Annotated in this window: 58 protein-coding genes and 1 tRNA gene (2 of these 59 cut by a window edge); 33 read left to right on the top strand and 26 right to left on the bottom strand. The window is 65.4% G+C overall.

The window, feature by feature from the left end:
- On the bottom strand, positions 1-824 hold the 5' portion of the coding sequence (locus EPD66_RS04820; protein ID WP_370511862.1) for a DUF58 domain-containing protein. It extends 100 nt beyond the left edge of the window; only the first 824 of its 924 coding nucleotides appear in the window; its start codon is at positions 822-824; its stop codon lies off the left edge, out of view.
- Positions 787-1,773, bottom strand: a complete 987-nt coding sequence (locus EPD66_RS04815) for a MoxR family ATPase (RefSeq protein WP_142847338.1) — start codon at positions 1,771-1,773, stop codon at positions 787-789. Before EPD66_RS04815 ends, EPD66_RS04820 begins: the two co-directional genes overlap by 38 nt.
- An 80-nt stretch (positions 1,774-1,853) precedes the next feature.
- On the opposite strand from EPD66_RS04815, the gene EPD66_RS04810 reads away from it, so the two are divergent.
- The 6 genes from EPD66_RS04810 (at position 1,854) to EPD66_RS04785 (ending at position 5,963) form a co-directional block, all read left to right on the top strand.
- Positions 1,854-2,381, top strand: a complete 528-nt coding sequence (locus tag EPD66_RS04810) for a DUF1285 domain-containing protein (protein WP_142847337.1) — start codon at positions 1,854-1,856, stop codon at positions 2,379-2,381.
- A 77-nt stretch (positions 2,382-2,458) separates the two neighbouring features.
- Positions 2,459-3,052 carry a CoA pyrophosphatase gene (locus EPD66_RS04805; protein WP_255448368.1) on the top strand — a complete coding sequence of 198 codons (594 nt, stop codon included), beginning with the start codon at positions 2,459-2,461 and terminating at the stop codon, positions 3,050-3,052.
- Entirely contained in the window at positions 3,037-3,351 is a 315-nt protein-coding gene (locus EPD66_RS04800; protein WP_142847335.1) for a hypothetical protein, read from the top strand. The genes EPD66_RS04805 and EPD66_RS04800 overlap by 16 nt, the downstream gene beginning before the upstream one ends.
- Complete coding sequence (locus tag EPD66_RS04795) at positions 3,348-4,631, top strand: CCA tRNA nucleotidyltransferase (RefSeq protein WP_142847334.1); 1,284 nt, start codon at positions 3,348-3,350, stop codon at positions 4,629-4,631. The genes EPD66_RS04800 and EPD66_RS04795 overlap by 4 nt, the downstream gene beginning before the upstream one ends.
- Before the next feature lie 97 nt (positions 4,632-4,728).
- Entirely contained in the window at positions 4,729-5,400 is a 672-nt protein-coding gene (locus EPD66_RS04790; RefSeq protein WP_142847333.1) for a dienelactone hydrolase family protein, read from the top strand.
- Positions 5,400-5,963 (top strand): pyridoxamine 5'-phosphate oxidase family protein, encoded by a 564-nt coding sequence (locus EPD66_RS04785; RefSeq protein WP_142847332.1) that lies wholly within the window; start codon positions 5,400-5,402, stop codon positions 5,961-5,963. Before EPD66_RS04790 ends, EPD66_RS04785 begins: the two co-directional genes overlap by 1 nt.
- A 55-nt stretch (positions 5,964-6,018) precedes the next feature.
- Here EPD66_RS04785 and EPD66_RS04780 read toward each other — a convergent pair.
- Positions 6,019-6,095: transfer RNA gene (locus tag EPD66_RS04780), tRNA-Pro, on the bottom strand.
- 60 nt (positions 6,096-6,155) lie between these two features.
- Entirely contained in the window at positions 6,156-7,169 is a 1,014-nt protein-coding gene (locus EPD66_RS04775; protein ID WP_142847370.1) for a polyprenyl synthetase family protein, read from the bottom strand.
- A 183-nt stretch (positions 7,170-7,352) separates the two neighbouring features.
- Between EPD66_RS04775 and EPD66_RS04770 the strand changes: the two genes are divergently transcribed.
- Together EPD66_RS04770 and EPD66_RS04765 are read left to right on the top strand one after the other, a co-directional pair.
- A complete protein-coding gene (locus EPD66_RS04770; RefSeq protein ID WP_255448367.1) occupies positions 7,353-8,084 on the top strand; it encodes a tRNA1(Val) (adenine(37)-N6)-methyltransferase in 732 nt (243 codons plus the stop codon).
- Positions 8,085-8,088: 4 nt separating this feature from the next.
- Positions 8,089-8,931: a S49 family peptidase gene (locus EPD66_RS04765; RefSeq protein WP_142847330.1), complete on the top strand. Its 843-nt coding sequence runs from the start codon at positions 8,089-8,091 to the stop codon at positions 8,929-8,931.
- A 27-nt stretch (positions 8,932-8,958) separates the two neighbouring features.
- On the opposite strand, the gene EPD66_RS04760 is transcribed toward EPD66_RS04765, so the two are convergent.
- Entirely contained in the window at positions 8,959-10,293 is a 1,335-nt protein-coding gene (locus tag EPD66_RS04760; protein WP_185961253.1) for a globin-coupled sensor protein, read from the bottom strand.
- A gap of 294 nt (positions 10,294-10,587) precedes the next feature.
- Here EPD66_RS04760 and EPD66_RS04755 point away from each other — a divergent pair, with 294 nt between their 5' ends.
- From EPD66_RS04755 to EPD66_RS04725, 7 genes are all read left to right on the top strand, one after another.
- Positions 10,588-10,821, top strand: coding sequence for a hypothetical protein (locus EPD66_RS04755; protein ID WP_142847328.1), 234 nt, complete (start codon positions 10,588-10,590; stop codon positions 10,819-10,821).
- Between the two features lie 84 nt (positions 10,822-10,905).
- Positions 10,906-11,787: a glycine--tRNA ligase subunit alpha gene (locus EPD66_RS04750; RefSeq protein ID WP_142847327.1), complete on the top strand. Its 882-nt coding sequence runs from the start codon at positions 10,906-10,908 to the stop codon at positions 11,785-11,787.
- Between the two features lie 4 nt (positions 11,788-11,791).
- A complete protein-coding gene (gene glyS, locus EPD66_RS04745) occupies positions 11,792-13,864 on the top strand; it encodes a glycine--tRNA ligase subunit beta (protein WP_142847326.1) in 2,073 nt (690 codons plus the stop codon).
- A 5-nt stretch (positions 13,865-13,869) separates the two neighbouring features.
- The gene (gene ppdK / locus EPD66_RS04740) at positions 13,870-16,548 is read left to right on the top strand and encodes a pyruvate, phosphate dikinase (protein ID WP_142847325.1); all 2,679 of its coding nucleotides are present in this window, start codon (positions 13,870-13,872) and stop codon (positions 16,546-16,548) included.
- Between the two features lie 246 nt (positions 16,549-16,794).
- Positions 16,795-17,706, top strand: a complete 912-nt coding sequence (meaB, locus tag EPD66_RS04735) for a methylmalonyl Co-A mutase-associated GTPase MeaB (protein WP_142847369.1) — start codon at positions 16,795-16,797, stop codon at positions 17,704-17,706.
- On the top strand, positions 17,703-18,128 hold the full coding sequence (locus EPD66_RS04730; RefSeq protein WP_142847324.1) for an HIT family protein: 426 nt from the start codon (positions 17,703-17,705) through the stop codon (positions 18,126-18,128). Before meaB ends, EPD66_RS04730 begins: the two co-directional genes overlap by 4 nt.
- A 333-nt stretch (positions 18,129-18,461) precedes the next feature.
- Entirely contained in the window at positions 18,462-18,710 is a 249-nt protein-coding gene (locus EPD66_RS04725; RefSeq protein WP_142847323.1) for a hypothetical protein, read from the top strand.
- On the opposite strand, the gene EPD66_RS23980 is transcribed toward EPD66_RS04725, so the two are convergent.
- Both EPD66_RS23980 and EPD66_RS04720 read right to left on the bottom strand, forming a co-directional pair.
- Positions 18,697-18,840 (bottom strand): hypothetical protein, encoded by a 144-nt coding sequence (locus EPD66_RS23980; protein ID WP_185961252.1) that lies wholly within the window; start codon positions 18,838-18,840, stop codon positions 18,697-18,699. The two genes, EPD66_RS04725 and EPD66_RS23980, sit on opposite strands and share 14 nt — an antisense overlap.
- Positions 18,840-19,697: a folate-binding protein YgfZ gene (locus tag EPD66_RS04720; protein WP_142847322.1), complete on the bottom strand. Its 858-nt coding sequence runs from the start codon at positions 19,695-19,697 to the stop codon at positions 18,840-18,842. The genes EPD66_RS23980 and EPD66_RS04720 overlap by 1 nt, the downstream gene beginning before the upstream one ends.
- 131 nt (positions 19,698-19,828) lie before the next feature.
- Here EPD66_RS04720 and EPD66_RS04715 point away from each other — a divergent pair, with 131 nt between their 5' ends.
- The 5 genes from EPD66_RS04715 (at position 19,829) to EPD66_RS04695 (ending at position 25,404) form a co-directional block, all read left to right on the top strand.
- Entirely contained in the window at positions 19,829-20,866 is a 1,038-nt protein-coding gene (locus EPD66_RS04715; protein WP_142847321.1) for a glycosyltransferase, read from the top strand.
- Between the two features lie 2 nt (positions 20,867-20,868).
- The gene (locus EPD66_RS04710) at positions 20,869-21,912 is read left to right on the top strand and encodes a glycosyltransferase (protein ID WP_142847320.1); all 1,044 of its coding nucleotides are present in this window, start codon (positions 20,869-20,871) and stop codon (positions 21,910-21,912) included.
- A complete protein-coding gene (asnB, locus tag EPD66_RS04705; protein ID WP_142847319.1) occupies positions 21,912-23,666 on the top strand; it encodes an asparagine synthase (glutamine-hydrolyzing) in 1,755 nt (584 codons plus the stop codon). Before EPD66_RS04710 ends, asnB begins: the two co-directional genes overlap by 1 nt.
- Positions 23,667-23,680: 14 nt before the next feature.
- The gene (locus tag EPD66_RS04700; RefSeq protein ID WP_142847318.1) at positions 23,681-25,021 is read left to right on the top strand and encodes a dihydroorotase; all 1,341 of its coding nucleotides are present in this window, start codon (positions 23,681-23,683) and stop codon (positions 25,019-25,021) included.
- Positions 25,022-25,104: 83 nt separating this feature from the next.
- Positions 25,105-25,404, top strand: a complete 300-nt coding sequence (locus tag EPD66_RS04695; protein ID WP_142847317.1) for a hypothetical protein — start codon at positions 25,105-25,107, stop codon at positions 25,402-25,404.
- A 12-nt stretch (positions 25,405-25,416) separates the two neighbouring features.
- Here EPD66_RS04695 and EPD66_RS04690 read toward each other — a convergent pair whose 3' ends face one another.
- The 5 genes from EPD66_RS04690 to coxB all read right to left on the bottom strand — a co-directional run bounded on the left by EPD66_RS04690 (position 25,417) and on the right by coxB (position 30,699).
- Positions 25,417-26,577: a multidrug effflux MFS transporter gene (locus EPD66_RS04690; RefSeq protein WP_255448366.1), complete on the bottom strand. Its 1,161-nt coding sequence runs from the start codon at positions 26,575-26,577 to the stop codon at positions 25,417-25,419.
- 198 nt (positions 26,578-26,775) lie between these two features.
- The gene (locus tag EPD66_RS04685) at positions 26,776-27,588 is read right to left on the bottom strand and encodes a cytochrome c oxidase subunit 3 (protein ID WP_142847315.1); all 813 of its coding nucleotides are present in this window, start codon (positions 27,586-27,588) and stop codon (positions 26,776-26,778) included.
- On the bottom strand, positions 27,585-28,190 hold the full coding sequence (locus tag EPD66_RS04680; protein ID WP_142847314.1) for a cytochrome c oxidase assembly protein: 606 nt from the start codon (positions 28,188-28,190) through the stop codon (positions 27,585-27,587). The genes EPD66_RS04685 and EPD66_RS04680 overlap by 4 nt, the downstream gene beginning before the upstream one ends.
- Positions 28,191-28,211: 21 nt before the next feature.
- Positions 28,212-29,840, bottom strand: coding sequence for a cytochrome c oxidase subunit I (gene ctaD / locus EPD66_RS04675; protein ID WP_142847313.1), 1,629 nt, complete (start codon positions 29,838-29,840; stop codon positions 28,212-28,214).
- Positions 29,841-29,853: 13 nt separating this feature from the next.
- A complete protein-coding gene (coxB, locus tag EPD66_RS04670) occupies positions 29,854-30,699 on the bottom strand; it encodes a cytochrome c oxidase subunit II (protein WP_142847312.1) in 846 nt (281 codons plus the stop codon).
- 423 nt (positions 30,700-31,122) lie between these two features.
- On the opposite strand from coxB, the gene EPD66_RS04665 reads away from it, so the two are divergent.
- Complete coding sequence (locus tag EPD66_RS04665) at positions 31,123-31,968, top strand: CAP domain-containing protein (protein ID WP_185961251.1); 846 nt, start codon at positions 31,123-31,125, stop codon at positions 31,966-31,968.
- Between the two features lie 30 nt (positions 31,969-31,998).
- Here EPD66_RS04665 and EPD66_RS04660 read toward each other — a convergent pair whose 3' ends face one another.
- The 5 genes from EPD66_RS04660 to EPD66_RS04640 all read right to left on the bottom strand — a co-directional run bounded on the left by EPD66_RS04660 (position 31,999) and on the right by EPD66_RS04640 (position 36,006).
- Positions 31,999-33,366 carry a sodium:alanine symporter family protein gene (locus tag EPD66_RS04660; protein WP_142847310.1) on the bottom strand — a complete coding sequence of 456 codons (1,368 nt, stop codon included), beginning with the start codon at positions 33,364-33,366 and terminating at the stop codon, positions 31,999-32,001.
- 87 nt (positions 33,367-33,453) lie between these two features.
- Positions 33,454-33,789 (bottom strand): hypothetical protein, encoded by a 336-nt coding sequence (locus tag EPD66_RS04655; protein ID WP_142847309.1) that lies wholly within the window; start codon positions 33,787-33,789, stop codon positions 33,454-33,456.
- 6 nt (positions 33,790-33,795) lie between these two features.
- Entirely contained in the window at positions 33,796-34,563 is a 768-nt protein-coding gene (locus tag EPD66_RS04650) for a tellurite resistance TerB family protein (protein WP_255448365.1), read from the bottom strand.
- A gap of 94 nt (positions 34,564-34,657) precedes the next feature.
- On the bottom strand, positions 34,658-35,533 hold the full coding sequence (gene hemF / locus EPD66_RS04645; protein ID WP_142847308.1) for an oxygen-dependent coproporphyrinogen oxidase: 876 nt from the start codon (positions 35,531-35,533) through the stop codon (positions 34,658-34,660).
- Positions 35,530-36,006: a tRNA (cytidine(34)-2'-O)-methyltransferase gene (locus EPD66_RS04640; protein WP_142847307.1), complete on the bottom strand. Its 477-nt coding sequence runs from the start codon at positions 36,004-36,006 to the stop codon at positions 35,530-35,532. Before EPD66_RS04640 ends, hemF begins: the two co-directional genes overlap by 4 nt.
- Before the next feature lie 208 nt (positions 36,007-36,214).
- On the opposite strand from EPD66_RS04640, the gene petA reads away from it, so the two are divergent.
- From petA to EPD66_RS04600, 8 genes are all read left to right on the top strand, one after another.
- Positions 36,215-36,769, top strand: coding sequence for a ubiquinol-cytochrome c reductase iron-sulfur subunit (gene petA, locus EPD66_RS04635; RefSeq protein WP_142847306.1), 555 nt, complete (start codon positions 36,215-36,217; stop codon positions 36,767-36,769).
- A 10-nt stretch (positions 36,770-36,779) separates the two neighbouring features.
- On the top strand, positions 36,780-38,030 hold the full coding sequence (locus EPD66_RS04630) for a cytochrome b/b6 (protein ID WP_142847305.1): 1,251 nt from the start codon (positions 36,780-36,782) through the stop codon (positions 38,028-38,030).
- Positions 38,030-38,797 (top strand): cytochrome c1, encoded by a 768-nt coding sequence (locus tag EPD66_RS04625; RefSeq protein WP_142847304.1) that lies wholly within the window; start codon positions 38,030-38,032, stop codon positions 38,795-38,797. The genes EPD66_RS04630 and EPD66_RS04625 overlap by 1 nt, the downstream gene beginning before the upstream one ends.
- Before the next feature lie 139 nt (positions 38,798-38,936).
- The gene (locus tag EPD66_RS04620) at positions 38,937-39,821 is read left to right on the top strand and encodes an S-methyl-5'-thioadenosine phosphorylase (RefSeq protein ID WP_142847303.1); all 885 of its coding nucleotides are present in this window, start codon (positions 38,937-38,939) and stop codon (positions 39,819-39,821) included.
- A gap of 109 nt (positions 39,822-39,930) precedes the next feature.
- Positions 39,931-41,040 carry an S-methyl-5-thioribose-1-phosphate isomerase gene (gene mtnA, locus EPD66_RS04615; protein WP_142847302.1) on the top strand — a complete coding sequence of 370 codons (1,110 nt, stop codon included), beginning with the start codon at positions 39,931-39,933 and terminating at the stop codon, positions 41,038-41,040.
- A 4-nt stretch (positions 41,041-41,044) separates the two neighbouring features.
- On the top strand, positions 41,045-41,692 hold the full coding sequence (locus EPD66_RS04610; protein ID WP_142847301.1) for a class II aldolase/adducin family protein: 648 nt from the start codon (positions 41,045-41,047) through the stop codon (positions 41,690-41,692).
- 23 nt (positions 41,693-41,715) lie between these two features.
- On the top strand, positions 41,716-42,471 hold the full coding sequence (locus tag EPD66_RS04605) for a VOC family protein (RefSeq protein WP_142847300.1): 756 nt from the start codon (positions 41,716-41,718) through the stop codon (positions 42,469-42,471).
- A gap of 133 nt (positions 42,472-42,604) precedes the next feature.
- On the top strand, positions 42,605-43,996 hold the full coding sequence (locus tag EPD66_RS04600) for an MATE family efflux transporter (protein ID WP_255448364.1): 1,392 nt from the start codon (positions 42,605-42,607) through the stop codon (positions 43,994-43,996).
- A gap of 408 nt (positions 43,997-44,404) precedes the next feature.
- Here the strand turns inward: EPD66_RS04600 and ychF are convergent, their stop codons facing one another.
- The 9 genes from ychF to rfaD all read right to left on the bottom strand — a co-directional run bounded on the left by ychF (position 44,405) and on the right by rfaD (position 52,377).
- A complete protein-coding gene (ychF, locus tag EPD66_RS04595; RefSeq protein WP_142847299.1) occupies positions 44,405-45,505 on the bottom strand; it encodes a redox-regulated ATPase YchF in 1,101 nt (366 codons plus the stop codon).
- Between the two features lie 13 nt (positions 45,506-45,518).
- The gene (gene pth / locus EPD66_RS04590; protein ID WP_142847298.1) at positions 45,519-46,112 is read right to left on the bottom strand and encodes an aminoacyl-tRNA hydrolase; all 594 of its coding nucleotides are present in this window, start codon (positions 46,110-46,112) and stop codon (positions 45,519-45,521) included.
- Between the two features lie 8 nt (positions 46,113-46,120).
- Positions 46,121-46,726, bottom strand: a complete 606-nt coding sequence (locus EPD66_RS04585) for a 50S ribosomal protein L25/general stress protein Ctc (protein ID WP_142847297.1) — start codon at positions 46,724-46,726, stop codon at positions 46,121-46,123.
- A 94-nt stretch (positions 46,727-46,820) separates the two neighbouring features.
- Positions 46,821-47,753 (bottom strand): ribose-phosphate pyrophosphokinase, encoded by a 933-nt coding sequence (locus EPD66_RS04580; RefSeq protein WP_142847296.1) that lies wholly within the window; start codon positions 47,751-47,753, stop codon positions 46,821-46,823.
- A 110-nt stretch (positions 47,754-47,863) separates the two neighbouring features.
- Positions 47,864-48,622, bottom strand: coding sequence for a hypothetical protein (locus tag EPD66_RS04575; RefSeq protein ID WP_142847295.1), 759 nt, complete (start codon positions 48,620-48,622; stop codon positions 47,864-47,866).
- 89 nt (positions 48,623-48,711) lie between these two features.
- Positions 48,712-49,482 carry a peptidoglycan editing factor PgeF gene (pgeF, locus tag EPD66_RS04570; RefSeq protein WP_142847294.1) on the bottom strand — a complete coding sequence of 257 codons (771 nt, stop codon included), beginning with the start codon at positions 49,480-49,482 and terminating at the stop codon, positions 48,712-48,714.
- A gap of 37 nt (positions 49,483-49,519) precedes the next feature.
- Positions 49,520-50,584: a class I SAM-dependent methyltransferase gene (locus tag EPD66_RS04565; RefSeq protein WP_255448363.1), complete on the bottom strand. Its 1,065-nt coding sequence runs from the start codon at positions 50,582-50,584 to the stop codon at positions 49,520-49,522.
- Complete coding sequence (lgt, locus tag EPD66_RS04560) at positions 50,581-51,378, bottom strand: prolipoprotein diacylglyceryl transferase (RefSeq protein ID WP_142847293.1); 798 nt, start codon at positions 51,376-51,378, stop codon at positions 50,581-50,583. The genes EPD66_RS04565 and lgt overlap by 4 nt, the downstream gene beginning before the upstream one ends.
- A gap of 12 nt (positions 51,379-51,390) precedes the next feature.
- A complete protein-coding gene (gene rfaD, locus EPD66_RS04555; RefSeq protein WP_142847292.1) occupies positions 51,391-52,377 on the bottom strand; it encodes an ADP-glyceromanno-heptose 6-epimerase in 987 nt (328 codons plus the stop codon).
- Between the two features lie 179 nt (positions 52,378-52,556).
- Here rfaD and EPD66_RS04550 point away from each other — a divergent pair, with 179 nt between their 5' ends.
- From EPD66_RS04550 to EPD66_RS04535, 4 genes are all read left to right on the top strand, one after another.
- Positions 52,557-52,886 carry an accessory factor UbiK family protein gene (locus EPD66_RS04550; RefSeq protein ID WP_142847291.1) on the top strand — a complete coding sequence of 110 codons (330 nt, stop codon included), beginning with the start codon at positions 52,557-52,559 and terminating at the stop codon, positions 52,884-52,886.
- 201 nt (positions 52,887-53,087) lie between these two features.
- Positions 53,088-53,594: a YbjN domain-containing protein gene (locus tag EPD66_RS04545; protein WP_142847290.1), complete on the top strand. Its 507-nt coding sequence runs from the start codon at positions 53,088-53,090 to the stop codon at positions 53,592-53,594.
- An 8-nt stretch (positions 53,595-53,602) separates the two neighbouring features.
- The gene (proC, locus tag EPD66_RS04540; protein ID WP_142847289.1) at positions 53,603-54,409 is read left to right on the top strand and encodes a pyrroline-5-carboxylate reductase; all 807 of its coding nucleotides are present in this window, start codon (positions 53,603-53,605) and stop codon (positions 54,407-54,409) included.
- Positions 54,410-54,564: 155 nt separating this feature from the next.
- Positions 54,565-54,936: the 5' portion of a response regulator transcription factor gene (locus tag EPD66_RS04535; protein WP_142847288.1), read on the top strand. Its footprint extends 258 nt past the window's final position; 372 of the gene's 630 nt are visible here — the first part of the coding sequence; the start codon lies at positions 54,565-54,567; its stop codon lies beyond the right edge, outside the window.

The raw sequence follows: 54,936 nt of genomic DNA, 5'->3' as shown, positions 1-54,936 counted from the left end.
GCACGCAAGCCTTCGCGGTGTCCGGCAAGACGCTTGGCATAGGCATCGCGGACATCCTCGACGCGGCGCACCAGCGTGTGGCCTTCCCCCTCCAAACCGGCGAAGCGGACCCGGCCGGAAAAGGGCAGGCTCTCCTCGGCCGGGTCGAGGACTTGCAGCAGATGGCCCTTCACGCCCCGCCCGGCAAGCCCGCGCAGGGCGGCGTCTACATCTTCAAGGGGAGAAAGAAAGTCTCCCAGCAACACCAATTGGGCATGGCGGGGCAGGTCCGTGCCCTTGGGCAGGCCGTCCTCCGAAGACGGCGCATCGCCCAGCGCCAGGGCGATGCGGGTCAGGGCGGTGCGCCCGGTGGAGGGCCGTTCGGGGCCACCCAGCAGGCCGATCCGCTCGCCCCCGCGCACCAGGAGCGAGCCCAGGGCCAGCAGCAGCAGATCCGCCCGCTCGCCCTTTTCCGGCAGGTCCGGATGGGACCGCCAGGCCATCGAGGGGGAGCGGTCGCGCCACAGCCAGACGCTTTGCGCCAGCGCCCATTCCGTCTCGCGCACGAAGATGGGGTCCGAACGCGCCGATTGGCGCCAGTCGATGCTCTGCACCGGATCGCCGGGCTGGTAGCGGCGGAACTGCCAGAAGGTTTCGCCTGGCCCGACGCGCCGCCGTCCATGGGTGCCCGCCGCCACCGTGGCCGCCACGCGCTCCGCCGCCACCAGCAGCGGCGGCAGGGTGGAGGCCTGGGCCTCGGCCCGGCTCAGCGTCCGGGCTTGTTCCTTGTGCTGCTCGGCCATGGCATCAGGACGCGAGGCGGTCGCACAGGGCGTCGATGACATCGGCGACGCGCACGCCCTCGGCGCGGGCCGAGAAGTTCAGCGCCATGCGATGCCGCAGGATCGGCTGGGCCAGCGCCACCACGTCGTCCACGGAAGGCGACAGGCGGCCGTCCAGCACCGCCCGCGCCCGGGCAGCCAGCATCAGCGCCTGGCTGGCGCGCGGCCCGGGACCCCAGGCGACATGACGGCGCACGATCTCGACCTCGCTGGTCTCGGGGCGTCCGGCGCGCACCAGGGACAGGATCGCCTCGACCACGCTGTCGCCTACCGGGATGCTGCGCACCAGGCGCTGGGCGGCCAGCAGGTCGGTGGCGGTCATCGCCTGGACCGGCTCGGCCTCCTCGGCGCCGGTGGTGGCAATCAGCATGCGGCGTTCGGCATCCTCGTCGGGATAGTCCACGTCCACCTGCATCAGGAAGCGGTCGAGCTGGGCTTCGGGCAGGGGATAGGTTCCTTCCTGCTCCAGCGGGTTCTGGGTCGCCAGGACGTGGAAGGGGCTAGGCAGGTCGTAGTAATGCCCGGCCACGCTGACCTTGCGTTCCTGCATGCTCTGCAGCAAGGCCGACTGGGTGCGCGGGCTGGCACGGTTGATCTCGTCGGCCATCAGCAGCTGGCAGAAGACCGGCCCCTTGATGAAGCGGAAGGAACGGGTGCCGTCGATCTCTTCCAGCACCTCCGAGCCGAGGATGTCGGCGGGCATCAGGTCGGGGGTGAACTGCACGCGTTTGTCGTCCAGCCCCATCACCGTGCCCAGGGTCTGCACCAGGCGGGTCTTCGCCAGGCCGGGCACGCCGATCAGCAGAACGTGACCGCCGGCAAGGAGCGTGGTAAGAGTTTCATCGATAACGCGCTGCTGGCCGAAAATGATGCGACCGATGCGCTCACGCACTTCGGCCAGGCGGGTGTTGAGACCTTCGATCTGGTTGACTACGTCAATATCGGTGGGCACGTCGTTCCCCCCATCGGAAGTGGATCGATTTGTGGAGGCAGGCGTCACATGATTTCTCCATGGCACCGCGGGTTGCTCGGATGACGAAGTCTTCGGCGAATACCCTCGTGCCTGGGAAAGCGCGTGAGGTTTGCGGTCCTCTCGATATGCGCATCGACCGGAATGGTACTTGGTTCTACCATGGTTCTCCGATCGGGCGCAAAGAGATGGTCTGTCTCTTCGCCTCGGTTCTGACCCGCCGCGAGGACGGTTCGTACTGGCTGGTGACTCCGGCCGAGGAGGGCCGGATCGAGGTGGAGGATGTTCCCTTTGCGGCGGTCGAAATGTTTACCTCCGGGTCGGGGCGCGAGCTGGTCGTCAGCTTCCGCACCAATGTTGACGAATGCGTCACCGTGGACGCCGACCATCCGCTCCGAATCGAAACCGAGCATGAAACCGGCGAGCCTTCTCCCTATGTTTTGGTGCGTGATGGTCTGGAAGCAAGGCTGACGCGGTCGGTCTACTATGAGTTGGTGGCAAAAGGCTTCGAAGAAAAGATAGGCGAGGACGTCCTGTACGGCATATGGAGCAAAGGAACCTTCTTTCCTCTGGGCAAGCTGGAGGACTAACCCCTTCGGCTATCGCCGAAAAACTGGCCCGCGGTTTCAGCCGTAGCGATCGTTCGGACGCCCGCAATGCCGCCGAATTGGCGCGCGATCCCCGAATCGCGGCCAGGATCGAGGCAACGGCGGAAGGCAGGTTGGTCTCCTCGATGGTGCCGCCGCCGCGCATGCAGATCCCGGCGGCGGTGCTGGTGCCGCTGGTGGCCCATGCGGACGGCTTGACCGTCCTGCTGACGCGGCGCACCGCCCATCTGGCCAAGCATGCCGGCCAGGTCAGCTTTCCCGGCGGACGGATCGAGGAGGAAGACGAGGACGCGGTCGCCGCCGCCTTGCGCGAGACGGAAGAGGAAGTGGGCCTGCCGCCCGACAAGGTGGAGATCCTGGGGCGGCTGGAGGATTACATCACCTCGACCGGTTTCCGGGTGACGCCGGTGGTCGGGCTGGTGACGCCGCCGCTGGGGCTGAACCCCGATCCCTTCGAGGTGGCCGAGGCCTTCGAGGTGCCGCTATCCTTCATCCTTGACCGCTCCAATCACCAGCGTTGTTCCCGTCTGGTGGAAGGGCGCGAGCGGCCTTTCTATGCCATGCCCTATCAAGGCCATTACATTTGGGGCGCCACGGCGGGTATGCTGATCAACCTCTGCGATGTTCTCGAGGACCGATGCGCTTCTTCCTGACCTATCTGCTGCCGCTTTTCCTGCCGACCCTCCTCTATCTTCTGTGGATCGTGCTGGTGAACAGGGGCAAGCCGCTGTCGGAGGTCCCCTGGACCTGGCTGGCCGCCGCCGGTGTCGCCTTCGCGCTGGTGATCACGATCGGCGTCACGATCATGGACCCGCAGCAGCGCGGCCCCGGCACGGCTTATGAACCGGCGCGGCTGGACGAGCAGGGGCGGGTCATCCCCGGCACCATCGAGCGCGACGGCACCGAGCGCGACCGCCTCTATGGACTGGGACGCGAGGGGCGGAGGGAATGACGGCCGCCATGACCGAGCCGGTCGGCCAGCTTGAGCCTCAAGCCTGGATGACCGCGCCGGAAACCCGGGCGGTGGTCGCCGCCCTGACGGCGGAAGGCGCCGAGGTGCGCTTCGTCGGCGGCTGCGTGCGCGACGCGGTGCTGAAGCGCCCCATCAAGGATATCGACATCGCCACCCACGATCCGCCGGAGCGGGTCATCGCCCTGCTGGAGAAGGCGGGCATCCACGCCATCCCCACCGGCATCGAGCACGGCACCGTGACCGCCGTGACCAATGGCATGCATTTCGAGGTCACGACGCTGCGCTGCGACGTCGAGACCTTCGGCCGCAAGGCCCGCGTCGCCTTCACCGACGATTGGGTGCAGGACGCCGCGCGGCGCGACCTGACCATCAACGCCCTGTTCTGCACCCCCACGGGCGAAATCTACGATCCCTTCGACGGACTGGCCGATCTGGGGGCCGGGCGCGTGCGCTTCGTCGGCAATCCGATGAAGCGCATCGAGGAAGACGTGCTGCGCCTCCTGCGCTTCTTCCGCTTCTTCGCCCATTACGGCCGTCCGCCGCTGGACCGCGAAGCCTTGCAGGCCTGCCGCCTGATGGCGCACCACCTGCCCAGCCTGTCGGGCGAGCGCATCTGCGGCGAGCTGATCAAGCTGCTGCTGGCCCCCGATCCGGTTTCCGTCCTGCTGGTGATGCAGGGCGAGAAGATCCTGCCCCACATCCTGCCTGAGGCGGCGGAATTCGGGCGGCTGCGTCAACTGGTCTTCCTGGAGAGGCGTGGCTTGGTGCTGGAGAGCGTCCGTCCCGATCCGATCCGCCGTCTCGCCTGCCTGGTCTCGACCAATGCCGAGGGGGCGGCGGCCATCGCCGCGCGCCTGCGCCTCTCCAATGCCCAGACCCGCCGCCTGATCGCCCTGGCGGCCCCGGTCCTGGTGCCCGACCCGGCGATGACGGCGGTCGAACGCCGCCGCGCCCTGCACCGCATCGGGGCGGAGGACTTCCGCGATCTCGCCCTGATCGCCTGGGCCGGACGGCGCGCCGTTTCCGACCGCCCCCGCGCGACCGAGGCGGATGCCTGGCGCAGCCTGCTGGAGGCGGCCGATGCCTGGCAGCCGGTGGAATTTCCCCTCAAGGGGCGGGATATCCTGGCGCTGGGCATTCCCCCCGGCCCGCGCGTCGGCGAGATGCTGGGCGCAATCGAACGCTGGTGGGAAGAAGGAGATTTCCGGGCCGGACGCGAGGACTGCCTGGCCCGCCTAAGAGAAATGGCCGGGTCCTAGGAAGGCTTTCCGCCTTTTCCATTCTTCCGAAAGGTAGTCTCGACGCCTTGCTTCTCTTGCGCCTACCATGGCTTCAAGACCAAGAAGGGAGCGAGCCATGGGCCATTTCATTACCCTGACCGCCGCAGACGGCCATCAATTCTCCGCATGGCGTGCGGCACCTAAGCATCGTCCGGCGCGGGCGGGGCTTGTGCTGGTGCAGGAGATTTTCGGCGTCAACGCCCATATCCGTTCGGTGGCCGAAGCCTTCGCCGCCAAGGATTTCGCCGTCATTGCCCCGGCCCTGTTCGACCGGGTGCGCCGCGACACGGAACTGGGCTACGAGGCCAAGGATATCGCCGAGGGGCGGGAATTGCGCGGGCGGCTGAACTGGGAGGATCCCCTGCGCGACATCGAGGCCGCGCGCCGGCAGATCGCCGCCGAAACCGCCAAGGTCGGCGTCGTCGGCTATTGCTGGGGCGGGTCTCTGTCCTTCCTCTCGGCCTGCCGCCTGGGTTTCGATGCCGCCGTCTGCTATTACGGCGCGCAGATCGCCGATTTCGCCGAGGAAAAGCCGAACTGCCCGGTGATGATGCATTTCGGCGAACGCGATTCCTCCATCCCGGCCGAGGCGCGGGACCGCATCCGCAAGGCCCAGCCCGATGCGGAAATTCACCTTTATGACGCAGGTCACGGCTTCAATTGCGATATGCGTACGGATTATCATCCGCAAAGCGCCGAACTCGCCATGGAGCGGACGCTGAATTTCTTTGAAAGGTATCTGCGCTGATGGGCCAGTTTCATCCGGAAATCACAGACGAACTGCGCGGCTTCATCGAGGCCCAACAGATCTATTTCATCGCTTCCGCACCGACGCAGGGGCGCATCAATGTCTCGCCGCGCGGGCTGGATAGCCTGCGCGTGCTCGATGGGCGGCGGGTGGCCTTGCTCGACCTGACCGGCAGCAGCAACGAGACGGCGGCCCATCTATTGGAAGATGGCCGCATCACGGTCATGTTCTGCGCCTTCTCGGGCGCGCCGCGTATCCTGCGCCTGTATGGCCGGGGCCGCAGCGTGCTGCCGCGTGATGAGGATTGGTCCGAACATTCGGCGCTCTTTCCCGCCTTGCCCGGCATCCGTCAGATCTTTCTCGTCGACGTGGACTCCGTGCAGACCTCCTGCGGCTTCGGCGTCCCGCTTTTCGATTATGTCGGCCAGCGCGACACGCTGCCGCGATGGGCGGAGAAGAAGGGCGCGGAAGGCGTCGAGGATTATTGGCGGGCCAAGAACCGCCGCAGCATCGACGGCCTGCCCACCGGCTTGTTGCCGGAGGAGGAAAAGGCCGAAGGCTGAGCCCTGCAGGGCATGAAAAAAGGCGCCGGATCATCGATCCGGCGCCTTTTTCGTCTGGTCGGAGTGAGAGGATTCGAACCTCCGGCCCCTGCCTCCCGAAGACAGTGCTCTACCAGGCTGAGCTACACTCCGTCAGCGGCGAGGCGTCCTTATAGCTCAAAGGCTGGAGCCCCGCAAAGGAAATTTTTGGGCTTAATAAGCCCGCTCGATACAAAAGTCGACGATGTCGATCATCGCCCGGCGAATGGCGGAATCCGGGAAGATGGAGAGGGCGTTGCGGGCCTCGTCGCCGTATTCGCGGGCGCGGGCGAGCGAGTCGTTGAGGCTGTCGTGGCGGGTCATCAATTCCATGGCGCGGGCCAGATCGTCCTCGTTCTGGTCCAGCGTTTCGAGGCAACGGCGCCAGAAGCTCCGTTCCTCTTCGGTGCCGCGGGCGAAGGCCAGGATGACGGGCAGGGTGATCTTGCCTTCGCGGAAGTCGTCGCCCACCGTCTTGCCTAATTCGGCCTGCTTGGCCGAATAGTCCAGCACGTCGTCCACCAGCTGGAACGCCACGCCCAGATTGCGGCCATAGGCTTCCAGCGCGGCTTCTTCCTCGGCCGGGCGGCCGGCGACGACGGCGCCGATGCGTGCGGCGGCGGCGAACAGCTCGGCGGTCTTCGAGCGGATCACCTCCAGATAGGCTTCCTCGGTGGTCGAGGTGTCGTTGGTGGTGATCAATTGAAGGACTTCGCCCTCGGCGATGATCGACGAGGCGCGGGACAGGATCGCCAGCACTTCCAGCGAGCCGTCCTCGACCATCAATTCGAAGGAGCGCGAGAACAGGAAGTCGCCGACCAGCACGCTGGCCTTGTTGCCCCAGACCGCATTGGCGCTGGCGAGGCCACGCCGCAGGTCGCTTTCGTCGACCACGTCGTCATGCAGCAGGGTGGCGGTATGGATGAATTCCACGCAGGCGGCCAGACGTACATGGCGGTCGTTCTGGATGCCGCACAGCTGGGCGGCGGCCAGGGTCAGCATGGGGCGCAGGCGTTTGCCGCCCGCCGCGATGATATGTCCGGCCAGTTCCGGAATCAGCGCCACGGGGCTATGCATGCGATCGACGATGGTTTGGTTGACCTTCTTCAGGTCGTCTTCCACCAGCGCCGTCAGCGCCTCGAGGCTCGCGGCCTTGCCTTCTTCCTGCCGACTAGCAACCACTGCCACCGTCACACCCACTTTCAAAGAACCTAGGCCTTACGGCCGGGTTCAGTTGCGTCAAGTACCGTCAAGTCTTAAAAGTCTCGCGGCGGCTAGGAAATTAGCCACAGACCGTTCCGGGGACAAGGGCGAATGCGGCAAGAAGACGGCATTAACGAAAATGCACTTCTCGGAGGCAGGCTGCGTCTGTTGCAACCCCGCCTTGGATATCGTGCCGCCATCGATCCGGTTTTTCTTGCCGCCGCCCTTCATTCCCAGCCTGGACAAAGGGTCCTGGACCTGGGCTGCGGCGTCGGGACGGCAGCCCTTTGCCTGCTCGCGCGCCTGCCGGAGAGCCAAGTGACGGGGCTGGAACTGCAGCCCGATCTCGCCGCCCTGGCGCGGGAGAACGCGGCGCTGAACGGCATGGGCAGCCGGTTCACGATCCTCCAGGGCGACCTGCGGGACCCTCCGGCAGGGCTGGAGGCGGGCGGTTTCGACCATGTGATGACCAATCCGCCCTTCGTCGCCGCCGGGCGGGCCCGGCCGTCGCCCAATGCCTGCAAGGCCACCGCCAATATGGAAGGCAGCGCCGACCTGAACGCCTGGACCGCGTTCTGCGCCCGCATGCTGAAACCCAAGGGCAGGCTGACGCTCATCCACCGCGCCGACCGGCTGGATGCGCTGCTGGCCTGCCTGCATGGGCTGAAGCTGGGCGAGGTGGCGGTCTTTCCCCTTTGGCCCAAGGCGGGGCGGGCGGCCAAGCGGGTGATCGTCACCGCCCGCAAAGGGGTCAATGGTCCCTCGACCCTGCTGCCGGGCCTCGTCCTGCATGACGAGGATGGACGTTATTCCGAGGCGGCCGAGGTTGTGCTGCGTCACGGCGGGGGGCTTGAGCCAATGGGTGGATTGGCAAAAAGCTCTCGCCCTCCTACTCTATAGAACCATGGCATTCGACACTCTTCTCGCGCGAGTCGGTCTGGGTAAGTCCCGCCCCCTCGTCAACGTTCTCCGCCTCGCCGGTCCCATCGGCCAGGTCGGAGCCTTCCGCAACGGCCTGACCCTGGCGAGCCTGGCCGGCCTGATCGAACAGGCTTTCCGTCCCAAAGACCTGAAGGCCGTCGCTCTGGCGATCAATTCGCCGGGCGGTTCGCCGGTGCAATCGGCCCTGATCCACCGCCGCATCCGCGCTCTGGCGAAGGAGAAAGGCGTTCCCGTCTTTTCCTTCTGCGAGGATGTCGCGGCCTCGGGCGGCTATTGGCTGGCTTGCGCGGGCGACGAGATCTATGCCGACGAAAGCTCGATCCTCGGCTCCATCGGCGTGATCTCCGCCGGTTTCGGCTTCCACGAAGCCATCGGGCGCATCGGGGTGGAGCGCCGGGTCTATACCCAGGGCACGCGCAAGGGCCTGCTCGATCCCTTCCGTCCGGAAGACCCGGACGACGTGGCGCGCATCGTTGCCCTGCAGGCCGATATCTTCGAAAGCTTCAAGGATCTGGTGCGGACGCGCCGCAACGGTCACCTCAAGGCGCCCGAGGAGGAATTGTTCACCGGCGACATCTGGGCCGGGAAACGGGCGCTGGAACTGGGGCTGATCGACGGGCTGGGGGATATGCGCAGCGTGATGCGCGAGCGTTTCGGCGACAAGGTGCGGCTGAACCTGATCGGCGAGCGCAAGGGCTGGCTGCGCCGCCGTTTCGGCATGACCGCCCCGGAGCCCGCGCAGATCGCCGCCGAGATGCTTTCGGCGGTCGAGGAACGGGCCTTGTGGGGGCGCTACGGGCTGTAGGCGGACGTCCCGCCTGCGGGCAGGGCGTCAATGACCGGCGACGGCTCCCAAGAAAGTGCGTACTTCCCGGCGCAGTGAGATGAACTCGTCGCTCAGGCGCTGGGATGCGGTGCGCGAGCGTTCGGTGGCGTCCGTATTCTCGTTGGCCGCGTTCATTACCTCGGCGATGCTGTCCTCGATGTCGCGGACGCCGATCGCCGCCTCGCTGACATTCCGGGCGATCTCCATGGTCGCGGTCCGCTGCTGTTCGATGGCCGTGGCGATCTCGGCCGAGACGGCGGCCATGCGTTCGATGGTTTGGCGGATGTTGTCCAGCGCCTGGGCCGAGACCCGTGTGGCCTGCTGGATCTCCTCCACCTGCTGGCCGATTTCCGTGGTGGCGCGGGTGGTCTGCTGGGCCAGGGACTTGACCTCGGCGGCGACCACGGCGAAGCCCTTGCCCGCCTCTCCGGCGCGGGCGGCTTCGATGGTGGCGTTCAGCGCCAGCAGATTGGTCTGGCTGGCGATGGCGCCGATCAGGTCCAGCACGCGCCCGATATTCTCGGCCGATCCCGTCAGGCCCGCGACCGCCTGATGGGTGGTCGCGGTCTGCGAAACCGCCAGGCTGGCGACATCGCGGGATTCGTCGACCCGCGTGCCGATCCGGGCGATGCAGGCGCTCAGTTCCTCGGCCGCCGAGGCGACGGCCTGGACATTCGAGGAGGATTGCTCCGAGCTTGCCGCCGCCGTGGTGGAGCGGCTGAGGGTGCGGGAAGCCGCATCGGCGACGCTGGTGATGCAGTGATCCATCTCGCCTGCGGCCAGCTGCAGGTTCTCCACGGCCTGGGCGATATTGGCGTCGAAGGTCTCGATCAGCCCTTCCATCTGCTCCTGGCGCTTGCGCCTCTCCGCGAAGACCGCTTCTTCATAGGCGGAAATCGCCAGTTCCATGTCCAGGAAGACGGCCTTGTTGATGGCCTCGATGACGCCCAGCTGCCGCTTGGGCTGGATCGGATAGGTCTCCCTCGCCAGGCGGACCAGCTTGTTCAGGATGAAGCAATAGCCGCCCATGTACCAGCGCGGCTCCAGTCCGATCTGCTTATGGGCGTGGCCGATGCGCAGGGCGCGCTGGAAATAGGCTTCGTCGAAATTTCCCGAGAAAAGCTGAAGCCAGTGTTCCTTCTGGGCTGCCTTCAGGCGTTCGATATTGTCTGGGCCGCCGATGATCTCGCGGGTTTCCGGCGTGTTCATCATGTGCTGGTAGAAAGCCATGATGATCTGGCCGAGATTCTTTTCGAGGGTTGGTTTGAAGAGCCGAAGAAAGGAGATGCAGCTTTCGTTGATCTGCAGGAAAGCGAGATGCGAAGGGCTGGTATTTTTCATGACCGGCTCTCTTTTGGCTTTGCTGTTCCCGTCAGCATGGCGCAAGGCTGGGGCGGGAGACATATATCGAAAGTTCAGTGCTGCGCGTCATGGTTGCTTGGTGGCGACAACCTCCATTACTGCGTGGCGTAAGCTCCCTCATGGTTCCGTCGCGGCAAGGAAGTTTTCTTAATAGTTGCCGAACCTACCAACCTTAGTAGCCTTGCTTTATGGGGGTTGCATTTTCCGCCTTCATGAGAAAGGCAGTGACGGCATCGCTTGACCCCCCGTCGGGCGGGCGTCATAACTCGATCCATGATTCAGAAAATCCTTCTCACCCTCCTGGTCATCGGCGTGGTCTGGTTCGGCTGGAAATATATCAGCCGGCAGATCGCCGCGCCGAAGAGCCGCCCCCGCGTGTCGGGACGTGAAAAACAGGGGGGACAATCCATGGGAGAGGTGCAGGAGATGGTGAAATGCCGCGCCTGCGATGCCTATGTTCCCAAAGGAGATGCCCTGAATTGTGGGCGGAAGGATTGTCCTTGGTGAATTGGTATGGCTGCCCTTGACCAGGGGCAGGCGCGCCGCTAGGTTGCCGTACATTTTGCAGATCTCCATCGAGCGGCGGATTCAATGGCGCAGACGGGCGCACGGCCAAGCTTCCAATCCCTCATCCTGACTCTCCAGAACTTCTGGGCGGAACAGGGCTGTCTGATCCTTCAACCTTACGACATGGAAGTGGGCGCGGGGACCTTCCACCCGGCAACCACCCTGCGGGCCCTGGGGCCCGATCCATGGAAGGCGGCTTATGTGCAGCCCTCGCGGCGGCCGACAGACGGCCGTTATGGTGAGAATCCCAATCGCCTTCAGCATTATTACCAGTTCCAGGTGCTGCTGAAGCCTTCCCCGGCGAATGCCCAGGAACTCTATCTGGAAAGCCTGAAGCGTCTAGGGATCGATCCCGCGCTGCACGACATCCGTTTCGTCGAGGACGACTGGGAAAGCCCGACCTTGGGCGCCTGGGGTCTGGGCTGGGAAGTCTGGTGCGACGGCATGGAGGTGACGCAGTTCACCTATTTCCAGCAGGTCGGCGGCATCGAATGCGACCCGGTGGCGGTCGAGCTGACCTATGGCCTGGAACGCCTCGCCATGTATATCCAGGGTGTCGAAAACGTCTATGACCTGGATTTCAACGGCCAAGGCGTCACCTATGGGGATGTCTTCCTTCAGGCGGAAAAAGAATATTCCGCCCACAACTTCGAGCATGCCGATACCGAGATGCTGTTGCGCCATTTCAAGGATGCGGAACAGGAATGCCAGGCTTTGCTGGCCGCGAACCTGCCGTTGCCTGCCTATGACCAATGCATCAAGGCCAGCCATCGCTTCAACCTGCTCGATGCGCGCGGGGTTATCTCGGTGACCGAACGCGCCAGCTACATCGCCCGCGTCCGTGCCCTTGCCAAGGCCTGCTGCGAAGGCTGGCTGGCCAACCGCCAGCCCAAGGTGGAGGGCTAAGGACATGGCCGAACTTCTGCTTGAACTCTTCTCGGAAGAGATTCCGGCCCGCATGCAGCAGCGGGCCGGGGAAGACCTGCAGCGCTTGGTGACCGACGGTCTGGCCAAGGCCGGTCTGGAGGCCGGGTCGTCGAAATTCTTCGTCACGCCCCGCCGCCTGACCCTGGTGATCGACGGCCTGCCCGAGGCCACGCCCGACGTCTCGGAAGAGCGCCGCGGCCCCCGTGTCGGCGCCCCCGAGGCCGCCGTCGAGGGCTTCCTGCGCGGTGCCGGCGTCACGCTGGCCGAATGCGAGACGCGCGATACCGGCAAGGGCGAATTCCTGTTCGCCGTCATCCGCAGGCCGGGCCGCGCCACCGCCGAAGTGCTGAAGGAAGTGGTCGAGACCGCGCTGGCCGAGTTCCCCTGGCCGAAATCCATGCGCTGGGGCACCAACAGCGTGCGCTATGTCCGCCCGTTGCAATCCATTCTCTGCCTGTTCGGCGGGACGGTGGTGCCGGTGAGCTTCGGCCCGATTACGGCGGGCGACACCACGCGCGGCCACCGTTTCTTGTCGCCCGAGCCCTTCGCGGTCAAGGATTTCGCCGATTACGCCGCCCGCCTGCGCGGCGCCCATGTCATGCTCGACCAGAACGAGCGCCGCGCCGCCATCGAGGCGGAAGCCGCCAAGCTGGCCGCCGCCGAGGGCTTGACCGTCAAGCCCGACGAGGGCCTGCTGGCCGAGGTGACCGGGCTGGTGGAATGGCCGGTGGTGCTGATGGGCTCCATCGACGAAGCCTTCATGGACGTGCCCGCAGAGGTGCTGATCACCTCCATGCGCTCGCACCAGAAATACTTCTCGACCCTGACCGCCGAGGGCAAGCTGGCCCCGCGCTTCGTGGTCGTCTCGAACATGTCCACCGCCGATGGCGGCAAGGCCGTGGTGGCGGGCAACCAGCGCGTCCTGCGTGCCCGCCTGTCGGATGCCAAGTTCTTCTGGGACACCGACCGCAAGCGCAAGCTGGAAAGCCGCCTGCCCAAGCTGTCGGAACGCATCTTCCACGCCAAGCTGGGCACGCTCGCCGACAAGGTGCAGCGGATGCAGGCCCTGGCCAAGCATCTGGCCGCCGACACCATCGGCGCCGACGTTGCCGACGCCATGCGGGCCGCCTTGCTCGCCAAGGCCGACCTGTCGACCGAGATGGTGGGCGAGTTCCCCGAGCTTCAGGGGATCATGGGCCGCTACTATGCCCGCGAGGACGGCGAGAAGATCGAGATCGCCCAGGCCATCGCCGAGCATTACTCGCCGTTGGGGCCGAACGATTCCTGCCCCAATGCGTCGCTGTCGGTGATCGCGGCCCTGGCCGACAAGGTCGATACCCTGGTCGGCTTCTTCGGCATCGATGAAAAGCCGACGGGGTCGAAGGACCCCTACGCGCTGCGCCGCGCCGCCCTGGGGGTGATCCGCCTGATCACCGAGAACGGCCTGCGGCTGCCGCTCCGGCCCTTCTTCACCTTCGCCCATGCGCAATATGCGGGCACGGACTTCGTCCATAACGGCGAGGCCACCGCCCGCGACCTGCTGGACTTCTTCGCCGACCGCCTGAAGGTGCATTTCCGCGAGCAGGGCGTGCGCCACGATCTGGTCAATGCCGTCTTCGCCCTGGGCGACGAGGACGACTTGGTGCGCCTGCTGGCCCGTGTCGATGCGCTGAAGGACTTCCTGGCCAGCGAGGACGGGGCCAATCTGCTGATCGCCTATCGCCGCGCCGCCAATATCGTGCGCATCGAGGAAAAGAAGGACGGTCAGACCTATGACGGCAAGGCCGATGCCTCCCGCTTCGTCCAGGATGAAGAGCGGGCGCTGTTCGATGCCTTGTCCGCCGTCGGCGCCGAAGTGCAGCCCCTGCTGAGGGAAGAGCGCTTCGCCGAGGCCATGTCCGCCCTGGCGCGTCTGCGCCAGCCGGTGGATGCGTTCTTTGACCGGGTGACGGTCAATACTGAGGACCGCGAGGTCCGTGCAAATCGCCTGCGGCTGCTGGCCCAAATCGGGTCCGCCATGGGAGAGATTGCCAATTTCTCCAAGATCGAGGGTTAGGGGTCATGACGAAGTGGGTCTACAGTTTCGGGGCCGGCACTGCCGAAGGGCGGGCCGATATGCGGAATCTGTTGGGCGGCAAGGGTGCCAACCTGGCGGAGATGAGCAATCTCGGCATTCCGGTTCCTCCCGGCTTTACCATCACCACCGAGGTCTGCACCTATTACTACGATAACGGCAACCAGTATCCCGCCGATCTGGTCGAGCAGGTGAACGAAGCCCTGAAGACGGTGGAAGAGGGCATGGGCGCCAAGTTCGGTGACCTGACCATGCCGCTGCTGGTCTCGGTGCGCTCGGGCGCTCGCGCCTCGATGCCGGGCATGATGGATACCGTGCTGAATCTCGGCCTGAACGACGAGACCGTCGAGGCCCTGGCCAAGGCGTCGAACGACCCGCGTTTCGCTTATGACAGCTATCGCCGCTTCATCCAGATGTATTCGGATGTGGTGCTGGGTGTCGAACATCATCACTTCGAGGAAATCCTCGAGCGTCACAAGGAAGACCGGGGCCTGAACCTGGACACCGAAGTGACCGCCGACGACTGGAAGATGCTGGTCGGCCAGTACAAGGACAAGGTCGCCGAGCAGTTGGGCCGTCCCTTCCCGCAGGACGTCCAGGACCAGCTTTGGGGCGCCATCGGCGCGGTGTTCGGCAGCTGGATGAACCAGCGCGCCATCACCTATCGCCGCCTGCACAACATCCCCGCCAACTGGGGCACCGCCGTCAACGTCCAGGCCATGGTCTTCGGCAATATGGGCAATGACTGCGCCACCGGCGTCTGCTTCACCCGCAATCCCTCGACCGGTGAGAACGAATTCTACGGCGAATATCTCGTCAACGCCCAGGGCGAGGACGTGGTGGCGGGCATCCGCACGCCGCAGCAGCTGACCAAGGCCGCCCGCGAGGCCCAGAGCTCGGACCTGCCCTCGATGGAAGAGTGCATGCCCGAGGTCTTCGCCGAGCTGAACGCCGTGCGCCACAAGCTGGAAGCCCATTACTGCGACATGCAGGACATGGAATTCACGGTTCAGAAGAACAAGCTGTGGATGCTCCAGACCCGTGGCGGCAAGCGCACCGTCAAGGCTGCGCTGAAGATCGCCGTGGACATGGCGCGTGAAGGCCTGATCACCCGCAAGCAGGCGATCATGCGCATTGAGCCGCAGGCGCTGGACCAGCTTCTGCACCCGACCCTCGACCCCAAGGCCAAGCGCGAGATCCTGGCGCGCGGCCTGCCCGCCTCGCCGGGCGCGGCGTCGGGCAAGGTGGTGTTTTCGGCCGAGGATGCCGAGGAATGGGTCGCCAAGGGCGAGAAGGTCGTCCTGGTGCGCATCGAGACCAGCCCCGAAGACATCGGCGGCATGCATGTGGCCCAGGGTATCCTGACCACCCGTGGCGGCATGACCAGCCACGCCGCCGTGGTGGCGCGCGGCATGGGCCGTCCCTGCGTTGCCGGTGCCGGCGACATCCGCGTCGACTACAAGGCCAAGGTCCTGAAGGCTGCGGGCAAGGAAGTCCGCGAAGGTGACGTCATCACCATCGACGGCTCGACGGGCCAGGTGATGCTGGGCGAAGTGCCCACCATCCAGCCCGAACTGACCGGCGACTTCGCTACGCTGATGGAGTGGGTGGACACCATCCGTAACCTGCGCGTCCGCACCAATGCGGAAACGCCGCTGGACGCCCAGACCGCGCGCAAGTTCGGTGCCGAAGGCATCGGCCTGTGCCGCACCGAGCACATGTTCTTCGATCCGCAGCGCATCATCTCGATGCGCGAGATGATCCTGGCCGGTGACGAGAAGGGCCGCCGCGCCGCTTTGGCCAAGCTGCTGCCCTATCAGCGCCAGGACTTCATCGACCTGTTCGAGATCATGCAGGGCCTGCCGGTTACGGTGCGCCTGCTCGACCCGCCGCTGCACGAATTCCTGCCGCACACCGAAGCCGAAATGGCTGATGTGGCGCGTGAATCCGGCATCGACGTGGCGACCATCAAGGCGCGCGCCGAGCAGTTGCATGAATCCAACCCGATGCTGGGCCATCGCGGCTGCCGCCTGGGCATCACCTATCCCGAAATCTACGAGATGCAGGCCCAGGCCATCTTCGAGGCCGCCGTCGAGGTTTCGCGCCGCACCGGCAAGACCGTGACGCCCGAGATCATGATCCCGCTGGTCGGCACCAAGAAGGAACTGGACCTGCTGAAGGAAGCCATCGACAGGGTGGCCGAAGAGGTCTTCACCGCCAGCAAGTACCGCCTGGACTATCTGGTCGGCACCATGATCGAACTGCCGCGCGCCGCCCTGCGTGCCGGCCAGATCGCGGAATCGGCCGAATTCTTCAGCTTCGGCACCAACGACCTGACCCAGACCACCTTCGGCATGTCGCGCGACGACGCCGGCAGCTTCGTCGAGGTCTATCGCCAGAAGGGTATTTATGAAAACGATCCCTTCGCGACGCTGGACCGCGACGGCGTGGGCGAGCTGATCGCCATCGCCGCCGAACGCGGCCGCCAGACCCGCCCGAACATCAAGCTGGGCATCTGCGGCGAACATGGCGGCGACCCGGCCTCCATCGCCTTCTGCCAAAAGGTAGGCCTGGATTACGTCTCCTGCTCGCCCTACCGCGTGCCGATCGCCCGCCTCGCGGCGGCGCAGGCCGCTTTGGGTGCCGGTGCCGAAAGCCTGGCGTAAAAAGAGGGGAAGGGCGGTGCTGCAAGGCGCCGCCCTTTTTCTGTGCGGATGCCGTGCAGGCCCGTCAGAGTTTGTTTATCGTCATGCCCGCGAAAGCGGGCATCCATGTCGCCGCAGCTTCCTTTGGGGCATATGGACTCCCGCTTTCGCGGGAGTGACGGAACAGGGAAAGGGATCAAAGGGCCTGAGGCCCTTTGCGGGTGCAGGGCAGGGCCCTGCGGCAAGAGATGAAGCAAGAAGCCGATGATCACGCTTGACGATATCAGGGCCGGCGGCAAGGCCCAGTTGGCCCGGGCGCTGGCGCGGATCGAGGCGGCGCCGGATGCGCCCGATGTGGTTGCGCTGCTGACCCAGGCCTATGAAGCGCCCGTCGCCCGCGTGGTGGGCATGACCGGCCCGCCCGGCGTGGGCAAGTCGACGCTGATGAATGCGCTGATCGGCGGATGGCGCGGGCAGGGGCGCCGGGTCGGCTGCATCGCCGTCGATCCCTCCTCGCGCCGTTCGGGCGGGGCCTTACTGGGGGACCGCACGCGCCTTGCCACCGATCCCGAGGACCAGGACATCTTCGTCCGTTCCATGGCCGCGCGCGACCGCCTGGGCGGCTTGGCGGCGCTGACGGTGTCCTCGATGGTGCTGATGCGCGCCTTGTTCGACGTGGTGCTGATCGAGACGGTCGGGGTGGGCCAGTCCGAGACCGATGTGGTGGGCGTGGCCGACACGGTGCTGTTCTGTGTCCAGCCCGGTTCGGGGGATTCGCTGCAATTCATGAAGGCGGGCATCGCCGAGATCCCCCATGTCGTCGTGGTGACCAAGGCCGATATGGGCCCGGCGGCCAACCGGGCGCGGGCGGATGTGAAGGGGGCGCTGTCCCTGGCCGATCATCGCGATGGCTGGGACATTCCGGTGCTGCTGGTTTCGTCCCTGCGCAAGGAAGGCGTGGACGAGCTGTTGCAAGTCATCGACCGCCACCATGACTGGATGAACCAAGCGGGCCGCCTGCAGGCGGCCCGCCATGCTCAGGCCGAAAGTTGGCTGGAAGAGGCGGTGCGCGAACGCTTCGGGCGCGAAGGCGTGCGTCGGGCGGGCGATCTGCGTCTTGCCCCCGATGAAAGCCCCTTTGGCCGTCTGGCGGCCGTTACCGAAAGACTGTCCGCATGATCCCCTACGATCCCGATTGCGTTTTCTGCCGCATCGTTTCGGGCCATATCCCAGCCTTCCGCATCGCCGAGGACGAGCGTTGCTTGGCCTTCATGGACATCAATCCGGCCAATCCCGGTCATGCACTGGTGATCCCCAAGCTGCACGCGCCCAATCTCTTCCTGCTGCCGGCTTCCAGCCTGTCGGCGACGGTCCTCATGGCCCAGCGCGTCGCCAAGGCGGTGCGCCAGGTGGTCGCGCCCGACGGCCTGAACCTCGTCCAGGCCAATGGCCCCGGCGCAGGCCAGACGGTGGAACATTTCCATATCCACGTCCTGCCGCGCTTCCAGAGGGACAATCTGAAGATGGCCTGGACGGCCGAGCCGGGGGATTTCTCGCAAATCCAGGCTTTGGCCGACCGGCTTGCGGCGGTCTTGAAGTAGGTTTCGGGGACCGGCGGCTCTAACAGGATGTAGAAAAAACCTCGTCATTCCCGCGAAAGCGGGAATCCATGCATCCACATCTTGCGGCGAGCCCTCAGCATTGCCCCAACTTGGATCCCCGCTTTCGCGGGGATGACGGGAAAGTGGGAGCTATGGATGTTTTTCCGCAGCCTGCTAACGCTTCCGACCATGCCGCCGCGCCGGGGGGAGTGTTCCCGCGTTCAGAGGGGGCTAAACCTCTGCTCTTCTTGTCCGTCTCTCGGTTCTGCCCGATCTTTGGAACGGGGCGAAACTTTTTCGCTTCCTCTTTCTCCCTTCGGGCCGGAGACCGCGATGCAAGACAAGCCTTCCCACGAATTCCTGGAATTGTCGGAACATTATCCCGCCACCAATGCCGGGCCCTTCGAGGTGGTGGCGACGATCCTGGGCATGCACCGCTCCTGCCTGGATGCCGAGGACAAGGCCGCCACCCTGGCCAAGTCGCTGCGGGATGCCGGGATCTCCTGCATGATCGAGATCCGCGACCGGGCCACCGGCGATTGCCGCCGCGAGGAAATGGTGCTGGGGGTCAGGAAGGAATAGAGCCTTCCTCCGCTGCCCGGCGGCGGGCTTCGTCCTCGCGCATGCGCTGGCGGATCCACAGGACGAAGCCGATCTTGAGGGCGAGGGCGATCGCCACCAGCCCGGCGATGATGGCGATCTCGCTGCCCATCAGAAATTGGCCCAATCGGGCTTGTGCGGCGTCACGCGGGCCTCGCCGGCGGTGAAGATTCCGTCCTTGTCCAGATATTCCAGGCGGATGATGGCAAGGCCCAGCGAACCGGCGGAAGACCGCATCTCTCCGGCCTCGGCCTCGCCGAACAGGATGGGTGTGCCCGGGGCGGGGGCGGGGCCGTCGATCTCGACCGGCATCAGGCGCTTCTTGATCAGGCCGCGATACTTGGTGCGGGCCGTCAGTTCCTGGCCCATGTAGCAGCCCTTCTTCCAGTCCACGCCGTTCAGTTCGTCGAAGCCGTTCTCCAGCAGGATGGCCTTCTCGATCACCATGTCGCGGCTGCCGTCGGGCAGGCCCAGGCGGAGGCGCAGGCGGTCCCACTCGTCCAGTTCGGCGCGGGCGAAGCCGGCCTGTTCAAGCGATGCGGCGGCACTGTCGCCGGGCAGGAGCACCCGTGCGCCCGCAGCGGCCAGACGCGGATCGGTGAAGGCCGCGGCACCTTCGATCTTGGCGGCCGCGGCTTCGGCCCCTTCGCCCAGCAGGGCGGCCACCGCCAGATCGGGACGGACTTCGATCACCACCTTCGAACGCAGCTTGTACATGGACAGGCGGCGGCGCAGATCGTCCAGCCGCTCGGCCTCGCCCTCCAGCAGCAGGGTGTCGCCTTGCTCGATGATGAAGAATTCATGCAGGAATTTGCCCTGCGGCGTCAGGAAGGCGGCATGGATGGCGCGGTCGGGGGCGACCTTGGTGACGTCGTTGGAGACCAGGCCTTGCAGGAAGGTCCGTCGGTCCTCGCCCGACAGGCTCAGGACACCGCGATGGGGAAGAAGCACATAGCGCAAATCGGACATGGGACAGCGTCCTAAAGATAAAAGCCGGAACCGCTCCAAAAGGTGGGGCAAACATTGCCTTCTGGCAAGGGCGCTTGGCAGAGGCGGCGCGGGCCCGTACACTGCCGCCCGCCGACCGACCAAGGCCCAGCATGCATATCACCCTGATCGACGATTCCGTTCCCTTCGATGGCCATACTCCGGCGACCCGTCCCCTGGGCGGGGCGGAGAAATGCTTCGCCAGCCTGGCCAGCGCTCTGGCGAAACGGGGGCATGACGTTCATGTCTACAACCGCTGCCGCTTTTCCATCGCCATCGACGGGGCGCAATGGTGGCGCTGGGACGAGGCGCGGCCGTTGCGCACCGATGTCCTGATCGCCTTCCGCAAGCCGGAATTGCTGCGCGAGGTGCCGGGCGCGGCCAAGCGGCTGTTGTGGCTGACCCAACCCGCCAGCCTGTTCGACAGTCCGCAGACGCGGGCCTTGCTGGACGAGTTCAAGCCTGCCCTGGCCTTTATCGCCAAGGCCCAGGCGGAAGGCTGGACCTACAATCCCTCGCGCATCGCCCGCGTCATCGCGCCGGGCCTGCGCTATGACTATCTGGACGAGGCACCCAACGACCCGGCGGGCAAGCGGGCCATCGTCACCACCCATCCGCTGCATGGGTTGGAGGCCGTGCTGGACCTGTGGACCGGCCGCATCCGCCCCGAATTGCCCGATGCCGAACTGCATGTCTATTCCGCCGGCCTCGCCCGCGCCGTGGAGGGCGGTGGAGTGCCCGAGGCCCTGGAAAGCGTCTTCGGCAAGGTGCTGGCGGCCCAGCAAAGCGGCGGCGTCATGATCCAGCAGCCGCAAGGCGACGTGGTCATGGCCGAGGCCTATCGCCGCGCCCGTCTGCACCTCTATCCCGGCCATGCGCAGGACATGGGCTGTTTCACCCTGATGGAAAGCCAGGCCTGCGGGGTGCCCGCTTTGTGCCGTTCACTGGGGGCGGTGCGCGAGCGGGTGATCGACGGCCAGACCGGCTATGTCGTTCCCGACGACGACGCCTTCGTCAACCTGGCCCTGCACATGCTGGGGGACGAGGATGCCTTCTGGAGCATGAACCGCGAGGCCCGACTGCATCAGACGGGACGAAGCTGGAGCCATGTCGCCGCCGATTTCGAAGCCCTGATCGCCGAGGTCGTGTAGATATGCGAGTCCTTCAGGCCATGGCCGGTGCCGCTCATGGCGGAGCCGAGGCCTTTTTCGAACGCCTGTCCGTCGGACTGGCGCGTGCAGGACTTGAACAGCGTGTCCTGATCCGCCGCAATGCCGAGCGGGCACAAAGGCTGCGCGGCCAGGGCGTGAACGTGGTCGAGTTGCCGTTCGGCGGCCTGTTCGATTTTGCCACGCCGCTGGGCTTCCGCCGCCAGATTTCCTCGTTCAGGCCGCAAGTGGTCCTGACCTGGATGAACCGGGCGACCCGCTTCTGCCCCAAGGGCGGCGGGCGTTATGTCCATGCGGCGCGGCTCGGCGGCTATTACGACCTGAAATATTACCGGGCCTGCGACCACCTGATCGGCAACACGCCTGATATCGTCGCCTGGCTGGTCGGCCAGGGTTGGCCGCCGGAACGCGCCACCTATCTGCCCAATTTCGCCGATGCCCGGCCGGGCAAGCCCTTGCCGCGCGATTCCTTTTCCACCCCGCCCGAGGCCAAGCGCGTCTTCGCCTTGGGCCGTCTGCACCAGAACAAGGCCTTCGATGTCCTGCTGAAGGCCATGCCCGGTCTGCCGGGCGTATATCTGTGGCTGGCGGGCGAGGGGCCGCTGCGGGCGGAGCTGGAAAAGCTGGCCGCCGAGCTGGGGGTGGTCGACCGGGTGCGCTTCCTGGGCTGGCGCGACGATGCCGGTGATCTTTATGTGTCGGCAGATGCCTTCGTCTGTCCGTCGCGGCACGAGCCCCTGGGTAATGTGGTGATCGAGGCCTGGGCCCAGGGCAGGCCGGTCGTGGCGGCGGCGTCGCAGGGGCCGAGCCAGTTGATTGAGGATGGCCGGACGGGCCTGCTGACGCGCGTCGACGACGCGGCGGCACTGGCCCAGGCCATCGGCAAGGTGCTGGAAGACCCGGCCCTCGCCGCGGCCTTGGGAGAGGCGGGCAGGCAGGCCTATCACGCGCAATTCGCCGAACAGGCGGTCGTGGCACGCTATCTGGACTTCTTCGAACAGGTTTCTCAAGGCTTGGAGCGGCGCTGATGTGCGGCATAGCGGGGTTCATGGCGCTGGACGGCAAGCCGGTGGCCGAGGGAACGGCCGGTTCCCTGGCCCAGGCCCTGGGGCATCGCGGGCCGGATGGGCAGGGCAGCCATGTTAACGGCGATGTGGTGCTGGTCCATACGCGGCTGGCGATCATCGATCTGGAGACCGGCGACCAGCCTTTCCTGGCCGAGGACGGCACCGCCCTGGTGGCCAATGGCGAGATCTACAACGATCCGGAATTGCGCGCGTCGCTGCCGGACATCCGCTTCCGCAGCCGTTCGGATTGCGAGCCGCCTTTGCATCTTTACCGGCGCGCGGGGCCGGATTTCGTTTCGCGCCTGCGCGGCATGTATGCCTTGGCCTTGCATGACGTGCCGCAAGGGCGGCTGATCCTGGCCCGCGATCCCTTCGGCATCAAGCCGCTTTACTATGCCGAGACCCCCGCCGGTTTCGCCTTCGCCTCCGAACCCCAGGCGCTGCTGCGTTCCGGCCTGGTGGAGCCGCGCCTGCGCCGGGACAAGCTGGGGGAATTGCTGCAACTGCAATTCACCACCGGGCCCGACAGCATTTTCGACTCCATCCGGCGCGTCCTGCCCGGGGAAACCATCGTGGTCGAGAAGGGCAGGGTGGTGGCCCGCCGCCGTCTCGACGCCTTGCCGCCCGGCGTCCCGGAAGAGATCGGCGAGGCCGAAGCCCTGCGCCGCTTCGACACGATCCTCACGGACTCGGTCGGGCATCACCAGCGCGCCGACGTTCCCTATGGCATGTTCCTGTCGGGCGGGATCGATTCCTCGGTGCTGCTGGCGCTGATGGCGCGGCTCAATCCGACACCGGTTCTGGCCTATACCGCCGGTTTTTCTGGCACTGCCGCCCATGACGAGCGCGACCATGCGCGGGAACTGGCGCGCATCACCGGGGCGCGGCATGTGGAAGTGGATTTCGGGGAAAGGGATTTCTGGACCCTGCTGCCCCAGGTTGCCGCCGCTCTGGACGATCCCGCCGCCGATTATGCCACTCTGCCGACCTTCAAGCTGGCGCAGGTCGCCCGCCAGGACGTCAAGGTGGTGCTGAGCGGCGAGGGCGGGGACGAATTGTTCGGCGGCTATGGCCGCTATCGTTCGGCAATCCGTCCCTGGCCGCTGGCCCGGCGGATGCGCCGCCGTGGCACCTTCGACGGGCTGGACGTCCTGCGCGAGGCGCCGAGGGGCTGGCGGGACGGCATCGCCGCCGCCGAACGGGCACAGGCGGAGACCGGGCGTTCCCGCCTCCAAGCCGTGCAGGCGGTGGATTGCGCCGACTGGCTGCCCAATGATCTGCTGATCAAGCTGGACCGCTGCCTGATGGCCCATGGGGTCGAGGGACGTGTGCCGTTCCTGGACCTGGAGGTGGCCCGATTCGCCTTCCGGCTGCCGGATCGCTTGAAACTGCAGGGCAAGCTCGGCAAATGGATCGTCAGGAAATGGTTGGAGACGGCTCTGCCGGAGGCCAAGCCCTTTTCGCGCAAGCGCGGCTTCACCGTGCCGGTCGGGGAGTGGATCGCCGCGCGGCCCGAATTGGGGCCGTTGCTGGCGTCGCAGCCCGCCATTGCCGAGATCTGCAAGCCGGGCCGGGTCGAGGCGCTGTGCCAGGAGGCGGCGGGCAAGACAGGTTTCGCCGCCTGGAGTTTGCTGTTCTATGCCCTGTGGCATCGGCATCATGTGGAAGGGCGGCCCGGCGGCGGCGACGTGTTCGACGCCTTGGCCGCACGCTAACGAGAGGGAACATCATGGCAGACAGTTTCGACCTGGTTCTGCGGGGCGGCACCGTCGTCCTGCCCGGTGTCACCACCATCACCGATATCGGCGTGCGCGCCGGGCGCATTGCCGCCATCGGTGACCTGGGCTCGGCCAAGGCCGCGGATGTGTTCGACGCCAAGGGCCTGCATGTGCTGCCCGGCGTGATCGACACGCAGGTCCATTTCCGCGAGCCGGGCCTCGAACACAAGGAGGATCTGGCGACGGGCACGGCGGCTGCGGCCCTGGGCGGCGTGGTCGCGGTCTTCGAGATGCCCAATACCAAGCCCAGCACCACCACCCGCGAGGCCTTGCAGGAAAAGTTCGACCGCGCGCGGGGGCGGGCCTGGGTGGACCATGCCTTCTTCATCGGCGCGGCGGGCGACAATGTGGAGGCCCTGGCCGAGATCGAGCGGATGCCCGGCTGCGCCGGCATCAAGGTCTTCATGGGCAGCTCCACCGGCAGCCTGCTGGTCGAGAATGACGAGCAGATCGCCGCCGTGCTGAAGAGTGGCTTCCGCCGCATCGCCGTCCATTGCGAGGACGAGCCGCGTCTGAAGGAACGCTGGCATCTGGTGGAGAAGGGCGCGGACCCGGCCATGCATCCGGTCTGGCGCGACGAGATGACGGCCCTGCGCGCCACCACCCGCCTTGTCACCTTGGCCGAGAAGATCGGGCGGCGCGTCCATGTGCTGCATGTGACCACCGCCGAGGAAATGGAATATCTGGCCGGGCATAAGGAACTGGCGACGGTCGAGACCACGCCCCAGCACCTGACCCTGGCCGCGCCGGAATGCTATGAACGCCTGGGCACGCTGGCCCAGATGAACCCGCCGATCCGCGAGGCCCGCCACCGCGAGGCGCTGTGGAAGGCCATCGCCGACGGCGTGGTCGATGTGCTGGGCTCGGACCACGCGCCCCACACCCTGGAAGAGAAGGCCAAGCCCTATCCGCAAAGCCCCTCAGGCATGACCGGCGTGCAGACGCTGGTGCCCTTGATGCTCAATCACGTCAACGAAGGGCGCCTGACGCTGGAACGCTTCGTCGACCTGACCAGCGCCGGTCCGCAGCGCATCTACAATATCGCTGGCAAGGGCCGCATCGCCCTGGGCTATGACGCCGACTTCACCGTCGTCGACATGAAGGCCCAGCGCACCATCACCAATATGTGGATCGCCAGCCGCAGCGGCTGGACGCCCTTTGACGGCATGAAGGTTACCGGCTGGCCCAAGGCCACCATCATCCGGGGGCGTCGGGTGATGTTCGAGGACCAGTTGGTCGGCGATGCCGCAGGCCAGCCCGTGCGCTTCCAGGAAAGCCGGGTCGAGGGCTGAGGCCTGGGCCATGGGGCAGGGGCCTAAGATATAGGCCCTGTGGCCTGATTGGAGCGCGGGAGGAGAAGCCCTAAATCTGCTTCATGCTCTCCTCCTCTCTTCCGCTGAGCGCCGCCGGGTTGGTCCTTCTGGGCCTGCTCGGCGGTTGCGGAGGCGCACCGGAACCGAAACAGGCGCAGCTTTGCTGCTACCGCAGCTTGGCTGGACCGGATTGCTACGCCCAGCCCCTGGCGCGCGACCGCGAGAGGCTGATCGGCTGCACCCAGGAAATTCCCGGCAAGCCCAGCTTCGGCACGCCTGCCGCCGTCGTTCCGGCTATGCCCATGCCCCCCGACCAGCCCGGCACGCCGGTCGAGGAAGCCCATCGGCGCATTTCCCGATAACAGATCCCAAGGTTAGCGCGTCTGCATCAGGCGGCCTTTTTCCGTGACCAGGATGCAGGCCAGTGCGCCCAGGCCCAGGGCGGCAAAGCCCAACAGCAAGGGTCGGACGGTCCCGTCGAAGGACTGGCCGATGGCCCAGCCGAAGAAGGCCCCGGCGGCGGTGGTATAGAAGCCGATCACCGACGAGGCCATGCCGGCCACATGCCCCAGCTTTTCCATGGCGAGCGCGTTGAAGTTCGACACCACCAGGCCGAAGCAGTAGAAGGACGCGGCCAGGAAGACGACCAGCGCGATCAGCGGCGGATGCTGCGGAAAGCCGAAAGCCAGCATCACGGCCGAAGCCAGCACATAGCCGAGCAGCGCCGTATGGGAAACGCGCCGCATCCCGATCCGGCCGACGAGCTTGGCATTGGTGAAGGAGGACAGGGCCATCAAGGCGGCGATCCCCCCGAACACGAAGGGGAACATCTCGTCCAGGCCGTAGACATCGACGAAGACCTGCTGGGCCGTGCCGATATAGCTCATCAGGCTACCGAACATGAAGCCCAGTGCCAGCGTATAGCCCAGCGCTACCCGGTTGCGGATGACGGTGCCGAAGGTATGCGTCAGGCTGGCGAAGGAGAGGGGGATGCGGTCCTCGCGGGGGCGGGTTTCCGGCAGGCGCAGGGCCACCCAGGCCAGCGCCAGGACGGCGGCGGCGACCAGGACGGCGAAGATCCAATGCCACGATCCCAGGCGGATCACCCCTTCGCCCAGCAGGGGGGCGATGACGGGCACGGTGATGAAGACCATCATCACGAAGGACATGACGCGGGCCATGTCGCGCCCGGCAAAGCGGTCGCGGACGATGGCCGTCGAAACCACGCGGGGCGAAGCGGCGCCGAAGCCCTGCAAGGCGCGGGCGGCCAGCAAGGTCCAGAAGCTGGGGGCCAGGGCGGCGGCCAGCGAGGCGATGCCGAAGATCGCCAGGCCGATCAGCAGGATCGGCTTGCGGCCGAAACGGTCGGAAAGCGGGCCGTGGAAAGGCTGGCCCAGGGCGAATCCGGCCAGATAGGCAGTGATGACCAACTGCTGGTCATTGGCCGAGGTGACCGCATAGCTGGCGGTGATATTGGGCAGGGCCACCAGCATGATGTCGATGGAAAGGGCCGTCAGTCCCATGAGCAAGGCCATGAGAGTAACGAATTCCGCAAAGCCGACGCTGCGGACGGGAGAAGATGCTGTGTCTTTCATGCGCAGACTATGGGGCTGGGATGTGACGGTGGCAAGTTGCTCCAGTGCAAGGCTGACCCGCGCTGGATAGAAGAATGGGAGACGAAAAAAACCCCGCCAGGATAGGCGGGGTTTGATCATCCGCAACAGGGAAGGCGATCAGGATCCCCACCAATAGACCCAGATGAACAGGAAGATCCAGACCACGTCCACGAAATGCCAGTACCAGGCGGCGGCTTCGAAGCCGACATGGTGCTTTTCGTTGAAATGACCGCGCATGGCGCGCAGCAGGTTCACGGCCAGGAAGACCACGCCGACGAAGACGTGAAAGCCGTGGAAGCCGGTGGCCATGTAGAAGACCGACGGATAGATGCCGTCCGAGAAGCCGAAAGTGGTGTGGCCGTATTCCAGCATCTGCAGGGCCAGGAAGACCACGCCCAGGAATACCGTCAAAGCCAGCGCGCGGATCATGTCGCGCCGGTTGTTGTGCAGCAGGGAGTGATGCGCCCAGTTCAGCGTCAGGCCGGAGGACAGCAGGATCAGGGTGTTGAGGAAAGGCAGGTCCCAGGGCGACAGTGTCTCGATGCCTTCGGGCGGCCAGGCCTCGACAGTGGGGCTGACGCCCAGCGAGGCGTTGAAGAAGGCCCAGAAGAAGGCGACGAAGAACATGGCCTCGGAGGCGATGAACAGCATCATGCCCACGCGCAGGCCGTGCTGGACCACGGGCGTATGGGCCTTGTCGCGCACCGCCTCGAGGATGACGTCGCGCCACCAGCCGAACATGCAGGCGATCACCAGGGCGCCGCCGACCAGCAGGACTTCCCAGCCCTGGCCGTGCATCAGGCGGACCAGCCCGAAGGCCAGCACCAGCGTGGCGATCGAACTCAGGAAAGGCCAGGGGCTGGGATTGACCAGGTGAAAGGGGTGTTTGGGCCCGTCATGATGATGGTGGGCCGTCTGGGTTTCGCTCATGACCGTCGACCTCCGTTGGAATCGGTTTCCCCGTTATCGTTGACATTGGCGTTTTGCGCTGCGGCGCCAGATTGGTCCTGAGCGCGGAAGAAGGTATAGGACAGGGTGATGGTGGTCACTTCGTTGACGTAGCGATCCTCGGCCAGGGCCGGATCGACGAAGAAGCTGACCGGCATCTGGATGCTTTCGCCGGGTTGCAGAACCTGTTCGGTGAAGCAGAAGCATTCGACCTTGTTGAAATAGATCCCGGCCTTCATGGGCGTGACGTTGAAGGTCGCCGTCCCCACCACCGGCTCGTCACCGGTATTGGTGGCCGTATAGAAGGCCAGGCCGCTTTCCCCCAATCGCACATCCATGCTGCGCTGGTCGGGGGAGAAGCGCCATTCCAGATCGGGCATGGTGTTGGAATCGAAACGGATGGTCATGATCCGATCCGAGACCACCTCGCCGGTGGAGGCGGCGACACGCGGGGTGCCGCCGTAGCCGGTCACGCGGCAGAACAGGTCGTAGAGCGGGACCGAGGCAACCACCAACCCAACCATGGCCGCGACGGCGGCCAGCGAAGCCAGAACGGTGCGTCTGATCTTGTCGGGCTGAGACATCCGTTACTCCCTTGGCTGGGGTTATTCGGCTGGCCTGGACGACGGCACACGTTCGCCGAAATTGGGGATTTCCTCGAAATTGTGCAGCGGCGGCGGCGAACTGACCGTCCATTCCAGGGTGTTCGCCCCCGGACCCCAGGGATTGGCCGGGGCGCGTTCGCCCGCTACCAGGGTGCGCCACACCACCACCAGGAAGACCAGGGTGGCGAAGCCGGCGATGAAGGCGCCGATCGAGGAGACCATGTTCCAGCCGGCAAAGGCGTCCGGATAGTCGGGAATGCGCCGAGGCATGCCCGCCAAGCCCAGGAAATGCTGCGGGAAGAAGGCCAGGTTGACGCCGATGAAGGTCAGCCAGAAATGGATCTTGCCCAGGGTTTCGGGATATTGCCGCCCCGACATCTTGCCGATCCAGTAATAGAAACCGGCGAAGATCGCGTAGACGGCGCCCAGGCTGAGCACGTAGTGGAAATGCGCCACCACGTAATAGGTGTCGTGCAGCGCCACGGTCACCGGGGCATTCGCCAGCACGACGCCGGTGACGCCGCCCACGGTGAACAGGAAGACGAAGGCGATGGCCCACAGCATGGGCAGCTTGAACTCGATCGAGCCGCCCCACATGGTGGCGATCCAGCTGAACACCTTGATGCCCGTCGGCACGGCGATGATCATGGTCGCGGCCAGGAAGTAGGCGCGCGTATTCACGCTGAGGCCCACCGTGAACATGTGGTGCGCCCAGACCACGAAGCCGATGACCCCGATGGCGACCATGGCATAGGCCATGCCCAGATAGCCGAAGACCGGCTTGCGCGAGAAGGTCGAGATCACATGGCTGATGATGCCGAAGGCCGGCAGGATCATGATGTAGACCTCGGGATGGCCGAAGAACCAGAACAGGTGCTGGTACAGGATCGGGTCGCCGCCGCCCGAGGGGTCGAAGAAGGTGGTGCCGAAATTGCGGTCGGTCAGCAGCATGGTCAGCGCGCCCGCCAGTACCGGCACGGCCAGCAGCAGCAGGACCGAGGTCACCAGCATGGCCCAGGCGAAGAGCGGCATGCGGTGCATGGTCATGCCCGGGGCGCGCATGTTCAGGATGGTGGTGATGAAGTTGATGGCGCCCAGGATCGAGGACACCCCGGCGATATGCAGCGACAGGATGACGTAATCCACCGCCGCGTCCGGATGCCCCATGGTCGAGAGCGGCGGATAGAGCGTCCATCCGGTGCCCGGCCCCATGCCGGTGATGGCGGCCATGATCATCAGCAGGAAGGCCGGAGGCAGCAGCCAGAAGCTGATGTTGTTCATGCGCGGGAAGGCCATGTCCGGTGCGCCGATCATCAGCGGCAGGAACCAGTTGCCGAAACCGCCGATCAAGGCGGGCATCACCACAAAGAAGACCATGATCGCGCCATGGGCGGTGATGATGGCGTTGTAGAGCTGGTAATCGCCCCCGATCCAGCTCTCGGCCGGAGACATCAGCTCCAGGCGCAGCAGCATGGACAGGCCGCCGCCGACCAGGCCGGTGAAGATCGAGAAGATGATGTAAAGGGTGCCGATATCCTTGTGGTTGGTGGACAGCACCCAGCGGCGCCAGCCGGAGGGTGCTTCGTGGTCATGTCCACCGGCATGGCCCGGCGCGGTTTGTACGGTCATCTTACGGCCTCCCTCACTGCTGGCTCGTCTCTGCCCGGGCGATCTGCGGCCCGTCCGGCTTCTTGTTCAGCGCGAATTGTTCCTGAGCCTCTTCCAGCCACGCCTGGAATTCCTCGGGCGGCACCGCCCGGATCATGATCGGCATGAAGGCGTGATTGATGCCGCACAGCTCGTAGCATTGGCCGTAGAAGGTGCCGGGACGGGTGATCCGCACCCAGGTCTCGTTCAGGCGCCCCGGAACCGTGTCGGTCTTCAGCCCCAGGGACGGAATACCCCAGCTATGGATCACGTCCGAGGCGGTGAGGTGGATGCGGATATTGGTGTCGGTGGGCAGCACGACCACGTTGTCGGTGGTCAACTGGCGAAGCTGGTCGGGCTGCAGTTCCTCGTCGGGAACCATGATCGCGTCGAAGCCGATCTCGTAATCGGGATATTCGTAGGACCAGTACCATTGATGGCCGGTGACCTTCAGGGTCATGTCGGCTTCTTCGGTGCGGTCCATGAAATAGAGCAAACGAAAGGACGGAACCGCGATGGCCAGCAGCAGCAGGACCGGCACCGTCGTCCAAGCAATTTCCAGTACCGTATTATGCGACCATTTCGCCGGTTCTGGATTGCGGCTGGCCCGGAAGCGCCAGACGGCATAGCCCACAAGCGCCATCACCAGCAGCACAATGCCCAATACGATGACATTGAGCAGATTGTTAAGCTGGCTGATCCGTTCCATGGTCGGCGATGCCGGTTCCTGCATTCCCATCTGCCAGGGAACGGGGAAGCCGTCGGCCATCGCCGTGTCGGGCATTGCCAGGATGGACGCGGCCAGAAAAGCCGCCAGCATAAATACCTTTGTGGCGTTCATCGCTCACCCCCTGCTTCGGCCTTTAGGCGCGTGAGAGCGTTGGCCGCAAGACAAAACCGTCGCGTGGCGAGAATATCTCCCCATCGCAGCGGTAGAGGCTCGCGGCGCTTCTTCTTATCAACCTGACGATTTGGTGGCTCCGTCGCCGGTTACAATATCCCGTACCAGAAACTTATTTTCTGTGTGGATATCCCTATTTTCCAGGGTGCCCCATCCATTTGCGCCGAAGGTGCCGGGAAATCAGCAAAAATGGGTTAGGCCGAATGGCCGGGCAGGCCTTGCGGAGGAGTGAAAAATTTTTTCTCCCGCACCAATAGGGGGTGGCTGGAGCCGCCGTCATTGACCGGGCGGAGGAGGGCGCAGACATTCCTAACCATGGCTTCTCCCCCGGTTGTTCCGGCTTGGTTGTTCTGGAAGACACCCATGACGCTGCTTTCCGCTCCTGCGCTTGCCGCCGCCTTGGTGACGTCTCTTCTGGCCGCGGGGGTCCAGGCACGCGAAGCCCCGGAGGATTACGTCCAGTGGGCGGAGCAGGCCTTGGCCCGGCCGCCGGACGGGATGCGCATCGTCGAAAGCCTGGAAGCGCGCGTGCTGGACCTGACCAATCAGCAGCGGCGCGGGGAAGGGACGGCGGAGGCCGGGGAACTGGCGCCCGATGAAGGATTGCGGCGGGTCGCCCGCGCCCATGCCCTGGACATGCTGGAACGCGATTTCTTCGCCCATCACGATCCCTCGGGGCGTGGGCCGGACGAACGGGTAGCCCTGCTCGATCGCCGTTTCATCGGCGGCAGTGGCGAGAACCTGTTCCAGGCGGTCGGCAGCTTCGACGCAGAGTCAGAACGGATCGCCGCCACCGTGGTCGAGGGGCTGATGGAAAGCCCGGGCCACCGGCGCAACATGCTGGATCCGGAATTCACCCTGCTGGGCGTGGGGGCCGCCACGGCGGGCGACCGGCTTTATGTGGTCCAGGTCTTCGGCCGTCCGATGGGACGGCTGGATGCGGATCTGCCGCTGTCCCTGAGTCCGGGCAGCGGCCTGTCCCTGTCGATCGAGCCCGCGGCGGGCCAGCCCGAACCGCCCATGGCCGATCTGGTGGCGAATTTTCCCGAAGACATGGAAATCACCCCCGATCCCATCGGCCGCCTGTCCGCACCCGACCGGCCCGGTCCCTACCGTCTGGTCGTCCTGTTTCCGGAAGGCGAGGGGCGCTTCGCCGTGGCGCCGGGGCCGATGACCTTCATCGGCCCTCAGGCAGCGGAAGGGGAATAGGGGCCCGGAAGAGGCCGGGCCCCGCCTGCCTTATCGCTGTTCCGGCACCAACTCGTCGTGGCTGTCCTGGGCGAAATAGTCGCGGGTCAGCTTGACGATGACCGGGCTGAGGGCAACCAGCGAGATCAGGTTGGGGATGGCCATGAAGGCGTTGAGGACGTCGGCGATCAGCCAGACCAGGTCGAGCTGGGCCATGGCGCCGATCGGCACGGCCAGGGTCCACAGGACGCGGAAGGGCATCTTGCACTTGGCGCCCACCAGATAGGTCCAGCATTTCTCGCCGAAATAGGACCAGCCCAGGATGGTGGTGAAGGCGAACACCGCCAGGGCCAGGGTCACCACGACGCCGCCGGTGGTGGGCAGGGCGGTGGCGACGGCCTCGGTGGACAGGGCCGCGCCCGTCAGGCCCGAGGTCCAGGCACCCGAGGCGATGATGGCGAGACCGGTCATACTGCAGATGATGATCGTGTCGATGAAGGTTCCCATCATGCCGATGACGCCCGACCGCACGGGGCTGGAGCTCATGCCCGCCGCCTGGGCGATGCCCGCCGTTCCCAGCCCGGCCTCGTTGGAGAATACCCCGCGCGCCACGCCATAGCGCATGGCCGCCCAGACGGCGGCGCCGGCGAAGCCGCCGGTGGCGGCGGTGGGGGTGAAGGCATGGGTGAAGATCAGGGCGAAGGCGCCGGGGATCTCGGCGGCGTAGTAGAACAGGACGAACAGCGCGCCCAGCACGTAGATCACGCACATGGCCGGCACCAGGGCCTGGGCCACGGCGCCGATGCGGCGGATGCCGCCGACCACCACCAGCCCGGTCAGGACCATCAGGGCGAGGGCGCTGATCCAGGTCGGGATGTTGAACGTGGTCTCGGCGGCATGGGCCACGGTATTGGCCTGGACCATGTTGCCGATGCCGAAGCCCGCCAGCCCGCCGAACAGGGCGAAGGCGCCGCCCAGCACCGCCCATTTCGGACCCAAACCATTGCGGATGGCATACATGGGGCCGCCGACATATTCGCCGCTGCTGTCCTTTTCACGATAGTGAACGGCCAGCAGCACTTCCGAATATTTGGTCGCCATGCCCACCAGGGCGGTACACCACATCCAGAACATGGCGCCCGGCCCGCCCAGGGCGATGGCGGTGGCGACGCCCGCGATATTGCCGGTGCCGACCGTCGCGGCCAGCGCCGTCATCAAGGCGGCGAAGGGCGTGATCTCGCCGGGGCCGCCTGGTTTCCGGGCCTGCCAGACCATCCGGAAGCCGTAGCCGAGCCGGAACAGCGGCATGGCCTTGAGCATGACGTTGAGGAGCAGGCCTACGCCCAGGATGAGCACCAGCATGGGCGGTCCCCAGACCACCGCACTGACGCTGTCTAGAAAGGAAGAGAAAGTTTCCATGACACCTTCCCGCTATGGTTTCGGGAAAGTCTATCGAAGCTCGCGCGTCTAGAGAAGGTCTAAGTCCCCTGGACTAAAGCAGGGGGCTTATTTGCCCCACTTCAAGAACGTCCTGTTCTGCCAGCGCTGGTGTAGTTTCCTCCATTTCTTCTCCAGCCAGATCAGCGCCTTTCCCACCGGCTTGCGCAGGAAAGGCACGTCCTGGGCGATCAGCAGCAGCCCGATGGGCAGCAACTCCATGCCCAGGATCGGCAGGAACCAGAAGAAGCTGGCGATGATCAGCAGGATGCCGACGGGCAGGCGGACCCACCGGCTCTTGGGGTTGCGCAGCCATCGCAGGATGCGCGTCACCCGGTCGGGCAAGTCCTGTTCGAGCTTGTCGTATCCTTCGTCGAGAAGCCTTTTCCCGTCGTCATCCGCCATGGCCGGTCAGCCGCTTTGGCTGGCCGCCGCCTGCGCGTCGAGATGGGCCACCAGGTCCTGGGGCAGGTTCATCTTGGTCGCCAGTTCCTGGAGATAGGCCTGTTCGCGCGGGTCGTCGGGATCGATGGCAAGGCGCGAGGCCAGCCAGATTTCCGCCGCCTGCTCGCGGTTGGCGGCCAGCCCGGCGATCTCGTCCACGTTCAGCGGCTTGGCCAACTCGTCCATGATGAAGGCCTTTTCCTCGCTATCGAGCTGAAGCTGGCCGATACGGTCGAACAATTCACGTTGTTCGGTGGCGTCGATATGGCCGTCGGCCTTGGCCGCGGCGATCATCGCCTGGACGATGGCGATGCGGGCATCCCGGCCGTCCGCCGCCGGCTGCGCTTGGTTCATGTCGAAGGCGCTGCCGGCCGGGGGCTGGGGAACCTGCATCGCCTGCTGTCCGCCCTGCTGCGCCGCCTGCTGGGGCGAACGCTGCGCCGACCATTCCTGCCAGGCCTTGTAGGCCAACCCGCCCAGCATCGCCGACATGCCGTGACTGAAGAGCGAGCCGCCAGATTTGCGCCCCTTCTTGCTGCCCAGCAGCAGGCCGATCAGTCCGCCGCCCGCCGCGCCGGTCGCCAGTTGCCCCAGGCCTCCGGACAGGCCGGGGATGTTCGGGCCCTGATTCTGTGTCTGCCGCGACTGCGTGTTGCCCTGGTTCAGCATGCCCCCGAGATTCGAGCCCATTCCCGAACCCATGAAGTTTTCCAGCAGTTTCTTCGGATCGATCATGACCTTCCTTCTCCCGCAATGCTTGCCCTCCAGCCGTTGAGGTGGTCGATGCACCCATGGCGGGCAAGCTGAACTTGCGGGGGAGGGCGGGCGGTCAGGGCCAGGCGACGTCGGGGGGCAGGCTCATCAGGATGGCCTCGACATTGCCGCCGGTCTTCAGGCCGAAGGTGGTTCCCCGGTCGTAGAGCAGGTTGAACTCGACATAGCGGCCGCGCTTGATGCGCTGGGCCTGTTTCTGCTCGTCGGTCCAGGGCTGGTTCATGCGGCGGCGGACGATCCGGGGATAGATGTCGAGGAAGGCGCGGCCGACATCCTGGGTGAAGGCGAAATCATCCTCCCAGTTTCCCGTGTCGAGGCCGTCGTAGAAGATGCCGCCGACCCCGCGCGGCTCACCCCGATGAGGTAGGTAAAAGTATTCGTCGCACCATTTCTTGAAGCGGGGATAATGTTCCGGGTCATGGGCGTCGCAGGCCTGCTTCAACGCGCCGTGAAAGTCGTCGGTGTCTTCCTGATAGGGGAAAGTCGGTGTCAAGTCGGCCCCGCCGCCGAACCAGCTGCGCGTGGTGGCGATCATGCGCGTATTCATGTGCACGGCGGGAACCAGCGGATTCCACATATGGGCCACCAGCGAAATGCCCGCCGCCCAGAAGCGGGGGTCCTGGTCGGCGCCGGGAATGGATTTGGCGAATTCCGGGGTGAAGCGGCCGAACACGGTGGAGATGTTGACCCCGACCTTCTCGAAGACGCGGCCACGCATGATCGACATGGTGCCGCCGCCGCCTTTCGCGCCTTCCGCGCCGTCCTCATGCGGGCGTTCCCAGTCCTTGCGCTCGAAGCGTCCGGCGGGACGGTCGCTGGCGGTGAACTCGTCCTCGATGGCCTCGAAGGCCGCGCAGATCTCGTCGCGCAGGGAACGGAACCAGGCGCAGGCGCGGGTTTTACGCTGTTCGATCTCGGGAATCTCGGTCATGACTGCTCTTCTTTGGGAAAGAGCCCCGTCTGGCGCAGCGCCTCGGCCAGGACGATGGCGCCGGCGATGGCGACGTTCAGCGAGCGCAGGGGCGGGGCCATGGGAATGCGGATGCGGGCGTCGGCGGCCTCGGCCACCTCGTCGGGCACGCCCGAGGTTTCGCGTCCCAGCATCAGGATGTCGTCGGGGCGGAAGGTGAAATCCAGGTGGCTGGACGAGCCCTGGGTTGTCAGCAGCACCAGCCGTCCGGGCATGCTGCCGGACTGGCGCTGTTCCTGGAAGGCGCGCCAGGAGGAATGGCGCGTCAATCCGACATGGGCGACGTAATCCATGCCGGCGCGGCGCATGCGGCGGTCGTCGAACAAGAAGCCGCAGGGTTCGATGATGTCGACGCCTACGCCCATGCATGCGGCCAGCCTGAGGAGGGTGCCTGTATTCTGCGGAATATCGGGCTGGAAGAGGGCGATTCTCATGCTGAATAATGACAACCCGAGGTTGCTGTATTGACCATTCTGGGATTCGGGCCTTTCCAAATGGGGTATTCTGTCTTATAGAACGACGCGAAATCAGACGCACGCCGGAAAGGTGCCCACCCGCCCTCACCAGGGGCGGAGGCCCTTGAATCGGCTAAGCCGCTATGGTTAATAGACGCGCTTCTGCGGGCCAACAAGGGGTACTCTTATGGCTGATACGTCAACTCAAGCCCATGGCGCTAGCGGCCAGGGCGAAACTCGGCGGGACTTCCTGCTTTATGCGACGACGGCTGTCGGCGCGGTGGGTACGGCCCTGGCCGTCTGGCCGCTGATCCACAGCTTGAACCCGGCTGCCGACGTTCTGGCGCTGGCCTCGACCGAGGTTAATCTGGCTCCCATCGCCGAGGGCCAGGCCATTACCGTCACCTGGCGCGGTAAGCCGGTCTTCATCCGTCACCGCACCGCCGAGGAAATCGAAACGGCGCGGGCCGTCAATATCAACGAACTGCCCGATCCTCAGACCGATGAAGATCGCGTCCAGCGTCCCGAATGGCTGGTGATGATCGGCGTCTGCACCCATCTCGGCTGCGTTCCGCTCGGCCAGAAGGCGGCCGATCCCAAGGGCGCTTTCGGCGGCTGGTTCTGCCCGTGCCACGGCTCGCACTACGACACCGCCGGACGTATCCGCCGGGGTCCCGCGCCGGCCAACCTCGAGATCCCGGAATATACCTTCCTGGACGATACGACCATCCGGATCGGTTAGGAGCTGACTGATGAGCGGCCATTCCTTCGAGAACAAGACCATAAAGTGGGTCGACGAGCGCCTGCCGGTCTTTACGTTGCTGCGCCACAGCGCGATCGATTATCCGACCCCGAAGAATCTGAACTATTGGTGGAACTTCGGTTCGCTGGCCGGTCTCGTGCTGGTCATCATGATCGCCACCGGCCTGTTCCTGGCGATGTTCTACACCCCCCATACCAGCCTGGCCTTCGACTCGGTCGAGCGCATCATGCGCGACGTGAATTACGGCTGGCTGATCCGCTACATGCATGCCAACGGCGCGTCGATGTTCTTCATCGTCGTGTACATCCACATGTTCCGCGGCCTGTATTACGGTTCCTACAAGGGCCCGCGCGAAGTCCTGTGGTGGCTGGGTATCGTCATCCTGCTGCTGATGATGGGTACCGCCTTCATGGGCTACGTGCTTCCCTGGGGCCAGATGAGCTTCTGGGGCGCCACCGTCATCACCAACCTGTTCTCGGCCTTCCCGCTGGTCGGCGAGCACATCGTCACGCTGCTGTGGGGTGGCTTCTCGGTCGATAACCCGACCCTGAACCGCTTCTTCGCCCTGCACTTCCTGCTGCCCTTCGTCATCGTGGGCGTGGTGATCCTGCACATCTGGGCGCTGCACACCACCAAGTCGAACAACCCGCTGGGCATCGACGTCAAGTCGCCGCAGGACACCATTCCGTTCCATCCCTACTACACGATCAAGGATCTGTTCGGGGTGGGCGTCTTCATGATGTTCTACTTCGCCTTCGTGTTCTGGGCTCCGAACGCGCTCGGCCATCCGGACAACTACATCCCGGCCAACCCGATGGTGACGCCCGCGCATATCGTGCCGGAATGGTACTTCCTGCCCTTCTACGCGATCCTGCGTGCGGTTCCCGACAAGCTGGGCGGTGTGCTGGCCATGTTCGGCGCCATCGTGGTGCTGTTCTTCCTGCCCTGGCTCGACACCTCGAAGGTGCGTAGCGCGCGTTTCCGTCCGATCTACAAGCAGTTCTTCTGGCTGTTCGCGGCGAACGCGGTCTTCCTGGGCTATCTGGGCGCCATGCCGGCCGAAGGCATCTATGTGCCGCTGAGCCAGCTCGCCACGGCCTACTACTTCGGCCATTTCATTATCCTCATGCCGCTGCTGGGCTATCTCGAGCGTCCGCGTCCGCTGCCGCAGAGCATCAGCGCGCCCGTTCTGAAGGGCGGTGGCTATGCTGCCAGTGCTCAGCCGATGGAGAAGGCGTAATGCGTAAGTTCTTCAAAATCGCGATGGTGGCGGCCGGTCTGACCGCCGCCGCTGCCGGCAGCGCCCATGCCGCTGGTGAAGAAATCCACTACGAGTCGCAGAACTGGTCCTGGAACGGCATCTTCGGTCATTACGACCGGGCGCAGCTCCAGCGTGGCCTGCACATCTACCGCGAGGTCTGCGGCAACTGCCATGCGCTGAGCCTGGTGGCCTTCCGCAACCTGGAGGCCATCGGCCTGGACGAGGATTCCGTCCGTGCCCTGGCCGCCGAATACCAGGTGGTGGACGGCCCCAATGACGAAGGCGAGATGTTCGAGCGCGAAGGCCGCCCGTCCGACCGCTTCGTCAAGCCGTTCCCCAACGAACAGGCCGCCCGCGCCGCCAATAACGGTGCCTATCCGCCGGATCTGTCGTTGATCACCAAGGCCCGCGTCAACGGCCCGAACTACCTCTACGCCCTGATGACGGGCTATCAGGACGAGCCGGAAGGCGTCGAGCTGATGCCGGGTATGAACTACAACGTGGCCTTCCCCGGCCACCAGATCGCCATGCCGCCGCAGCTGTTCGACGACATGGTGAGCTATGCCGACGGCACGCCGGCCACGGTGGACCAGATGGCCCGCGACATCACCGCTTTCCTGAACTGGGCCGCCGAGCCCGAGCTGGAACAGCGCAAGTCGCTGGGCGTGAAGGTCATGCTGTTCCTGGCGGTGCTGACCGCGATGCTCTATGCGCTGAAGCGCCGCATCTGGTCTGACGTCCATTAAGCCGTCAGCCTGAAGAGCCTCGGTTCGCAGAAGAAGGGCCGCTCCCCGAAAGGGAGCGGCCTTTTTTTGTTTGGCGAATGCGCCCCGACACGGTAACAACCGGCGATCAGGTGTTTTCGGATCAGGAAGGGGAAAGCGCATGGCCCAGGGGAATGAGCCGGTGATCGGAATCATCGGCGGCAGCGGCATCTACGAGATCGACGGTCTGTCCAACACCGAATGGCGCAAGGTCGAAAGCCCCTTCGGCGAGCCCTCGGACGCCCTGTTGTTCGGCGAACTGGACGGCCAGAAGCTGGTCTTCCTGCCGCGCCATGGCCGCGGCCACCGCATTCCCCCCTCCGAACTGAACTACCGCGCCAATATCGATGTGATGAAGCGCGCCGGTGTCACCGAGATCATCTCGGTCAGCGCTGTGGGGTCGCTGCGCGAAGACCTGCCGCCGGGCACCTTCGTCATCGTCGACCAGTTCATCGACCGCACCTTCGCCCGCAACAAGAGCTTCTTCGGCACCGGCCTCGTCGCCCATGTCGGCATGGGCGATCCGGTCTGCGGCCGCCTGGGCGACGCCCTGGAAGAGGCAGCGAAGGAACTGGACATCGCCCATGTGCGCGGCGGCACCTATCTGGTGATGGAAGGCCCGCAATTCTCGACCAAGGCCGAATCCAACCTCTACCGTTCCTGGGGATGCAGCGTCATCGGCATGACCAACATGCCCGAGGCCAAGCTCGCCCGCGAGGCGGAGATGTGCTACGCCAGCGTCGCCATGGTCACCGATTTCGATTGCTGGCACGAAGATCATGACCATGTCAGCGTGGAAGCCGTGATCAAGGTGCTGCTGGCCAATGCCGACAAGGGCCGGTCCCTGGTCAAGCAGGTGGCGCCCAAGCTGCGCGCCCGCGCCCATGTCTGCACCGAGGGTTGCCATACCGTCCTGGACAACGCCATCATCACCGCACCCCAGGCCCGCGATCCGGAAATGATCGCCAAGCTGGACGCCGTCGCCGGCCGGGTGCTGAAGGGCTAAGGGAAAAGGAACGGGCTGCCGCCCGAACCCCATTCATGAGGTCCAGGAGGCAAGCCTCCTGGCGGGTGCAGGGCAGAGCCCTGCATTGTGACAGTTCAGGGAGCAGATCATGCGCGTCAACGGAGTTCCGCAGCGGACCATCTGGGTCGCCAAGGATGGATGGGCGGTCGAGATCATCGACCAGACCAAAATGCCCCATGCCTTCGAGACGATCCGCCTGGAAAGCATGGAAGACGCCGCCCGCGCCATCAAGGAGATGTGGGTGCGCGGGGCGCCGCTGATTGGCGCGACGGCGGCCTATGGCCTGTGCCTGGCGCTGCGCCGCGATCCCTCCACAGCGGCGCTGAAGGCGGCCTACGAGATGCTGCTGGCGACCCGCCCGACGGCCATCAACCTGCGCTGGGCGCTGGACGACATGATGGCGGTGCTGGAGCCCCTGGCCGAGGGCGAGCGCGTGGCGGCGGCCTATGCGCGGGCGGCGGAAATCTGCGACGAGGACGTGGCGATCAATCACGCCATCGGCCAGCATGGGCTGAAGGTCATCCAGTCCCTGGCCGAGCGCAAGGGCAGGGGAGACGTCTTCAACATCCTGACGCATTGCAATGCGGGCTGGCTGGCGACGGTGGATTGGGGCACGGCCCTGGCGCCCATCTACATGGCCCATGAAGCGGGGCTGAAGGTGCATGTCTGGGTGGACGAGACCCGTCCGCGCAACCAGGGCGCCAGCCTGACCGCCTGGGAACTGAACCAGCACGGCGTGCCCCATACGGTGATCGTGGACAATGCCGGCGGCCATATCATGCAGCACGGCATGGTCGACATGTGCATCGTCGGCACCGACCGCACCACGGCGCGCGGCGATGTCTGCAACAAGATCGGCACCTATTTGAAGGCGCTGGCCGCCCATGACAACGGCGTGCCCTTCTATGTGGCGCTGCCCAGCCCGACCATCGACTGGACCATCGCCGACGGCATCCGCGAGATCCCGATCGAGGAGCGCGATCCCGCCGAGGTCACCCAGATCACCGGCCGCGACGGCAACGGCCAGCCGGTGACCGTGACGATCACGCCCGAGGGCAGCCCGGCGGCGAATTACGCCTTCGACGTCACCCCGGCCCGTCTGGTCACCGGGCTGATCACCGAACGCGGACTCTGCGCGGCCAGCGAGGAAGGGCTGCTGGAGCTGTTCCCCGAGCGCCGCCCCAACCGGAAGGGCTGAGGCGATGATGGAGGGCAATCCGCGCCAGACCATCATCGACATCGCCTGCCGCCTGGAAAAGGCGGGGCTGAACAAGGTGGCCGCGGGTAATGTCAGCATCCGCAGCGGCGGGCGCTTCCTGATCACGCCTTCGGGCATGCCGCCGGGCCGGTTGCGGCCCCGCGACATCGTGGAGGTGGATTTCGACGGATATTGGGAAGGCGATGTGGCGCCGTCGAGCGAATGGCGCTTCCACCGCGACATCCTGGCCCTCCGCCCGGAATTCGGCGCCGTGGTCCATACCCATGCGCCCTTCTGCACCACGCTGGCCGTGCTGCGCCGGGATATTCCGGCCTTCCATTACATGGTCGCCATGGCCGGCGGTAAGGACATCCGCTGCGCGCCCTACGCCACCTTCGGCAGCCAGGAGCTTTCGGACCATGCCGTCGCGGCCCTGGAGGGGCGCAAGGCCTGCCTGCTGGCCAATCACGGCATGATCGCCTGTGGCGAGACTGCCGAGAAGGCGCTGTCGTTGGCGATCGAGGTGGAAAGCCTGGCCGAGCAATATTGGCGGGCCCTGCAGATCGGCGAGCCGGTCATCCTGGATGATGCGGAAATGGACCGGGTCATCGAGAAGTTCAAAACCTACGGCCCCGCCAATCGCGGGCGCTGAACCACTTTTACGGGAAGGGCAGCATGTATAATCATGTCCGGGGTCTCGATCATGTGGTCATTGCCGTGCGCGACGAGCAGCAGGGCCGGGAAAAGCTGAAACGCCTGGGCTTTGCCCTCGCGCCTCACGGCGTGCAGTTCCTGCGTGACCGCCTGGAACTGGCGGAAGGAGGCGGGCAGGGGCTTGCCGCCCTGGGCTTCGCCACCGACGACATCCAGGCCGCCGGGAGCAGCCTGTCCAAGGCGGGCGTGATCCTCGGCGAGCCGCGCGAGGTGACGCTGGGCGAGGGCGGAGCGCGGTTCCGGCTCATCGATCTGGATGCCTCGGCCACGCCCGGCGCCTCCTCGCGGATCTGCCAGTATCTCACCCCCGAACGCCTGATGGAGCCGGACTGGCTGCGCCATCCCAATGGCGCCCTGGGCATTCGCTCGGTCACCGTGGCCGTGGACGACCCGGAAGGCGTCGCCCTGGCCTGGGGGCGCGTCTTCGGCCCCGGCTCGACGACGCCGACCGACGATCTGGTGGCGGTGCATACCGATGCCGCCATGATCTTCCTCAGCCGGCCCGACGATGTGGACCAGATGCATCCCGATGCCGACCTGGACGAGCCGCCCGCCGCGCCGATGATCTTCGCCTTGACGATCTCGGTCGCCGATACCGACAAGGCGGCGGATGTCCTGAAGGAGGGGCAGGTTCCCTTCACCCGGGACAAGGAAGGCAGTGTCCGGATCGAAGCGGAAGACGGCTGCGGCTTCTATCTGGAGCTGGTTCGGGGCTGAGGTAAGCTCATAACCTTTATGAGATTGCGGTCTTCCGCCGAGCCGTCCGTCTGGGCTGGGAGGCGGACGCTTTCGCTGCTCCCCGTCTCCTGAAAAATGTGATAGGCACGCCCCCGTCATAGAGAACACGGGAATGTGCGAGATGGACGGCGTGGCTGTTCGGAGAAGCGAAGGCGGCTGGGGGCGGGAAATCAGGGCCATGCTGTCCCTGGCCTGGCCGCTGGTGCTGGCGAACCTGGCGCAGATCGCCATCAACACCACCGATGTGGTGATGATGGGCTGGCTGGGGCCGCAGGATCTGGCCGCCGGAACGCTGGGCAGCAGCTTCTTCTTCGTCTTCTTCATCACCGGCATGGGGGTGATGATCGGCACCGCGCCGCTGATGGCCCAGGCCTTGGGCCGCCGCCGCCACGCGGTGCGCGATGTGCGCCGGACCGTGCGCCAGGGCTTCTGGGTGGCGGCCATCATGAGCCTGCCGGTCTGGCTGGTGCTGAACTGGAGCGCGGGCATCCTGCCGGCTTTGGGACAGGATGCGGCCTTGTCGGCAAAGGCCGACGAATACATCCACTACCTGAAATGGAGCATCTTCTTCGGCTGGGCCTTCGTGGTGCTGCGTTCCTTCGTCAGCGCCCTGGAGAGGCCGCGCGCCGCCTTCGTCGTGACCTTCCTGGCCATCGGGCTGAATGCCTTCGTCAATTGGCTGCTGATGTTCGGCAATATGGGCGCCCCGGCCCTGGGGCTGGCGGGGGCGGGGATTGCCACGACCATCACCAATTTGTTCATGTTCTCGACGCTGCTCGGCTTCATCCTGCTCGACCGGCAATTGCGGCGCTTCTATATCCTGGGGCGGCTGTGGCGCTCGGACTGGGCGCGCTGCTGGGAGATCGTCAAGGTGGGCGGCCCGATCGGCGGCATCTTCGCCCTGGAAATGGGCGTGTTCAGCGCCGCCGTCTTCCTGATGGGGCTGATCGGCGCCGATGCCCTGGCCGCCAATGCCATCGCCCTGCAGGTCGTCAGCATCACCTTCATGGTGCCCATGGGGATCGGCCAGGCTGCGACGGTGCGCGTGGGCCTTGGCGTGGGCAGGGGGGATCCGTTGCAGACAGGCCGGGCCGGATGGGCGGCCTTGGCCATGTCCGTCCTGTTCATGGCGATGATGGCCGTGCTGCTGGTCAGCATGCCCCGGCTTTTCGTCTCTCCCTTCCTCGACCTCAGCGACCCCGAGGCGCGGCAGGTGGCGCGGCTGGCCGCCGAATTCCTGGCCCTGGCAGGCCTGTTCCAGGTGGTGGACGGCGCCCAGACCACCGCCGCCGGGGCGCTGCGCGGCCTGAAGGATACCCGGATGCCGATGGTCTTCGCCGGGATCGGCTATTGGGTGCTCGGTTTGCCTTGCGGCGCGCTGCTGGCCTTCTGGCTGGGGCTGGGCGGCGTCGGCGTCTGGGGCGGTCTCGCCCTCGGCCTGTCCGTCGTGGCGGGGCTGATGACCTGGCGCTGGGCGCGGCGCGAGACGCTGGGTTTGGTGTGAGCCTTGAGCTCTACCCAAACCCGGCAGGAGGCGCGGCCTCCTGCACCTCATTCCTTCTCCTTGTTCATGCTTCGAGACGCCGCTTTGCGGCTCCTCAGCATGAGGATAATTTTTTATTCTTCTTCAACAAGATAAACCTCATGCTGAGGAGGCCCGAAGGGCCGTCTCGAAGCATGGAGCGAGCCCAAAACAAGAAAGGGCGCCGAAGCGCCCTTCAGATTGCTGACAAAGCCGATGCCGCCCGCAGAAAAACGTCACCCCCGCGGAGGCGGGGGTCCATGTTGGGAATCGTGAAGATGTAAGCCGCTAAATATGGATGCTGCGGTTCCATGGACTCCCGCTTTCGCGGGAGTGACGAGGAAAAAAGGGGGTTTGTCAGCAGTCTTAAGGGCGCCGAAGCGCCCTTTTTTACACGTTGAACAGGAAGTGGAAGATATCGCCGTCCTGGACGAGGTATTCCTTACCCTCCAGCCGCATCTTGCCGGCTTCCTTGGCGCCTTGTTCGCCGTTGCAGGCGATGAAGTCGTCATAGGAGATGGTTTCGGCGCGGATGAAGCCGCGTTCGAAATCGGTGTGGATGACGCCTGCGGCCTGCGGGGCCTTCTTGCCCTTTTCCAGGGTCCAGGCATGGGCTTCCTTGGGACCGACGGTGAAGAAGGTCAGAAGCTGCAGCAGGTCGTAGCCGGCGCGGATGACGCGGGTCAGGCCGGTTTCCTCGAGGCCCAGGGCTTCGAGGAATTCGCGCTTGTCCTCGTCGCTCTGCAATTGCGAGACTTCGGCCTCGATGGCGGCCGAGATCACCACATGGGCGGCACCCTGGGCGGCGGCCATCTCGGCGACGCGCGCGGAGAATTCGTTGCCTTCGGCGGCCGAGGCTTCCTCGACATTGCAGGCATAGAGGACGGGCTTGGAGGTCAGCAGGCCCAGGCGCTTGAAGGTGACCAGTTCGTCGCCCTCGAAGGGAACGCTGCGGGCGGGCTTGCCGTTGCGCAGGGCTTCGAGCACCGGCTCCATCACCGCGATCTGCTCCTTGGCTTCCTTGTCGCCGCCCTTGGCCTTCTTGGCCATGTTGGTGATGCGCTTTTCCAGGCTTTCCATGTCGGCGAGCATCAGCTCGGTCTCGATGGTTTCGGCGTCGCGTACCGGATCGACCGAACCTTCGACATGGGTGATGTCGGAATCCTCGAAGCAGCGCAGCACATGGACGATGGCGTCCACCTCGCGGATATTGGCGAGGAACTGGTTGCCCAGGCCTTCACCCTTGGAGGCACCGCGCACCAGACCGGCGATGTCGACGAATTCGAGCTGGGTCGGCAGGATCTTCTGCGACTTGGCGATCGCCGCCAGCTTCTCCAGGCGCGGATCGGGCACCGCCACGCGGCCGACATTGGGCTCGATGGTGCAGAAGGGATAGTTCGCCGCCTGGGCCGCCGCCGTCTGGGTCAGGGCGTTGAACAGGGTGGACTTGCCGACATTGGGCAGGCCGACGATGCCGCAGTTGAAACCCATGATTTTTCCCGTCCTAATCGGTGGTCTTTTTCGCCTTGGGCGGCGCGGTCAAGGTATTGACCTTGGTCATGAACAGATTGTCGTCTCCCTGGATCAGCAGGGGAAAGGCCTCGGCCACGGCGTCGAGCAGCGGATGCAGCCAGACTTCCTCGGCCTTGCTGAAATCCTGCAGGACATAGGGCGAGACCAGGTTGCGGTCGCCGGGATGGCCGATGCCCAGCCTGACCCGGCGGTATTCCTTGCCGAGATGGGCGTCGATGCTCTTCAGGCCGTTATGGCCGCCGGCACCGCCGCCGCGCTTGACGCGCAGCTTGCCCGGAGCAAGGTCCAGCTCGTCGTGGATCACCACGATGTCGATGACCGGGATCTTGAGGAAACGCGCCGCTGCCGCCACGGATTGGCCCGAGAGGTTCATATAGGTCTCGGGCTTCAGCATCAGGCAGCGCTGGCCATTGATGCTGCCTTCGGCCAGTTGGCCCTGGAATTTGGAACGCCAGGGGCCAAAGGAATAGCGGCGGACGATCTCGTCCGCCGCCATGAAGCCGATATTGTGGCGGTTCTTGGCGTAACCCGATCCCGGGTTGCCGAGGCCCACCAGCAGAAGCATCGGTCGTCTTACGCTTGTTCTTCTTCACCCGCAGCCGCCGGAGCGACGGTGGGCGCCGCAATGGTGGCAACGGTGAAGTCGCGGTCGGTGATCGTCGGCTTCACGCCTTCCGGCAGCTTGACCGAGCTGATATGGATCGAATCGCCGATATCGGCGCCGGTCAGGTCGATCTGGATGCTTTCCGGAGCGGCGGCCGGGGTGCAACGCACTTCGATGGCATGACGCACGACGTTCAGCACGCCGCCGCGCTTCAGGCCCGGCGAAGCGGTGTCGTTGACGAAGATCACCGGGATTTCCATCGTGATTACGGTGTCGGCGGACACGCGCAGGAAGTCCACATGCTGCGGCTGGTCGGTGACCGGGTGCAGCTGGATGTCGCGCGCCATCACGCGCTCGGTGCCGGCATCGCCCAGGTCGATGTCGTACATATGGGCATAGAAGCCGCCGCGGGCCATCTGGGCACGCAGGAGGCGGGGATCCATGGCGATCAGGGTCGGGGCCTGCTTGTTGCCGTAGATGACACCGGGCACGAGACCTTCACGGCGCGTGGCACGGGCGGCCCCCTTTCCGGCCCGGTCGCGCAGCTGAGCCTTCATAGCGATCACGTCGCTCATCGTAAAACTCCATCAAAAAAGGCGACGCGGCCTCCAGGGGTGCCGCGTCCGAGAACGGGTCCTTTACACCGGACCCTGGGAAATTTCAACCCGCTCAGTCGAACAGCGTCGAAACCGAACGCTCTTCGCTGATGCGCTGGATGGCTTCGGCCATCAGCGGAGCGATGGTGATCTGGCGGATATTGTGCGCGCCCTTGACCGCTTCGGTGGCTTCGATGGAATCGGTGATCACCAATTCCTGAAGCGGCGAATTGGTCACGCGCTCGACGGCGGCACCCGACAGAACGCCATGGGTGACGTAAGCGGCGACCGAGACGGCCCCGGCATCCATCAGCGCCTTGGCGGCGTTGCACAGCGTCCCGGCGGAATCGACGATGTCGTCGACCAGGATGCAGCGGCGGCCTTTGACGTCGCCGATGATGTTCATCACCTCGGAAACACCGGCGCGTTCGCGGCGCTTGTCGATGATGGCCAGATCGGCGTCGATGCGCTTGGCGATCGAGCGGGCGCGGACCACGCCGCCCACGTCGGGAGAGACGATCATCACGCCATCGCCCTGATAGCGGTCGCGGATGTCGTTGGTGAAGACCGGCGCGGCATACAGGTTGTCGAGCGGGATGTCGAAGAAGCCCTGGATCTGACCCGAATGCAGGTCCAGCGTCACCACGCGGTTGGCGCCTGCGGTGGTGATCAGGTTGGCGACCAGCTTGGCGGAGATCGGCGTGCGGGGACCGGATTTACGGTCCTGGCGGGCATAGCCGAAATAAGGAATCACCGCCGTGATGCGACGGGCCGAGCCACGCTTGAGCGCGTCGAGCGTGACCAGCAACTCCATCATGTTGTCGTTGGCCGGGAAGGAGGTCGACTGGACCAGGAAGACGTCTTCGCCGCGCACATTTTCATGGATTTCGACGAAGACCTCGTTATCCGAGAAACGGCGCACGGCCGCTTTCGTCAGGGCGAGGTTGAGGTAATTCGCAATGGATTCCGCGAGGGTGCGATTACTATTACAAGCGAGGATTTTCATGCCGTAACCCTTGGGAGACGGGGCTGGCAACCGAAAGCCCCTTGGCTGGACGCGGCGGACTGTAACAGCCGGACTTTGGTCTGTAAACGATATAGAGCCCCGCCCGGCGCCTATTCGGAAGGTCGGGTTTGCGCGAGTATTTCGGCTATGCCTTCCGCGCCGCCCGCCGCGATATCGCGTGCCACGCGACCCCAGGGACCGCTGAGCATGCCGCGTGGCACCGGGGCCGCCTGACGCGCCACGCCCAGTTCCCGGCCTTCTGCGTCTTGCAGCGTCCAGGCCACGTCCACGAGATCCTGGCCCGGCGGCCCGTCGCTGAGGCGCACCCGTCCCTCCACCCGGTAATCGGCGGGGGCGTCGGGCGACACGATTTCGGCGCCGGCGGATGCGGCCAAGGCAGCCTGTATGGCGCGGTGAAGGCTGGCCGTCCCGTCGCCCGGGGCCTCGACGATCTGCAGGCTGACGCGCAGGCGGGAGGGGGAGGGCAGGGCCAGCGGGGCGAGGATATCGGCGGCCTGGGCGGCCAGCAGGGTCTCAGGGAGGCTGGCGGGCTGGCTGTGGCGTCCCAGTTCGGTGCCGTCGCGGTCGAACAGGCGCCAGGTCAGCACGCCGTGTTCGACCTGACCGTCAAGGAACATGCTGTTGGCGTTGCCGATGCCCACGAAGGCGGGTAATTCCCGCTGGCGCAGGGCTTCGGCCATGGCCTCGGCCAGGACCTCGTCGTCCCCGGCCGTCACCGCGACCCCCCAGAAGGAGGCGGCAGGCTGCATCAGCGGGTTGACCCCTTCATGGCGAAAGGGCTGGGGCAGGGTCGTGCAGGCGGCGAGGACGAGACAGGCCAGCCCCGCTGGCAGAAAACGGCCCCGCACCTCATCCCCCCGCGAGCAGGGCGACGCAGCTTCCGGTCATGACGACGAGTATGAAGCCGAACAGCATCATGAGATGGGGCATGACGGATTCAGCGCTCGATCACGATGGCGGAAAGCTGGCGTCCGTAATCGGGTTCGCCGCGCTGGACGGAGCGGCGGAAGCTGAAGAAGCGCTCTTCCTGGGCGAAGGTATCGCAGGGGGTGCGCACCACATCCACCAGGCCCAGCACCGCCAGGCGCCGGGCGCAATAGCCGGGCAGGTCGAAAAGCAGCTTGTCGGCGGAATGCTGGCAGGGGGCGAAGAAGGATTTGTTCAGTTCGTCCTCGGCCAGGAAGGGCGGGGCGAAATCGGCGGAAACCTGATAGGAACGCTGGGCGATGCAGGGGCCGACGGCTGCCGTCATGTTCTCGCGCTTGGCGCCCAGGCTTTCCATCGCCTCGACCACCGATTTCAGCACGCCGCCCAGGGCGCCGCGCCAACCGGCATGGGCGGCACCGATCACGCCGGCCTTGGGATCGGCCAGCAGCACCGGCGCGCAATCGGCAGCCAGCACGCCCAGCGCCAGGCCCGGTACATTGGTCGCCAGGGCGTCGGCGGCGGGCAGGTCGCCGGGGGCGAAGGGTTCGGTGACGATCAGGGTCTTGCTGGTGTGTTCCTGGCGCAGGGTGACCAGGGCCTCCGGGGGCATGTCCAGGTATTCCATGGCAATGGCACGATTGCGGCGCACTTTTTCAGGGTCGTCTTTCGACCCTGGTCCACAATTCAAGGATGCGTAAATGCCTTCCGAAACTCCGCCGTCCCTGCTGAAGAAAGCATGACGGATCCCGGTATGTTCATTCAGTGCTGAAACTGTGATCATTGCTGCCGGTCTTTATTATTCGTTTCGTGTGTTCTTGTCAGAACCCGGGCGGAGCTGGCAGATCCGGCTGCGTCAGGGCCAAGGATTTAAAGAGAGTGCCCATTTCCGTCGGACTGATCAAGCGATGGCAGGCGGTGGCGATCTCGAAACGCTGCTTCGGCTCGGCGCCGCGGAGCAGTGCCTCGGCCCGGGCTTCGATGCCCATGGCCCTTAGGAAGCTGCCCTGGTCGACGGTGCCATGGGCCTTGGCCGGGCGGGCGGCGTCGGCAAGGGCCTGGAAATCGACATGGGCGGTCAGGTCGGCCTCGCCCGGCAGGGCTAGCACCGGGTGGTAGCGATGCTGGCGGACCGCCTGCAAGGTATCGCCGGCGGCCGAGCGGGAATGGCCGTAATCGACGATCAGGGCGGCCCCGCCCTGATCGCAGAGCCGCCGTCCGATGGCCTGGGCTACCTCTTGCCCGGCGGGGCAGGTCTCGGCGATATCGCCTTCGGCGACGCCGTCGAGGCGAGGAAGGCCGGGGGAACCAGCGTCCAGCAGCGGCCCGGTAACGAAATCCAGGTCGTCCCCGCAGGCATCGATCAGGCGTTCGCGCCAGCCGCCGCCGTCGCGCACGAACTGGCGGATGGGCAGGGCGTCGAAGAATTCGTTGGCGACCAGCAGCATGGGGCCGTCCGGGATCTCCGAGAAGTCGTCATGCCAATCCACCGGGGCGCCGCGCAGGGCCTCGCGCTGGCGCAGGCGCAGGACCGGGCTGGTTTCCACCAGATGCACCCGGACGGCGCCCAGGAAGCCCGGCACCAGCCGGGCGGCGCGCAGCAGGTCGCTCATCAGCGTGCCGCGTCCCGGCCCCAGCTCGACCAGCCGGAAATGGCGCGGCGATCCCATCTGCTGCCACACCACGGCGCACCACAGGCCCAGCAATTCGCCGAACATCTGGCTGATTTCCGGCGCGGTGGTGAAGTCGCCGCGTGCGCCCAGCGGGTCCTGCTTGCGGTAATATCCCCATTCGGGATGGCCCAGGGCTTCGGCCATGAATTCCGAGACCGGAAGGGGGCCCTCGGCCTTGATGCGGTTGCGGATATGCTGCTCCAGCGGGCTCACGCCGGCTGTCCCTTGCGCGGCCACAGGATCAGCGCCAGCCCCGCCGCCACCATGGGCAGCGAGAGCACTTGGCCCATGGTGATGCCGCCGGCGAGGAAGCCGATATGGGCGTCGGGCTGGCGGAACAACTCCCCGATCATGCGGGCGATGCCGTAACCCGCCAGGAAGGTCCCGGCCAGGGTTCCGGCGCGCATCCGCACCGCCTCGACCCGCCACAGCAGGTGCAGCAGCAGGAACAGCAGCAGGCCTTCCATCGCCGCCTGATAGAGCTGGCTGGGATGGCGCGGCACCGGCCCGCCGGTCGGAAAGATCACCGCCCAGGGCACGTCCGGGGCGGGGCGGCCCCACAGCTCGCCGTTGATGAAATTGGCGATGCGGCCGAAGAACAGGCCGATGGGCACGGTGCAGCAGATCATGTCGCCGACCCGCAGCAGGTTGAGCCCTCGTCGGCGGCTGAACAGGATGATGGCGATGATGACGCCCAGCGCGCCGCCGTGGAAGGCCATGCCGCCTTGCCACAAGAAGAGGATCTCCAGGGGGTTCTGGAGGTAATAGGCGGGCTGGTAGAACAGCACGTAGCCCAGCCGCCCCCCGAGCACCACGCCGACCGTCGCCCAGACCAGGAAGTCGTCCACGTCCACCTTGGTCATGGCATGGGGCGGCTTGCTGACCAGCCAGCGCAGATAGGCCCATCCGCCCATCAGGCCGGTTATGTAAGCCAGGGCATACCAGCGGATGGCGATCGGGCCGATCTGAAGAGCGACCGGGTCGATGTCGGGGAAGGCGATGGCCACGTGGCTTGGTCCTCAGCGATAGCGGTCGGGAGTGGCGAGATAGTCCTGCACATAGCGCGACACACCCTCTTCCAGCCCCGTGAAGGGGCGGGTATAGCCGGCGGTACGGAGCTTCTCCATGTTGGCTTGGGTGAAGTACTGGTACTTGTCCCGGATCTGCAGGGGCGTGTCGACGAACTTGATATAGGGCTCCTTGCCCAAAGCGCGATAGACCGAAGAGGCAAGATCGAGAAAAGACCGCGCTTGGCCGGTGCCGACATTGTACAGGCCCGAGACCGTGGGGTTGTCCAGCAGCCACATCACCACGTCGACCACGTCGCCGATCCAGATGAAATCGCGCAGCTGCCCGCCATCGGGATAATTGGGATTGTGCGAGCGGAACAGATGGGCGGGGTTGCCCATCTCGGCATGGGGATAGATCTGCGCCACCACGCTCTGCTGTCCGGCCTTGTGGTATTCGTTGGGGCCGTAGACGTTGAAGAATTTCAGGCCCGCCCATTGCGGCGGAGCGGGCAGCCTGTCTTCCAGCTTCTTCGCCACGCGGCGGTCGAAGAGATGCTTGCTCCAGCCATAGGCGTTCAGCGGCCGCAGCTTGGCCAGGTGCCGGCGCGACATGTCGTCGTCGAAGCCTTCCGAGCCGTCGCCGTAGGTCGCGGCCGAGGAGGCGTAGATGAACCGGACATGATGAAGCGAGCACCATTGCCACAGGGCCATGGAGAGCGCGAAATTGTTGGTGAAGATCTTGTCGGCATCGGTCTCGGTCGTGGCCGAGATGGCGCCCATGTGGATGACGGCCTTCAGCTTTTGCTTGTTGGCGTCAAGGAAATCGAAAAGCTGCTCCGGTGCGACGATGTCGGCCAAATCGCGCTTGGCGATGTTGCGCCATTTGTCGTTGGAACGCAGGCGGTCGCAGACCACCAGTTCGCAATCTCCGCGCTCTTCGATGGCCGCTGCGATATTCGAGCCGATGAAACCGGCACCACCCGTAACGACATACATGGACAGGCACTCCCTTAGGCCAGGCTTTGGGCGTTTATAGGGCCGGTCCGGCAGGGGGTGCAAGGGCGGGTCCCTCCGGCGGCAGGTCTTTGACGGTAATCGTGTAAAAATCAGGGCCTATTGCCAGGAACGGTCCGCCTTCTTCATAATGAGGTTCCTATTTAGTCCGGAAGGCCGATATGCAGACCGAAAACCGCTTCTTCGACGATCTCTCCCGCGTTGCCGGTGGTGCGCTGGGGACACTCACCGGCCTGAAGAACGAGGTCGAGGCCTTGGTTCGTCAGCAGTTCGAACGCATCCTTTCCGAAATGGACGTGGTTCCGCGCGAAGAATTCGACATGGTGCGCGACATGGCCGCCAAGGCGCGCGAGGAGCAGGAGGCCCTGACCCTGCGCCTGGTGGCGCTGGAAGCCGAGCTGATGGCGCTGAAGGGCGCCGCCAAGGCCGGTGAAAGCGCCAAGCCGCAGGACGGCACCGCCGATGGCGGAAGCGCTCCGCCGGTTGCCTGACCATCCTGAAAAGGCCCTGACTGCCGCCTTTGCCGCCGCCTACTCCCAATGCTCCGGCCTTGCCGTGGGGGCGGGGGATTATTGCCTTGCAGGCGGCAGGGGCGCTGTCTAGTCTACCCCTTGTGGTGTCTCCGGCCCGGAACGCCATATTTTTGCATTGTCGCGCCGCCTTCGCGCGGCGCTGCCAGAGGAGGGCTCTCCATGACCATATCCGTGGAATTCGGCGACGACGAGCTCGCGGCCAATCCGCTCGACCTGGTGGAGCAGTTCGTCATCGCCAATGATTGGCCCTTCGACCGGCGCAACGACGAAGAGATGGCCGTCGAAGTGCCGGGCCGCTGGTGCGATTTCAGCCTGTATTTCGCTTGGCGGGAAGAATTGGGCGCGATGCACTTCACCTGCGCCTATGACATGAAGATTCCCGACGCCAAGCGTCCGCCCATCTACGAATTGCTGGCCCTGGTCAACGATCGCATGTGGCTGGGCCATTTCGGCATCTGGGCCGAAGAAAACATCCCCATGTTCCGCCATTCGGTGCTGCTGCGCGGCGCCTCGGGGGCGAGCATGGAACAGATCGAGGATCTGGTGGATATCGCGCTGAGCGAGGCCGAGCGCTTCTATCCGGCCTTCCAGTTCGTCATCTGGGGCGGCAAGACGGCGAACGAGGCCATCGCCGCAGCCCTTCTCGATACCGTCGGCGAGGCCTGAGACCTGACATGACGACACGGATTCTGCTGGTCGGCTGCGGCAAGATGGGCGCGGCCATGCTGGAAGGCTGGCTGGACCGGGGGCTGGCCCCCGCCGATGTGGTGGTGGTCGATCCCGGCGATTTCGCACGCCGCACCTTCGACGGCCGGGTCCGTGTCGTGGGCGGCGCCCAGGACGTGCCGGAGGATTTCTCCCCCGACGTTCTGGTCCTGGCGGTCAAGCCCCAGGTGATGGCCGACGTCGCCGCAGCCTACGGGCGTTTCCGCAACGTGGTCTACCTCTCCATCGCGGCGGGCAAGACCATCGCCTTCTTCGAGGGGCTGTTCGGCCGCGAGGCGGCGATCATCCGCGCCATGCCCAACACGCCGGCCGCCGTGCGCGCCGGCATCACCGTCCTGTGCGCCAACGCCAATGTCACGTCCGCCCAGCGCGCGGCCTGCCGCGATCTTCTGGCCGCGGTGGGGCAGGTGGAAGAGGTGGCGGACGAAGCCCTGATGGATGCCGTCACTGCCGTCTCGGGCAGCGGGCCGGCCTATGTCTTCCATATGGTCGAGGCCCTGGCCGAGGCCGGACGCCGCGCCGGACTGCCCGCCGATCTGGCCCTCTCCCTGGCGCGGGCCACGGTCTCGGGGGCGGGGGAATTGCTGCGCCAGTCCTCCGAGGAGGCGGGGACGCTGCGCCAGAACGTCACCAGCCCCGGCGGCACGACCTTCGCCGCCCTTCAAGTGCTGATGCGGGAGGAAGGCGGCTTGACCGCGCTGATGAGCGAGGCCGTCGAGGCCGCCACCCGGCGTTCCCGGGAATTGGCGTCCTGACTCGAGGCGTGAGTCCCGCCCGGTAAATTTTACAAGAAAAAAAGCGGCTTGAACGCGGAGCGCGGTTTGCGCTCGCGCGCATTTACGCTATTGTCGCCGCAAGGCGGGTAGGATTTGGGTAGGTTCCCGTCGCCGGAGCAAGCAATCGGACCACCATGGTGCTGCAGCAGAAGAAGCCGATCGAGATCGTCATTGCCGAAAAGAACCCGTTGCTCCAGAGCAGCCTGATCAAGCTGTTCTCGGGGGACGACCGCTTTTCCGTTCTGACGGTCGCTTCCGATGGCGAACGATTCCTGGCTGCCGCCGAGCGGCTGCATTTCGACGTGGGCGTCATCGGCTGGGAAATGCCCTTCCTCGACGGACGGGGCGTCTTGCAGGCTTTGCGCGGCAAGGCCGATTCGCCGCGCATCATCGTCTATACCGGCAGTGGCAATGCCGATGTGCCGCGCCAGGCCATGGCCTTGGGAGCGGCGGGGTTCTGCTCGAAGAACGATCCGCCGCAGCAGCTTCTGGACACCATCACCAGC

The organism is Telmatospirillum sp. J64-1 (genome assembly GCF_006980715.1).
Lineage (GTDB): Bacteria > Pseudomonadota > Alphaproteobacteria > Rhodospirillales > Magnetospirillaceae > Oleiliquidispirillum > Oleiliquidispirillum nitrogeniifigens.
Note: the sequence above shows the minus strand (reverse complement) of the source record. Positions and strands in the feature narration are given on the sequence as shown.

What these genes read in the sequence shown, in the direction of transcription:
- EPD66_RS04700 (WP_142847318.1), top strand. Translation starts at nt 23,681, where the DNA reads ATGGCAGACAGTTTCGACCTGGTTCTGCGGGGCGGCACCGTCGTCCTG.
- hemF (WP_142847308.1), bottom strand. Translation starts at nt 35,533, where the DNA reads ATGACCGAGATTCCCGAGATCGAACAGCGTAAAACCCGCGCCTGCGCC.
- EPD66_RS04650 (WP_255448365.1), bottom strand. Translation starts at nt 34,563, where the DNA reads ATGATCGATCCGAAGAAACTGCTGGAAAACTTCATGGGTTCGGGAATG.
- EPD66_RS04600 (WP_255448364.1), top strand. Translation starts at nt 42,605, where the DNA reads ATGTGCGAGATGGACGGCGTGGCTGTTCGGAGAAGCGAAGGCGGCTGG.
- pgeF (WP_142847294.1), bottom strand. Translation starts at nt 49,482, where the DNA reads ATGATCACAGTTTCAGCACTGAATGAACATACCGGGATCCGTCATGCT.
- EPD66_RS04655 (WP_142847309.1), bottom strand. Translation starts at nt 33,789, where the DNA reads ATGGCGGATGACGACGGGAAAAGGCTTCTCGACGAAGGATACGACAAG.
- ctaD (WP_142847313.1), bottom strand. Translation starts at nt 29,840, where the DNA reads ATGACCGTACAAACCGCGCCGGGCCATGCCGGTGGACATGACCACGAA.
- EPD66_RS04630 (WP_142847305.1), top strand. Translation starts at nt 36,780, where the DNA reads ATGAGCGGCCATTCCTTCGAGAACAAGACCATAAAGTGGGTCGACGAG.
- EPD66_RS04725 (WP_142847323.1), top strand. Translation starts at nt 18,462, where the DNA reads ATGCAAGACAAGCCTTCCCACGAATTCCTGGAATTGTCGGAACATTAT.
- EPD66_RS04665 (WP_185961251.1), top strand. Translation starts at nt 31,123, where the DNA reads ATGACGCTGCTTTCCGCTCCTGCGCTTGCCGCCGCCTTGGTGACGTCT.
- coxB (WP_142847312.1), bottom strand. Translation starts at nt 30,699, where the DNA reads ATGAACGCCACAAAGGTATTTATGCTGGCGGCTTTTCTGGCCGCGTCC.
- ppdK (WP_142847325.1), top strand. Translation starts at nt 13,870, where the DNA reads ATGACGAAGTGGGTCTACAGTTTCGGGGCCGGCACTGCCGAAGGGCGG.
- EPD66_RS04800 (WP_142847335.1), top strand. Translation starts at nt 3,037, where the DNA reads ATGCGCTTCTTCCTGACCTATCTGCTGCCGCTTTTCCTGCCGACCCTC.
- EPD66_RS04720 (WP_142847322.1), bottom strand. Translation starts at nt 19,697, where the DNA reads ATGTCCGATTTGCGCTATGTGCTTCTTCCCCATCGCGGTGTCCTGAGC.
- EPD66_RS04685 (WP_142847315.1), bottom strand. Translation starts at nt 27,588, where the DNA reads ATGAGCGAAACCCAGACGGCCCACCATCATCATGACGGGCCCAAACAC.
- EPD66_RS04690 (WP_255448366.1), bottom strand. Translation starts at nt 26,577, where the DNA reads ATGGCCTTGCTCATGGGACTGACGGCCCTTTCCATCGACATCATGCTG.
- EPD66_RS04795 (WP_142847334.1), top strand. Translation starts at nt 3,348, where the DNA reads ATGACGGCCGCCATGACCGAGCCGGTCGGCCAGCTTGAGCCTCAAGCC.
- mtnA (WP_142847302.1), top strand. Translation starts at nt 39,931, where the DNA reads ATGCGCGTCAACGGAGTTCCGCAGCGGACCATCTGGGTCGCCAAGGAT.
- EPD66_RS04580 (WP_142847296.1), bottom strand. Translation starts at nt 47,753, where the DNA reads ATGAAAATCCTCGCTTGTAATAGTAATCGCACCCTCGCGGAATCCATT.
- EPD66_RS04660 (WP_142847310.1), bottom strand. Translation starts at nt 33,366, where the DNA reads ATGGAAACTTTCTCTTCCTTTCTAGACAGCGTCAGTGCGGTGGTCTGG.
- pth (WP_142847298.1), bottom strand. Translation starts at nt 46,112, where the DNA reads ATGCTTCTGCTGGTGGGCCTCGGCAACCCGGGATCGGGTTACGCCAAG.
- EPD66_RS04695 (WP_142847317.1), top strand. Translation starts at nt 25,105, where the DNA reads ATGCTCTCCTCCTCTCTTCCGCTGAGCGCCGCCGGGTTGGTCCTTCTG.
- EPD66_RS04810 (WP_142847337.1), top strand. Translation starts at nt 1,854, where the DNA reads ATGACGAAGTCTTCGGCGAATACCCTCGTGCCTGGGAAAGCGCGTGAG.
- petA (WP_142847306.1), top strand. Translation starts at nt 36,215, where the DNA reads ATGGCTGATACGTCAACTCAAGCCCATGGCGCTAGCGGCCAGGGCGAA.
- EPD66_RS04680 (WP_142847314.1), bottom strand. Translation starts at nt 28,190, where the DNA reads ATGTCTCAGCCCGACAAGATCAGACGCACCGTTCTGGCTTCGCTGGCC.
- EPD66_RS04785 (WP_142847332.1), top strand. Translation starts at nt 5,400, where the DNA reads ATGGGCCAGTTTCATCCGGAAATCACAGACGAACTGCGCGGCTTCATC.
- EPD66_RS04585 (WP_142847297.1), bottom strand. Translation starts at nt 46,726, where the DNA reads ATGAGCGACGTGATCGCTATGAAGGCTCAGCTGCGCGACCGGGCCGGA.
- EPD66_RS04640 (WP_142847307.1), bottom strand. Translation starts at nt 36,006, where the DNA reads ATGAGAATCGCCCTCTTCCAGCCCGATATTCCGCAGAATACAGGCACC.
- EPD66_RS04765 (WP_142847330.1), top strand. Translation starts at nt 8,089, where the DNA reads ATGGCATTCGACACTCTTCTCGCGCGAGTCGGTCTGGGTAAGTCCCGC.
- EPD66_RS04760 (WP_185961253.1), bottom strand. Translation starts at nt 10,293, where the DNA reads ATGAAAAATACCAGCCCTTCGCATCTCGCTTTCCTGCAGATCAACGAA.
- asnB (WP_142847319.1), top strand. Translation starts at nt 21,912, where the DNA reads ATGTGCGGCATAGCGGGGTTCATGGCGCTGGACGGCAAGCCGGTGGCC.
- rfaD (WP_142847292.1), bottom strand. Translation starts at nt 52,377, where the DNA reads ATGTATGTCGTTACGGGTGGTGCCGGTTTCATCGGCTCGAATATCGCA.
- EPD66_RS04545 (WP_142847290.1), top strand. Translation starts at nt 53,088, where the DNA reads ATGACCATATCCGTGGAATTCGGCGACGACGAGCTCGCGGCCAATCCG.
- EPD66_RS04625 (WP_142847304.1), top strand. Translation starts at nt 38,030, where the DNA reads ATGCGTAAGTTCTTCAAAATCGCGATGGTGGCGGCCGGTCTGACCGCC.
- EPD66_RS04715 (WP_142847321.1), top strand. Translation starts at nt 19,829, where the DNA reads ATGCATATCACCCTGATCGACGATTCCGTTCCCTTCGATGGCCATACT.
- EPD66_RS04620 (WP_142847303.1), top strand. Translation starts at nt 38,937, where the DNA reads ATGGCCCAGGGGAATGAGCCGGTGATCGGAATCATCGGCGGCAGCGGC.
- proC (WP_142847289.1), top strand. Translation starts at nt 53,603, where the DNA reads ATGACGACACGGATTCTGCTGGTCGGCTGCGGCAAGATGGGCGCGGCC.
- EPD66_RS04750 (WP_142847327.1), top strand. Translation starts at nt 10,906, where the DNA reads ATGGCGCAGACGGGCGCACGGCCAAGCTTCCAATCCCTCATCCTGACT.
- EPD66_RS04610 (WP_142847301.1), top strand. Translation starts at nt 41,045, where the DNA reads ATGATGGAGGGCAATCCGCGCCAGACCATCATCGACATCGCCTGCCGC.
- glyS (WP_142847326.1), top strand. Translation starts at nt 11,792, where the DNA reads ATGGCCGAACTTCTGCTTGAACTCTTCTCGGAAGAGATTCCGGCCCGC.
- EPD66_RS04605 (WP_142847300.1), top strand. Translation starts at nt 41,716, where the DNA reads ATGTATAATCATGTCCGGGGTCTCGATCATGTGGTCATTGCCGTGCGC.
- EPD66_RS04730 (WP_142847324.1), top strand. Translation starts at nt 17,703, where the DNA reads ATGATCCCCTACGATCCCGATTGCGTTTTCTGCCGCATCGTTTCGGGC.
- EPD66_RS04755 (WP_142847328.1), top strand. Translation starts at nt 10,588, where the DNA reads ATGATTCAGAAAATCCTTCTCACCCTCCTGGTCATCGGCGTGGTCTGG.
- EPD66_RS04790 (WP_142847333.1), top strand. Translation starts at nt 4,729, where the DNA reads ATGGGCCATTTCATTACCCTGACCGCCGCAGACGGCCATCAATTCTCC.
- EPD66_RS23980 (WP_185961252.1), bottom strand. Translation starts at nt 18,840, where the DNA reads ATGGGCAGCGAGATCGCCATCATCGCCGGGCTGGTGGCGATCGCCCTC.
- EPD66_RS04550 (WP_142847291.1), top strand. Translation starts at nt 52,557, where the DNA reads ATGCAGACCGAAAACCGCTTCTTCGACGATCTCTCCCGCGTTGCCGGT.
- ychF (WP_142847299.1), bottom strand. Translation starts at nt 45,505, where the DNA reads ATGGGTTTCAACTGCGGCATCGTCGGCCTGCCCAATGTCGGCAAGTCC.
- EPD66_RS04710 (WP_142847320.1), top strand. Translation starts at nt 20,869, where the DNA reads ATGCGAGTCCTTCAGGCCATGGCCGGTGCCGCTCATGGCGGAGCCGAG.